The following is a 57,671-nucleotide window of genomic DNA, read 5'->3' as shown; positions in this document are numbered from 1 at the left end:
GCGAGCTTGAAGCTGCAGTGATCGTTGCTCGCCAGCTTGATGCAGCGCGTGGCCTCAAGTCTGCCGCCGTTTAATCAGGGAGCCGTATGTTAAAACTAAAATATCCCGTACCCCGCATTACCACAGCGATTTCCCGGCATGCTGCGCGCACGCTGTTTACTCTGATGCCGCAGGGTGAACCTGAAATCCTGGTGAGCGACCTGACATTACTGGACAGGCTATGCGATGAGATTCGTACGCGCGTTAATCCACCCGTGCAGATCACCAGCCATCCGCAGCGCGTTGGCAGTCATTCATGCCTTGCGCTGCACTTCAAAGGCAAGCTGTGCAGCTCGATTGACCTGCTGATTACAGTGAATAGTCATCTGAGTTGGCCAACGGAAGATGACTATCATCATCCGCGCTGGTACATGACCGTGGTGGATGCAGCGGACCTGCTTTACCTGGAACTTTATCTGGCGCACAAACTTGCAGCTAAGCACACAAAATGACGCACAAATCAGACCTCACTTAATTGTGTACTGGTCCTGAAATTAGCATAGTGTGCCCGTCTCCAGTCCAAAGGTTACATCTTTCCCAAGGTAAGTTGTTCTGCACCCCTTTGGGCTGGGGATTTATTTAATTCCGCAATCCAGCACAGAGTTGTTTACTGTGTTGCTCAGTTTTCCAGCGCAACGTAATGGCTTCACTCACTTTGTGGAGTAAGTCTGATGAGAGCGCTGCTTCCGCTTGTACTGATGCTTTCGGCATCGCCTACCTTTGCTGCGATTACCGTTTTTACCACTGCGAATCATCCTGCCATCAATGCGGATGCCAATACTCGCGTTGTTTTTCTCGATGCACCAGACAGGCAACAGAATGCGATGTTTGGCCAATTCAGCAGTGATCCTGCTCGCGCGGCTCAGGAGGCGAAAAGCGGCCTACAGCAAATGAATGTCAAGCAACAGCATCAGATAGTTGAAGCCTGGCGAGGCGTAATCGCTGCATGGAAGCTGGGCATCGAGAAATATCCCGCCGTGGTGTTTGATGACGTTGATGTGGTGTATGGCACCACTGATGTTGAACTTGCCAGCAACATTCGCACGCAAGGTGGCCATCAATGACGCGCGCGAAACTGGCTGGCGCTGCGTTGCTTTTTTCTGCAATGCAGCCAGCAACTGAAGCGGCGATCACCAGCGCCCAGATTATCGCGAGTGCGGTTTCTCCTTCATGCATCAGTTGGCGCGTCAGTGGGATTTGCTACTGGCTGTTCTGCACACCGTTTGGCTGCAAGGTGCGCACTTCAGTGAAAGTGACGCACTTCATACCTGAAGCCGTAGTGTCGGCCTATGCCCAACGGGGCGCGAATCCTTGGAGAGAAATGGCGTTCGTCAGCCAGACGGCTGGCGGGCTGGAAAATGGCATGTACGGCGTGCCAGCCGGTGGCGGCAATGAGGAGCTAAAAGCACCGGGTAAACGCAAAACCAATCTGCACTTCAAATATGCCGATGCGATTGGCCATCCAGCGACTTCGCTGATTGGCGGCAGCATATCGGGCTATTCCTGCAAAAGCGCCGCAACACCGTTGAACCCTTATTTCCTCAGCACGCTCGATACGCTGGCCTGGCGCAGCGGCATACCGGAATCGCTTTACCCGGAAGCACTGGTGCCAGGTATGCGTGAGATCGGCAGCCAGGCAACGGCCAATATGTGGAGCAACGTTTATCCGCGATCGGGCTTCGTCACGCAGACCGATGACGACAAAGCGGCGGCAGTAGTGGCGCAACGTGTGGCCGACATCATCACCCGCACTGGCCAGCCGCACGTTTATCAAACCCTCAAAGGCAATCCTTCCCCTGGATACTGGCCGCCAGGTCCGGTTGAAGAAAATACCGGATTCAAAAACCACAAATGGCAGCGGCTATCGCCGCAACTCAGCGAAACCTGCGCCGTGTTCCCGGATGGCAATTTCACGCCAGCCGTTGATGGTAATGAAGCCTTCGCACTCTGGCAGCCATACAGCTGCTGTCAGCGACGCGGCCAGACCTTCCTCTACAGCACCGACTTTGGAGGTGAATCATGATCCCTCGTTTTTTATCCGCCGCGTCTGCATTGTTGATTGCTATCAGCGCACAGGCGTTTGATGTTTCACTGCCGCAGGTGCAGGACAGCAGCATGGGTTACGGCAAAAGCGCCAGCGGCGCAGTGTCCGACAAGCTGTTTTATACCCTTGGTGGTGGTTCGGTGATTTCACAGCCCGCCACGCGCAGCAGCATGCAGAAGCTGGGACTGGACGTTGGCTGGAGCTCGGATCTGCAATGTGGCAACTTCGATCTGAAAACTACCGTGGGCAACCAGCTCAACGGTATGACCAACGGCTTCAAAAATCTGATGGGTGATGTGGTTCAGGGCGCAACCGGCGCGGTGGCTAGCTTGCCCGCGATGGTGATCCAACGCGCCAATCCTGGCCTGTATGAAATGCTGACCAATGGCGTGCTGCAGGCAAATGTGGCCTTCGACAAGGCGCAGCTTAACTGCCAGAACATGGCCAAACGCATGGTGGATTTCTCGGACTCTAGCAAATGGACGCAGCAAGCCGCGATGGATGAGTACAAGAAGCTGGTGAACAGCGGCGACGCAGACGCGATACGCGTAAACGATGCCGGTGAAAAAGTTACTGGCGAGTCAGGCAGCAATTGGGTGGGTGGCGAAAAACGTGGCGGTCGTGGTCAGCGCGCGATTCGCCCGACTCATGACCTGTCTGCCGCTGGCTACAACATGATGAATAATCTGCCGGTCAACAGCACCGGCAGCGTCAGCGGTGACAGCTGCACGGGTGGTAGCTGCGGTAAGTTCTCCAGCTCAGAAGAAGCCGCAGCAGCGGTGGTTAAAGTGCTCGGCGATCGCTCGATTCGCACCTGTAAAGATGCCTCGCAATGTACCGATGGCGATATCGATCAGCAACCTGGCGCCAGCGTGGCTGGAACCGGATTTTCACCGATGCTGGAAGAAGCCACGCGCATCAACGGTGAGCAACTGGTGAAGCTGGTTAATGGCGCGGAGAAACCTAACGCCGAGAATCTGGCGAAACTGCGCACCGGCAGCCTGGCGATCACCAGCGGCGTGATCAAAGCGCTGCAGCGTGACCCGGACAATGCGGCGCTGGTTGGCCGCCTGGCGGGTGAACTGGCGATGGCTGACACGGTTGAAACCGCGCTGCTGATGCGTCGCATGATTGTGACCGGCCAGTCGGAACCAAATGCCGCAGCCATGCCTGAAGCGCTACAGGAAGGCGATCGTCGCGTCGAATCGCTCGATCGGGAAATCAATGCGCTCAAGAATGAGATGGAACTGAAGCGCGAACTGGCGCGTAACTCCGTGCTGACCATCATCGACCGCGAGAACAATCGCGCCACAACGAACCCGCAGCGCCAGTCGCATGAGAACACCGATTCGCGCTTCAATCAGCTTTCCGCACCATCCGGGGAGGAGTGAGATGCGTAAATTTTTGAAGGTTTTCGCATGGCTGTTAACGCTCACCGCAATAGTCTGCATCGCTCTGGCTTTGTTCTGGTCTGCCAGTAAATCACCTGAAGCACTAACGCATCTCATGCAATGGTTTGATAAAACCTGGTTAGCATGGCTGATATGGCGGCTGGTGATTTATGCAGTGACCGCTTACTTCGCTTATCAATGCTGGCAATTGAAGAAATCAGATCCCACTTGGCGTCGCATGATTCTTCGCATATGCAGCATTGGCACGCTCTATATCGTCGTTATGGAATGGGCGCTGTACTCCACAACAGGAGGCCACTGATGAGCACGAACAGCTATCTGGAGTTCTTTCTTACCCTGCTGGGTTGGATCATCAATAACGGCATCTGGGGTCTTCTGATATCCACTGGCCTGTTTGCCGTGCCGCTGATATTCAAAGTGGTTGGGATCTGGCTCAAGGTGCGCGAGGAAGGTGATGACGAGGGCAACAAAGGTAAGCTGTCACTGCCACGCATCGAGAACGCGCTCTATAGCGCGTTTTTCGTCATGCTGGTTTGCTGCCTGCCAATCATTAATGTCAGCCTCGACAGCATTCAATACGATGAATCCCGCTCCAAGAGCTGCGGCACCTGGACGCCAAAAGCGCCGGATGAAAGCGGGTATTCAACGATCATTAGCAGCATGGATGGGCAAACGGCTGCAGCGCCAATTTGGTGGGTGCTTATGCACAAACTATCCAAAGGCATAACTCAGGCAGCTGTGGCCACAATTCCCTGCCGCCCGGATTTGCGTCAACTGCGCTTTGAAGTGCAGCACACTCGCATCAGCAATCCGGCGCTCGCCGCCGAGCTACAGGATTTCACCAACGATTGTTACGCGCTGGCGCTCTACCTCTGGAAGCAGCAGGATCAGGGGCAAACCAAAGAAGAAGATGCACTACGCGATGTTGAATGGCTGGGCAGCAACACATTTTTGAACGGCAGCGGTTATTACGACCAGCTGCAATCCAAGACGCCACGCGCATCATTCCCGTGGAACGAAAGCCGCGACAGCGGCAGACCGGACACCGGTCGCGGCGGTTATCCAACCTGCCGCGAATGGTGGTCCAGCGCCGATACCGGGCTTGAGGCGCGAGTGGTCGATCAGGCTTCAACCGGTATGTGGCTGCGCATGTCCGCCGCATTGAAAATGATGGGCAAGGACAACGCCGAATATAAAGAGAGCATTGTTCGCCGCCTGGTCAGCCCCGAAAGTTTGACTGTTTCGCAGAATGGCCACACCTATGCCGGTTATGGCGGCAATGCCGATTTCACACTGGATAACTCCGCCAGCCGAATTGGCGGTATTGCGGGAATGTCATTAGGTAGTCTGGCGGCGTTTCCAGCATTTGATGCGATGCGCCAGGCATTACCGATGGTGCAGGCATTATTGCTAATGGCGATATACGTGATGCTGCCATTGATATTGGCGTTTGGGAGTTATGAGTTCAAAACCGTTATTACTGTCAGCTTTGTGGTGTTTGCGCTTAATTTCCTGACGTTCTGGTGGGAACTGGCGCGCTGGCTCGACAGTTGGTTAATGGAAGCGCTTTATAGTTCTGATACGCATAGTCGCTGGAATGCGGCTGGATTCCAGAATAGTTCTGACGATTTGATTATGAACTTTGTTATGGGCGCGATGTTTATTTTCTTACCCATGCTGTGGGTGACTGCGTTTTCATGGGCTGGAATTAGAGTTGGCGGTTTGGCCGATGCAATGAGTTCAGGTGTGAAATCAACTCAGTCTGCTGCTGGAAAAGTCGGAGAAAAAATCGGTGGTAGAATAGGATGAAATGAAAGGCGCAACGGATGCGCCGAATTAACCCTTGGATAAATTAAAGCGACAAACGCAACGAAATAATTAACTCTGCATTAATAGGTTAATCTCAATCATCATCTCTCACGCCACCTGAATAATATCCATATCCTTCTGGCCCATCACGATAACCATCCCCTCGTGACTCATCGTCATCTTCAAAAACGGTGCTATTGTGATCCGCAACATGGCTTTCGGTATTACCATAAATTAAAGAACCGAGAACAATTGTAGCGACAATAAATATAATCCCTGAAAGATAGTAAAAAAGGAAAAGTGCAACCGCCAAGATTATACAAGCGAGGAGAGCTTTACTGCTTGTCGAAGCAGGGATTTTATTCTTAATCGTTTTAAGTTTACCTCTGAAATGCCAATTTTGATTGCGCACTATTGCCTCAATTCCAGAATGTATATCCTAAAGTCTAATCCCAATACCTGATGATGCAACCTATATCGCCTGTTGACCGTCAAATGCAATGTTGCTAGTTTGGGCCTGTTGCCATAGTTGTTTACGCAACCAACAAAGCCCTCATGACCTGAAAGGGGCACCTTAGCGGCGGTCATCAGCGAAAGTTTCAGCAGCCTGTGAGAAACGCCATTTGGCGGCTGCATCCGGGATAACCGGCAAAGCTACTCAACCTTTGCAAGTAGCGGGCAAAAGCAACGCCCAAGGTTTCCACCACTTCACTACGGTTCAATCAACTTCATCTCATCGATACCAGCTACTGCGCACGGCCAGTTTGCGTGACCGTTTCCGCCATTTGGAACATTTGGCGACGAACGGACCTCGCACATACAGGCAGAAGCTGCGCGCGTCACTTGCGTTGGCGCGCAGCAACAACCAAGTGACGCGCGTAGCGCGTATACGTCAACACCACGTAATACGGCCTTCTGCGACGACGCTTACCGTCTGACCAACACGTAGTCCGTTATTACAACCATCAACTAACCCAACATTCCATAAACGTTGGCAACTTATCTGAGGAGGAAATCAACGCGATATCAAGGCGACGTCAGCGAACCTGACGGACGGAGGCGTCCTGAGAAATCAGGAACCGGCATTAGCCGCGATCAGCTCTGAGAGCTGTGGGGACCTCGCAACAACTCAACATTTCGCCGCCCCGATGCACAGATATCCGCTGAGACGCAGGAAGCGCAACCTGAAACCGTGCCGTCGGGGTAGAGATGTTTTTTGGAGGATGTATGTCGCGAGGAAACAAGCAGTTCAGCAAACAGCTGGTGACTTTGGCCAGACAATCTGGCGGCAGTTTCAAAACCGTTGCCGATCGTTCGCGTATAGCCGCACGGCTGGCTGAGCAGATGCTGAAACTCAACATCCAGATCAGGGACGTGAACCATATTAAGACGCATCACATCGAGAATTATGTCAGCAGCCGGCTGGCAGATAATATTTCAAAACGCACGCTGCAAAACGAGATGGCGGCGCTGCGCGCGATCTTGGCCACTGCAGGCAGGACAAAACTGGCTGATCCCAAGCATGAGAAATTGAGTAACGATGCACTCAACCTGTCTGGTGCCAGTCGAGCCGGATCAAAGACGGCGATTACGGACGAACGCTTTCACGAGGCGCTCGCCCTTGCACGAAATAAAGACGAAGGCGTTGCGTTGGCGATGGAGATTGCGCGTTATCTCGGATTGAGAACTGAGGAAGCGGTGCAGTCGGCAAAATCACTTAAGACGTGGCAGCAAGCGCTAGCGCGTGGGGATGAACGGTTGCGCGTAGTGTTCGGTACCAAAGGTGGCAGGCCGAGAGATACAACGGTCGTTAGGCGTGAAGAACTGGTGCGAAGCTTGAACGCAGCGGTGGCTTACTCGTCAGAACATGGCGGCAAGTTGGTTGATAAAGCTGGGCTGAGAAGTGCGATCGATCGTTACCGAAATGTGGCTAAGTATGCAGGGCTTTCAGGGAAAGAAGCACCGCATAGCTTGAGATATGCATATTCGCGAGAGGCTACAGAGTGGCATATGAAAAATGGCCTCAGCAGGAAAGAAGCTGAGGCGATGGTTTCAATGGATTTGGGGCATGGAGATATGAGGGGGGCATATATTTCTAAAATTTATAATATATGACGTTTAAAAAAATGTCCTCGAAAACCAATTCCTTTTGTATCGAGAACTGATTTCTGATTCTAAAATGGCATTGTACTTGTTTGAAAGGGTTAAATAGCTTTGATTTTTTTCCTTTTCGAGAGTCGCTATGAATGAGAAGAATTCAATTAACGGCTGAACTTTTGATGTAATCAACTCATCTGTATACTTATCATTTTCATTATTTCTCTTATCACCCGCATCGCCAGCTATGAAGTATGAATTAATCACCTGGATTAAATTAATATCCTTTATAGACTCATTTAATTTTCTTTTTGCTTCAAATCCTTTTGTATCAATTCCTTCCAAAATGATTTTTCTATCGTCATCAATGCCTTTGAATTTCTCCAGGGTTCCTGTTACAAGCGCCACATTTATATAGGTTTGACGTAGTTCATCACGACATTTCGATAATGAATTCCTATGTTCATCAGCATTGCCAGAGAAATCCTCTGCATTTTTCAAAAGACCCACCAAATATTCTTTATACTCATCTGTTAATCTAGGTGACTGGCCCTTCAGCATTAACTTATACTGATTCATCATCACCACATAGTTACCTGCCATTGAGTTGTAATCTTTAGCTAGAGAATCTCCAATCTCAATACATTCTCTTTGTTTACCAACCAAGGGAGAATAGTAATCCTTCATGATATCGCCACGAAAGTTTAATTCATTTTTGTATGACTCAAGCATCATCCCAAAAATAAGCGTACCTAAGCACAAAGGAATGATTGTCGTTAGGAGTGTTTTCCAAATGGAATCGTTAATAGATGTGCTCATTGCTGTCCCAATTTATATTAAAAAAACTCACAATCCTTGAATAACTATTAATTGTATACCAAAATGTCCCTATACTCTGAAGCTTCACGGACCTGAAAGAAGCGCCAACTGGCGGTCCCTATACCCGTACACCTTTAGAGCGGGTGCCATCTTAGATGGTCAAGGTTCTCTCATCACCTCGCCTTACGGCACGCATTACCCACCCTAACGGGGATTTATTCCCGTTAGCGGATAAATCCCCTTTGTCACATCTGGAGGATTTACCTATGGGCTACTGCCATTGCTTCACCCAACTGAAATCAGTTCCTGACGATCAGTGGTTACTGTTCACCGTACAGCTATCAAACGTGTTTTTGATAATACAAAACCGGCATGTTCCCGGCTATAAGCAACCGTTGGTGCTTTGCACAAGCGATGGACGTTATCCACTTCTGCAGCCCGCTGATCTGATAGTACAAAGCGGTATTCGACAACCCGCTATCTCTTTTAACGGCGAAGAGAAGGAAGATCTTGAGTATGAAAGTTTCTACCTTGGCCAACATTCGTCCGGCAGTGAATTCTGTAAGACATCGTTCAACTGGTCTCCAGACCGGCCCTATGACTTCATGGTGAAAGCCACGCTACTACTGGCACATCGATTCTGCATCGGCTGCTATGACATCTCATCGGATGGCACGCTTGCAGAATGGCTTGATGTCCAGGAGTGGCTAACGAAGCACTTAGGTGGCCAATGGCCAATACCTGAAGCAATCCTGAACAACCCCGAGTAATCACCCTCAATTTCAACCTGCCCAGTGGCGTATCACTTCGCCATTATGGGAAGGGATACGCCACGTAAGGAGTATCCCATGCCGACCAAACGCAAATCCCGTAAGTCACAAACCAATCAAATTGATCTCTACCAACAAGTCACCGACAAAATCATCGCGTCGATCGAGCGAGGAGTTTTACCCTGGCGTAAACCGTGGCGAGACAGCAAGCGATCCGCTGGATCACCGATACCATCCAATGCATCGACCGGTAGGCACTACAACGGCGTCAACATAATGCTGTTGTGGCTGTCAGCTGAGGAGCAAGGGTTTAATTCCAATCGCTGGCTGACGTGGAAGCAGGCACAAGCTGCCGGTGGCAACGTTCGTAAAGGCGAGAAAGCGACTATGGCGGTGTTCTTTAAACCTTTTGAAGTTGAATCCACCGATAAATCTGGCCAACCGCGCATTGATGCTCAAGGTGAAACGTTGATGGAGCAACGCATCATGCTGCGCAGCATAATGCTGTTCAATACTGAGCAATGCGATGAGCTACCGGAGAGATTCAGCAGCGCTCCAACTGAAATTCTGGATGAAGAATCCGAGGATTCGGTGAGCGTGCCAATCTTCAATGACATTGTGACTGTTGCAGGTGAATCTGGCGTTCGCGTCTCATATTCCGAGCAGAACCGGGCCTATTACCATTCACTGAAGGATCAAATCGTCCTGCCGCTACGTAAGCAGTTTTTTACCGCAGCAGACTTTTACTCAACCTTGCTGCACGAACTGGTGCATGCAACCGGCCATCACAACCGACTTGATCGGGAAGGCATAACATCGACATCGCGCAAATTTGGCGATCCGGTTTATGCGTTTGAGGAGCTGATTGCTGAGCTGGGAAGCGCATTCCTGTGTGCTCACTTAGGTGTGTACGGTGAAGTGCAGCACGACAGCTATATCGATCACTGGCTGAAGATACTGAAGTCAGACAAAAAGGCGTTGTTCCGCGCAAGCCGCATGGCACGCGAAGCATCTGAATACCTTTTGAAGCCGCTTAATGAAGAGGTTGAAGAAGACGCCGCCTGAAACCAAAACCATCTCCTCGGAGATGGTTTCTTTTTAGCGGGCAATTTAATCGCATTTTCCAAAAATGATTTTAGGCTGTGATTAATTGCCGCCTGGAACGATAGTGCCCCCGATCCGGAGGTGAATCATGTTCCCAAAATTACAATACAAATTAAGACGCAGCACTATTCAGCCTTCATTACTGACTAAACGCGAAGGCTACTTCACACCGCAAAATTACCCAACGCTGCTAGGCACGCCAGTGCGGCAGATGCAGGTAAAGAAAATCTGGCAGAGCTCTTTGCTATCCCGCTCTCTCTTCGACTCCTTTTGCCTGGAGCCGCTGCAGGAGCTGGCTGAACGCTTCCAAAATCTGCCCACGGGACGTTTACCGGAATGGCGTAATAGCGGCGGTTTACTTGACCTAACGCTTCAAAATATCGTGGTAATGATGCAACTGGCTAAAGGCATGATTCTGCCAGCCAACGCGCTGCCAGAGGACCAATCTGCACAGAGCAGCCACTGGAATTGCCTGGTGTTTTGGCTAGCGCTTTATTGGTATGTCCCGGAATTGTTGAACATTGAGGGCGAACTGGATGATGGCCAAAGCTGGAATCCGCTATCAATTGCGCCGCAACAACCGTTTCGCTTCCAGCTGAATCACGTTGATCATGGTTTAGACGCTGCGGGAGTAACACGTCTCGCATTTGCTGTTGCCATGCTGCCTAAAGAAGCGATCCGTTGGCTAGAATCTCAGCCCGCTGCGAGAAATTGCTTTTATTTAGAGTTAGCTGGATTCGAATCGCCGGAAAAACAGATCCACGATTTAATTAACAGAGTTTCAGATCGGCTCAGCCGCAAGCCATCAAATTTAGCGGAAAATACTCACGTCGATGATGAGGAATTACATCTTCGTGCGGTGGACGTTAAAACGCACAATAACGCGCCACGATCCGAGCTCGATGATGTTTACGAACAATACTTTAATCAAGGTAATGTGACGTCACAGGCTGGAGCCAGTTTTGATCTGGAGGAACAATTTAAGATACGTCACCGGGAATGGAGTATTGGTTCTGATTTAGATGAAAATCAAACCCAAAAAATAGGAATAAATTCAGACGGCGATCACCAAGTGATTGATTTCATGACCTACGGATCTTCCGAAAGTGATCAAATAAACGTCAGAAATACTTATCAACCGCCAAAACCTGATCAAGAATCGGCCCCTGTAGCACCTGAGACAAGCTCACAAATTTCTAAGAAACAGATCGGCGAGGCCTTTTGGTACTGGCTGAGTGAGGGTCTCGAAAATGGAACGATAGCATGCAATGAAGCAGATTCACGCGTGCAACTGGTCGCAGGTTTTGTTTTCTTGCTGGTACCGGGAATTTTTTATCGTTATCTGAAGCATACCGGTCAGTCTGCAGACGAACGTGAAAACGTTCAGGCAGGGTTTGAAAGACTCAACCGACATCGGCGTAACAACGGCAAGCGGTTTACGTTTGCCACTCTCTACAACAGTGCCGACCGTAACGGCCCTTATAAACGTGTGAAAGGCTATCTGGTCAAATCCACAGTGCTGTTTCAGGCCAATCATGTGCCTGATGATAGCCAGTTTTTAGTGGTTCCCTGACGCTTTTCAGGAAGGTGTAAGGAGGAGAGTTGCTGCCTTGGGAGCAGCGGTTATTTTGCTGATTAAAGGAAATGTTATGAGTCAGGTAAGCGATACTAGCTGGGAATTTTTGCTCGACGAATACTTCTTTGTGAAAGTGCTTCGCCCGGATACGGAATGGAGCTATCGCAAAGTCGTTAATGTTTTCCGTAAATATTACGGTGAGGAAAAGAAGCCAGGCGACATCAGTCGCCGCGACGTTCAACAATGGCGTCGTCATGTGATTAATGTAGAAAAGTCATCGGCCAACACCTGGAATAACAAAGTAGCCCATATGCGCGCGCTGCTTAATTTTGCCATTAAAGCCGACCTCGTGAATCAGGTTGAAAACCCTTTCAACGACGTTTCAATGCGCGCCGATAACAAGCGAAAAAAGACGTTATCTCGCCAGCAATTAACCCGCGTTTATTTATTAATGCAGCAGTACGCTGACATGGACCAGAAGATTACGACCATCGAAATGAAGCGTTGTGCTTTGTATCCGGCATGGTACTGGATAACGGTGCTAGATACGCTTCGCTATACCGGTATGCGGGTGAATCAGTTAATGCATTTACGGCTTAAGGACGTCAATCTGGAGGAGAACTGGATCGAACTGCGCCTCGATGGCAGTAAAACTCACAGAGAGTGGCGAGTACCCATTGTTGGGCCATTAAAAGTACAGTTAGAAGCGTTGTTATCTAAAGCTATCGAAAATGATTCGAATTCGAGTGATGCACTTTTTGATGTTAATCGCTATGTCTGCAGCGCGGAAGACCGTCAAAAATTATCTGAGATTCCGCCAATACAACCTATAAAATCTTTCTTTAGGCGATTATCAAAAGAATGCGGTTTTGCAGTGTCGCCACACCGCTTCAGGCATACCCTCGCATCTGAATTAATGAAGTCACCAGATAGAAATTTACAGATGGTAAGAGGATTATTGGGGCATCGAAGCTTAACGACAACGATGGAATATATCGATATCAATCTGGATATAACCGGAAGAACGTTGGAAAAAGAGCTGGGTTTACATACTGACCAAAAGAACATCAGGGATTATGTTTCTACATAGATAGGTTATTGTGCATAGTCCGCCTGGGTATTTGTTCCCGGCGGACTATATTTCTGATTAATTAGTCAGAGATTGCCTGGCAGCTAAATTATCACGTTCTTTTTTAGCTGACGCTGATTTCAACTTGATGTATTTAATTGATATCACGACTACTGTCGTCAGTAGTGCTCCACAACCCATTGCCAGGAAGGCCAATACTGGTTTGTTCATCGCTCCCAGTAAAGCCACAACCGGGCCACCATGCGCAACCTGGTTGGTGATGCCAAACAGGAAAGCCATCACCGCAGCCAGCATGCTTCCCACGATATTTGCCGGAATCACGCTAAGTGGATCACGTGCTGCAAACGGTATAGCGCCTTCTGAAATGCCCATCAATCCCATTGCCAGTGACGCTTTGCCCGCTTCGGTTTCTTCTGGCGTAAAGATGCCAAGCTTACGTGCAATGAATGTAGCCAATCCCATGCCAAGCGGAGCCACTGGAATCGCGCAAGCAATTGCACCCATATATTCGCTATGGCCAGAACCCAACATCCCAAGGCAAAACAGGAATGCCACTTTATTAAATGGCCCACCCATATCAAATCCGGCCATGCCGCCAATCACGATACCCAGCAATACCAGGCTTCCGCCACTCAAAGAGACGAGCATGTTATTCATACTGTGCATCATGCCGGAAATTGGGGCTCCGATGACAAAGATGAACAGTGCCGAAATGAACAGAGTACCCAACAATGGAGCAATCAAAATTGGAACCAGAGGTTGCAATATCTTGTGCCAGTTGCGGGTTGCCAGCCATTTAACAACGTATCCAACCAATAGACCGGCGATGATAGCGCCGATAAAACCCGTACCGGCAGCGGCGCCATAAAAACTTCCGGTGTTTGCTATCCATCCACCAATGAATCCCGGAGCAAGTGCCGGACGTTCACCAATTGCAAAGGCTATGTATGCAGCCAGTACTGGAATCATCAACTGGAACGCGACCGAACCGACGCTAAGCACCGACTGCCATATGCTGCCATCCGGTATTTTCATGCCTTCTGGCGTTGGCACGCCGCCAATCGTCAGTGACAGCGCGATCATCAATCCACCCGTAACCACGAATGGAATCATATGAGATACGCCGTTCATGAGGTAGCGATACAGGTTTTTACCGGCGCTTTCAGAGTGGGTTGAGGCGGACTGCGATTTTTGCTGATCGCTGCTTTTTGCCAGCAATGGTGCCGAAAGCCCATTTGTAATGACATCACGACCTGATTTAATCGGCGCTTTGACGTTCGTGATATAGGTGCGCTTACCGGCAAATCTTTCCAGCTCAACCTGCTTATCGCTGCAAACTAAAATAGCGTCAGCATCCTGAATTTCCTGTGCGGTCGGGCTGTTTTTCACGCCGATTGAGCCATTGGTCTCAACTTTGATGCGATAGCCCATCTCTCTGGCGGCTTTTTCTAATGACTCCGCAGCAAGGTAAGTATGTGCAATACCAGCCGGACAACCCGTAACACCGATCAGAAAGCCTTTTTGCTCCGTCGCCGACGTTGGTTGTTCTTCGCGCTCTTCTGTCAGCAATTTAATAACTTCATTAGCGTTTGGAGCTTTGAGCAAGCGCTGAGTGAAGCCATCTTCAATAAATCGCGAAGATAGGCTGGCAAGTACTTCAATATGGTGATCGCCGCCAGACGCTGGCGAAGCAATCATGAAAATGAAGCGGCTGAGTTCTCCATCTTCGGAACCGTAATCAATGCCATCACGGCTAATACCGATAGCAAAAGCAGGTTTGATGACCGCCGCGCTTTTTGCATGTGGAATGGCAATGCCATCGTCAAAGCCGGTGTTGCCCTCCGATTCGCGGCTCAAAACGTCCTGGAGGAATTGTTTTTCGTCACTGATTCTTCCCGCACGAAAAAGCAGTTGAGCCATTTCATGGAAAAGGTCGGCTTTATTTTTTGACTGAAGATTCAGGCAGATAACATCTTCAGTGAGTAATGTTTTTATCATTTTGCTGCCTCTGTTTGGCCGTAGGGTACAGATTGAATTAGCGCAGAGAGCGACTCCAGTTAATGGTGTCTTCGTAGCTTTCTGCATTGAATGCCAGGGAACCCATCACAACGGTGTCAGCTCCGCTTTCGCGCAGCATGGGAACGGTATGAGTGCGAATTGCGCCGTCGGCGGCAAGGATGATGCGTTTTTGTGCTGAATAACGATTAATAAGTTGGCGGGCTTCGACCAGGCGCTCGCAGGCTTCTGGTGCCAAATCCTGTCCTTTCACGCCCATACGTGTACCCAGCAATGTGATGATGCTCAGGCGATCAATCCACTGCTCTACTGCAGATACCGGAGTGTACAGCTGGAGCACGACGCCTGCGGCACAGCCGTGAGATTCGATTCGGCTGATAGCGGCATCGACGTTCTTATTCTCTGCATGAATGGAGATCAGGTCGGCACCTGCTTCAGCGAACTGGTCGATTTGCTCATCGAGAATACTGTCGGCCATCATTAGATGGACATGAAGTGGACGTTGGGTTAGTGGGCGTAATTGCGCCACAACATCCGGGAAAAACAGCATATAAGGTGAGAAATGGCCGTCAGCTGTATCGATGTGATAGATGTCAGCCAGTTCATCAACGCGAGCCACTTCAGTGCCCAGATTCATAAGGTCTGCGGACCACAGTGAAAGCTCAGTCAGTAGTCTGTTTGAAGGTAATGTGGCTGGATCAAAACGGCGTACCGGAGAAGTCATGATTATTTTCCTGTTTATATTTGGCAGTAAAAAACAAAATCCTGACATTCATCATGGCGGCCAGAGCGGCAAGTAAAAACCTGGTGAGATCCGTGAAATTAGCTTCCGGTATTACATAAAACGGGAAAGTAACTTGAAAATGATCACGGTTTAGTTACATAACTGCTATTAAAAGCGGCAAATGGAGTGAAAACCGGAAATTATGGCAACACTGGAACAACACTTTCTCAGAATCTATATGCTGTTTGGCGGAAAGCAGGAAACGTCGCTGCAGTTAGAAGAAGTTGCGAAAGCGGTCAACAGTAGCGAGCGCAACGCACGTATTCTCCTCAATAAGATGAGCACCAGTGGCTGGGTAATCTGGGAGCCCGCCAGAGGGAGAGGTAAACGTTCGGTTCTCAAGTTTCTGGTGACACCACAGCAGGTGGAGCAGGACAATTTTGCTGAGATGATCGAACATAATCATTTCGTCAAAAGTGGCAAAAAAGCCGCTGGCCAGCAGCAGAAAATCAGAGATTTGGTACGGGAGAATTTTGGTACGTTCATTACTAACGATGGCGTGAATATCAAAATTCCGTATTACCGTCCTGTTGATGAGCTCAAACCGGTTGTTCCCCAGAGACGAACTGAGCGCCACCTGATTCGCCAGTGCTTCAGTGGGTTGACTCGCTTCGATCCCTTCCAGAAACAGGCTGTGCCAGATCTTGCCCACTACTGGCTGAATAATGAAATTAAGGACGAGTGGCAGTTCTTTCTGAGAAAAGGGCTTCATTTTTCAGATGGCAGTTTACTTACTGCCGAGCACATTCGTCGCTGTATTGATAATGCGCGTCAGTCACCGGCCTTTCGCGATCTCTTCCGCGATATCGAGCAAATCACTGTGCAGGGCGAGCTAAGAATTACGTTTACGCTTATCCGCCCGGATCGCCATTTTGCTGAGTTGATGTCCACCATACCGGCAAAAATATTCCGCACACATGAAGGCAAAATTTTGTGTTCAGGACCGTTCTATATCGCCGAGCACACCTCTTCACTGCTGTGTATGCGTAAGAATCGGTACTTCCACTACGCATCACCCATGATCGATGAAGTCAATATCTATCCCTTTGATACGCAAGATATGAACATGGGTTTCATATCGCTATTGCGAACATATCAGTCCGAAGCGATCAACAAGCCGCGCGAGCGTAAGTTAGACCAGGGTGCCAGCTATCTTCTGGTTGATCGCGCAGGTCACTGTGCTGATTTTCACTGGCGTAGCTTTCTCAATGATGTGCTGCAGAGCGTTGAAATCCTCAGACTCAGTGAGCTGAAAAGGGATTACGCTTCGTCTCTGTCTTTCTCGGCAGGAATGCTGCCGGACTGGAACCATCGAACGATTGACTATGGCGTTTCCAATCCGGCATTTGGTAATAATCAGCCATTGACGCTGGCAACGTTCAGCCAGCCTGAGCTGGTTCATCTTGCTAAGGGCATTAGCCGTCTTTTACAGTCGCATGGCATCAGCTGCGAGATTCAGGAAGTCTCTTTTCTGGAATTTATGTCGGGTAAACTGAGCGGAATTGATATCTGGCTGACTAATTTCATGGTCGATTTTGAAGATGTTGCATCATTCAAAAACTGGCTGACAGGCGATAACTGTCTCAGACGTTTACCAAAGGAACAAATCGAAATGCTGACCGCCATATTGAACAATGCTGGCGGCCAGGATTACACAACCTTCCGTGAAGTGGTCGCCAAACACTTCATGCATCTGACGCGTGAACGCTGGTTACTACCTCTATTCCATCACTGGCTGGATTATGAATCCGATTCAGCGTTTACGTGGCGGGATTTGAACACTATCGGATGGCCCGACTTCAGCCAGGTCTGGATTGAATAGCGTGAATCGTCGATGAATCAGGTGAATGTCATACCACAATAACATTCACCTGGTTTCTCAGCTTATCAAGCGTGTGAGCATCGACGTCACCATCGGTGATCAGATGATCAATCATGCTCCAGTCGCAGAACTTAAACAGGCTGGTAATCGACATCTTGGAGCTGTCGCTAACTACGACTCGGGTACGAGCAGCACGGATCATGGCCGTTTTTACTTCTGCTTCATCGTACGACGCCGTGCATGGACCTGATGAACCGGCAAAGCCATCGGTTCCAAGGAACACGATGTCTGCGTTGATGCTGCTCAGAATGTCCATCCCCCACATACCCACCGACGCCATACTGGTAGATCGGAATTTCCCACCAATTAGGTAGATCTCATTATCGCTTCCCGCAACCGCCTGCACGTTCGTGACGGCATTGGTAAAAATATGCAATCCCTTCTTCAGATAGAGCAGTCGGGCCAGACTGTAAACCGTACTCCCGGTATCCAGTAAAACCATACCGCGTTCTGGAATTAACTCGGCTGCAGCCTGGGCGATGCGATTCTTGATTTCAGTATTTTCGTGGCTTTTACGTTCCATAGAACGTTCGATTTCAAGAAAGGTACTAGCCGGTACTGCGCTACCGTGACTTTTACGCACGATGCCTTTTTCTTCCAGCGAGAGCAGATCCTTGCGAATGGTTTCGGTTGATACGCCGAGCCTTTCGGAGAGAACGCCAACACGCAAACTCCCTTCTGATATCAGCATCTCCGCCAATTTGTGACGGCGTTTCTCGGTTGCATTTCCACTCATGGCGCGACGGGCCTCCTTTCAAAATATTGGGACACACTAGCTGAGGCTTTGCGATTTTTCAATTTTTCCCAAATTTCGCAATTTTTTCAATTTCACTTACCGCTCCCAAAGAACCGCTGAATCTCTGGGTATATGGCCGATAAATTAGATTTTGTGATCCAGGTCGTATAACCATCACTTTGGATTGACAGCCTCAATCGCAAGTAATAGCTTGCGTATCAGTTGCGATATAGGTTCAAGATATGCGGTTTTAGTTGCCAAGTGGCTTCAAATCGCAAACAACCCAAGGAATCCAAATGAAACTTCAATTGGCTTTAGATGACATCACCCTCGACGATGCCCTGACTTTGCTGGAGAAAGTTCACAGCTATGTGGACATCGTGGAAATCGGTACGCCTTTCATCATTCAGGATGGAATGGTGCCAGTACGCGAAATTAAAAAGCGCTGGCCACATTTGCAGGTACTTGCTGACACCAAAATCATGGACGCAGGTGAATACGAAGCACGCCTGGCATTTGATGCCGGTGCCGATGCCATCACGGTATTAGGTGTGACCGATATTCTTACCGTGAAAGGTTGCCTCGAAGCCGCTGCTCCTTATGACGGCATGGTGGTTATCGACATGATCTGTGTCCCAGACCTAGAAGAGAAAGTTCGCCAGTTGGAAGACGCAGGCGTCACCGCACTGGCAGTGCATACCGGCGTAGACCAACAGGCTGCCGGACGTACGCCGCTGGATGATCTTATAGCGATGCGTAACTGCAGCAAACAGTCAGTGATTTTCGTTGCTGGCGGTATCACGCTCTCAACTCTCGATGTGTACCAGGAAAACGGTGCTGATGTTGCCATTATCGGCAGCGGCATTTCTCGCGCCGCGGATCCGGTTAATGAAGCCCGCCTTATCTCTGAAAAACTCCGTTCAGCACGTTAATCAAAAGAGAATATCGACATGAAAAGCAGTGAATACAGCGTTCAAGTAATTGAAGAACTCAGCAAAACACTGGGCCAGATTGACGATCAGAGCGCTGAAGCCCTGACGGAAAAGCTGTTAGGCGCTGGAAAGATTTTAGTTGCAGGTGCGGGTCGTTCTGGTTTTGCAGCCAAAGCTTTTGCCATGCGTCTGATGCACATGGGCTTTGATGCCTACGTCGTGGGTGAAACCGTGACGCCAAACCTTGAGCCGGGCGATGTGCTATTGATTGGCTCAGGCTCTGGTGAAACCGGCAGCCTGGTTTCCATGGCAACTAAAGCTAAAGCACTCGGCGGCACCCTTGCGCTGGTTACTATTTTCCCAGAATCCACCATTGGCAAGCTGGCTGATATCAGTGTGCGTATTCCGGCTCCAACACCTAAAGCCGCCAGCGACAATGGACTGACTTCAATTCAGCCAATGGGATCGCTGTTTGAACAGAGTCTGTTCCTGTTCCTGGACGTGGTGATCCTCAAGCTGATGGAAGTAAAAAGCAAAGATTCCGGCACTATGTTCAAACGTCACGCCAACCTTGAATAAGCGAAAACCTGTCTAAACAGGTTGCTTTAAACCTGCAGCGCCCCTTTATGGGGCGTATGCCCTACACAACGTTACTGCCTCGAGAACCCAACTATGAATACAACAGGGAAAAGAGAACGGATTCAGGCCATGGGCGGATTTTTATCCGGCATGGTGTTACCCAACATCGGCGCGTTTATCGCGTGGGGATTAATCACCGCACTGTTTATACCAACTGGCTGGATTCCAAATGCCCAACTGGCAGAGCTGGTTGGCCCAATGATCCGCTTCCTGCTTCCCCTGCTGATTGGATATACCGGCGGTAAAGCGGTAGGTGGCGAGCGCGGAGGCGTGATTGGTGCGATCGCCACCATGGGCGTTATCGTCGGTGCCGATATTCCTATGTTCCTCGGCGCGATGGTGATGGGCCCGCTATCTGGCTACATCATTAAGCGATTCGACCGTTTCGTCGATGGCCGTATTCCATCCGGCTTCGAAATGCTGGTTAATAACTTCTCTATCGGCATTATTGGCATGTTGCTGGCGCTGATCTCTTACAAAGGCGTTGGCCCGGTAGTCTATGAAGTAAACCATCTGTTGATGTCCGGCATTCAGTACATGGTTAAAGCTGGTTATTTACCGCTGCTGTCGATTGTTAACGAACCGGCGAAAGTGTTGTTCCTTAATAATGCCATTGAACAAGGGATCTATGCACCGCTCGGCCTGCAGGATTCACTTGCCAATGGTGGAAAATCGATCTTCTTCATGCTGGAAACCAGTCCGGGGCCGGGATTGGGGCTGCTGCTCGCATTCTGGTTATTTGGTAAAGGTGCCAGTAAGCAGTCAGCGCCAACCGCTGTGATTATTCACTTCCTCGGTGGTATTCACGAAATTTACTTCCCGTATGTGCTGATGAAACCACTCATGATCATCCCAATGATCCTGGGCGGCATGGCCGGTGTAGTGACCTTTATGTTCTTCAACGCCGGACTGGTCGCATTCCCGTCACCGGGTAGCATCTTCTCTTATCTGGCGATGACTCCGCGCGGTGGTTTTACTGCCACCATTGCTGGGGTTGTATCTGGTACGGTCGTGTCATTTGTGATTAGCGCTTTCATCCTGAAACTGAGTCGCAATGAGAGCCAGGATTTCGAAGAATCACAAAAACGTACCCAGGATATGAAGAAGAAGGGTAAAGGCCAGCTACCTCAAGCTGCATCAGCAGCCTATACCGCACCTAGTGATATTCCAGCCGAACGTCTCAAAGCTGTAACCCGAATTGTCGTCGCCTGTGATGCGGGGATGGGTTCAAGCGCAATGGGCGCTGGCATGCTGCGCAAAAAGGTCAAAGAAGCCGGTTTGACCCATATTTCGGTGACCAATAGTGCAGTAAATAACCTGACTGGAAATGAAGATCTGGTGATTACTCACCGGGATCTGACGCACAACGCGCTGAACCGCTCGCCGTCAGCGCTGCATATATCGCTGACCAATTTCTTAAACGGCGAACTGTATCAGGCGCTGACCGCTCGACTGTCAGGCAACTCGGAGAAACCCTCTGTTGCCGCCCCAGCCCAAGCTGATGTGGTCAATGAAGGGGAAATTTTCCGACTGACTGAGAGCAATGTCTATTTAGGTCTGAAGGCCGACAACAAAGAACAGGCCATTCGTTTTGCCGGATCAATGTTGGTATCGAACGGCTTCGTTACGGCGGAATACGTGGATGCGATGATCGAACGTGAAGCGCTCTCATCAACCTACTTGGGTGAATCGATTGCGGTGCCTCATGGCACGATTGCCGCCAAAGATCGTGTGCTAAAGACCGGCGTAGTTTTCTGCCAGTTCCCGGATGGTGTGCAATTCGGCGAGGAAGAGGATGACCGAGCGCGGCTGGTCATTGGTATCGCGGCTCGTAATGACGAACACCTGTTTGTCATCAGCAGCCTGACCAATGCGCTCGACGATGAAAAGCTGATCGAAAAGCTGGCCACTACTCGCAACGTTAATGATGTCCTGGATATTTTATCGGGCGACAAGGCCGCCTGACAGTTAATTAGGGCGCAGCAATGCGCCCTCTCACGGAGTCAAAATATGAAAGCGCTACATTTTGGTGCCGGTAACATTGGCAGGGGATTTATCGGGCTTAATTTGGCCAAATCAGGCTACGCAGTTACGTTTGTCGATGTAAGTCAGGTGCTGATTGATGAGTTGAACGCCCGCAATGGCTATCTGGTCGATTTTGTAGGCGCAACCCCGTTTTCAGAAGTTGTTAACGGCGTCAGTGCGTTGAATATTAATGATGTTGCCAGTGTGACGCAGGCTTTCTGTGACGCGGATATTGTCACTACGGCGATAGGCCCGCATATTCTTCCGCACATTGCGCCAGTGATCGCCACAGGGCTGCAAGCACGTCTTGAACAATCTGGCTCGCCCGTCAACATCATCGCTTGTGAAAATATGACCGGCGGAAGCAGCGCGCTGAAAACATACGTTTTCAGCCACATTCCAGAATCGCAGCACGACAAAATTAATAGCATCGCCGGATTTCCTGATGCCGCTGTTGACCGCATTGTTCCTATTCAGAAAAACGAAGATATCCTGACGGTGAAGACTGAAATTTATCAGGAATGGGACATTGATCTTCGTGGCTGCATTGGTGAGCCGCCAGAGCTCGACGGTGCTCATTGGGTAGAGGATTTAACGCCATACATTGAGCGTAAACTCTACACCATCAATACCAGCCACACCGCTATTGCATGGCTGGGTGCGTATTACGGCTTCCGTACTATCGGTGAATCACTGGCCAATGAACGTGTGCGCCTGACTATCAATGCCGTGCTGGATGAATCCGCCGCATTCCTGTTGGACCGCCATGATTTCAGTGAAAGCGCGCATCGAGATTACATTCACACCACTCTGGAACGCTTCAAAAACCCTGAGATTGTTGATGGTGTGCGTCGTGTTGGCCGTTCGCCAGGACGAAAATTAAGAGCAGATGAGCGCATCATTTACCCTGCGTCGCAAGCGATGAAACTAGGTGTTGTGCCGCACGGCTTGGCAACCGCTGCCGCTGCTGCCTTGTTGTATGAGGACATCGATGATGAAGAGTCGATGCAGATCCGCCGCAACATCATTTCTGACGGTGTAGAACAGGTGGTAACGCAGTTAACAGGCCTGCAGGCCGGAGAGCCGCTCTATCAACTGATCCTGCAAAAATACATGCTACTCTCTGGGAAGAACCGTTCGTAACTCCTTACCGACATACAAAAGAGTGAATGTAATGAAAAGAATTGCGATAGATATGGATGAGGTAATTGCTGACTTTAACAGCAAGATGATCCCCAGTTTTAACACCCGATTTAATGCGCAAATCAGCCTTGCCGACCTGGATGGTTTGACTATCCAGCAACTTCGTCCGGATATTAAAGACCAGATCGAAGAGATGATTGGTGAAGTCGATTTCTTTGCCAATCTGGACGTGATGCCAGATAGCCAGCGGGTAATAAAAAAACTGGCCGAAACTCATGAAATATTTATCACTACGGCAGCGATGGAGTTTCCCCGTTCTTTCAATGCAAAATTTGAATGGATGGAGCAGAATTTCCCCTTCATCAGCCCAATGAACATCGTCTTTTGTGGCAATAAAAGCATTCTAAAAGCCGATTACCTTATTGATGACAACGCGCGCCATTTTCAGCATTTTTGTGGTGAAGGCATTTTGTTCTCTGCACCACACAACCGCAATATTACGGGTTATCGCCGGGTTAATAACTGGCTTGAAATTGAAGCGTTGTTTTCAGATTTAACCTGACAAACACACTCTTTTCTTCGATGCGGTGAAATCGGAAATATTCATTAACCGCATCGAAATTTACTCATTGAAATACATCAGATTGACGCCTTCGGGCCCGGTCAGTGGTTGCCTGCGCCTGATGCTCCAAATCTGCAAAATGTATTTCCGGTTTTAGTGCTGATTCAGACGTTATTTTTGTGATGTAAAGCAGTAGCCAACAGTGCATTTAGTTAAAAGCGGAAAAAAATAAACCATTTCGTTTCTGTTTTCCGATTTTTGGGCGGCGAGATAATACGGTCTCCCGCCTGTGATGATGATTTCAAGGTCACCCGCACGAACGCCATCCAGGCTCCGGTCCTACAGCAAATGGTTTAAGGAAATGGAAATGACAACTGATAAAAAAGTCCTTCGCGTTGGTGTTCTAGGTTGTGGCCCTATTTCTCAGGCTGCCCATTTTGAGTCCTGCACCAAAGCGGATAATGCAGAACTTTATGCCATCTGCGACAGCGCAGATGATTTGCGTGACCGTATGGCCGCGATGTGGGCTCCTCGCGTGGCATACGCTGATTATCAACAGATGCTGGATGATGAAAATGTTGATGCAGTGATTATCGCAACGGCAGATGCTTTCCATGTACCTCTTTCTCTCATGGCTCTGCGTGCAGGGAAGCATGTGCTATGTGAAAAGCCATTAGGCATCAGTGTTGAAGAAGCCGAAGAGATTGCTCAGGTTGCACGGTCAAGCGGTCGCGTATTCCAGGTCGCGCACATGAAGCGCTTTGACGGCGGTATCCAGGCAGCCAGAGATTTCATCCAGGGTGAAATGGGCGCACTTGTGGCCTACAAAGGTTGGTATGGCGATAACAGTCACCGCTATACCGTGACCAATGCAGTTCAACCCAAAATCATTGGTAGCGCAGCAAAACGCAAACCCTCGGTTGATCCCAAAGCTGATTTACAGCAGTACTACATGCTGGCTCATGGCAGCCATCTGATTGATACCGCTTCATTCCTCGGTGGTGAAATAACCGACGTAGAAGCACGCTTTATCAAACGGGGTGGCGTGCATTGCTGGTTCATGGATATCGCATTTGCTAACGGCGCGCTGGGCCATCTGGATCTGAGCGTTGGCGTCCGCATGGACTGGCATGAAGGGTTCCAGATTTACGGCGAGAACGGTAGCGTACTGGGCAAGACATACAACCCATGGCTGTTCAAATCCAGTGACGTTGATATTTTCCATGAAGAGAGCGCAACCTGGAGCCGCCCACTGGCTGCCGATGGCCACTTCTATCGCCGTCAGGTTGAGGCATTTGCTGAAACCATCCTCAACAACGGTGTGATCACTGGCACCAGTGTTGATGACGGTCTGTACATCGTTAAAGCGATGGCTGCGGTTCAGGAGTCAGTGCGTACCGGTAAATCAGTGCGCATTGCTGACGCGAAAGGGGCTATCTGATGGATAAGGGTATTTTTTCAAAAACATTCTCGACCGAAAACGTAGACGCTAACTTTGCACTGATTAAGTCTCTTGGTTATCAGGCGACACAATTTAACTTTGCCAGCGCAGGTCTATCTGCGCTGCCGGAAAACGTACCAGACTCCGCCATTCGCGATATCGCCGCTGCGGTTGAAAAACACGGTATTCGTATTGAAGCAATTTCGGCCACTTTCAATATTACACATCCGGACTCTGCAGTAATTGAGCATGGTTTAGTCTGCCTTGATAGCATTTGTGCTGCAGCAGCCAAACTTAACTGCCCGCTCGCAACGCTTTGCACCGGAACGCTTGATGCCGAAGATCAGTGGCGTTTTCATCCAGAAAATAACACGCCAGAAGCCTGGCAGACGCTCACCGAAACGATGACGCGCGCACTGGAAATCGCCGCCAGGCATGACGTCTGCCTGGGTATCGAACCTGAGCTGGCCAACGTTATTAACTCAGCAGAGAAGGCTCGCCGCTTAATTGACCAACTTGGCAATCCGCGCCTGAAGGTCATTTTTGATCCTGCAAACTTATTCGAAGTCGCCACTCTTGATGAGCAACGTCAGATTGTTTCTGATGCGATTAAATTGGTCGGTGCAGATATCGCCATTGCGCACGCCAAGGACCGCAATCAGGACGGGACTTTTGCAACTGCCGGTCGTGGCGTTCTCGATTATGCATGGTACCTGAGCGAGTTGGCTAAAACCGGTTTTGACGGCTGCATCGTCACACACGGACTGGCAGCAGATGAAGCTGAAGCGGTATCGCAGATGCTGGATCAATATCTGGTCCGGGAGGAAGACTGAAATGCTCCACAGTTTTAACCATCAAGGATTAAAGCTGAGCTATTACGACAGCGGTGGTGACGGTCCTGTGCTGATTTTTCAGCACGGGTTGACGGGTGACCATCAACAAACCCGGCAATCTTTTCGGTCGGATGATTACAGGCTAATTACCCTCGAATGTCGTGGCCATGGTCTTTCAGATGTGGGCAACTCAGAGCAGCTTGGCATCATAACTTTTGCCGACGATTTATTGGCATTGCTGGACCACCTAAAGATTGAACGTGCTTTTTTTGCGGGCATTTCAATGGGTGCAGCGGTTACTGCACGCTTTACTGCATTGCACCCGGAGAGAGTGAAATCGTTAACGCTGGTTCGCCCAGCCTGGTCAGATAGCGCAGCCCCGACAAATTTGATGATATTCAGTATCGCGGCAGATTTTCTTGCGCTGTACGGCGATCAGCAAGGCCGAGAGCGGTTTGTAAATTCCGATGCGTTTAAAGCGTTACAGCTTGAATCTGAAGATAACGCGCAGTCGCTGGAAAAACTGTTTGTTCATCCACAACCGCATCTGCCCGCGTTGCTGAGAAACATCGTTACCTGCGATCCTGGATGGTGTGCAGCAGACATCAACAACGCTCACATACGGATTAAGGTGATTGGTACCTCGCTGGATCACATCCATCCACTGTCGATGGCTGGAAAAGTCGCCTCTAGCTTAGGCCTCAAGGGATTTGTCGATATTTTCCCTAAAACTCTCGATAAGGAAAAGCATCTTTCCGAATTGACGAGCGAAATTATCGCCAACGTAAAATAAGTTGAATATAACTGACCAGTAATTGCTATCGATTACTGGTCGCTTTTACTGACTTTAATTCACATGAATAGAGTCGGTGCGTCTCATTACGGGAAAATTAACAATCATGACTGCTTTAACTTCTTTGAAGAAATATACGACGGTAGTAGCGGACAGCGGTGATATAGAGGCTATCAGATCTTTTCTGCCTGAAGATGCCACAACCAACCCGTCACTAATTCTTCAGGCATCTGAACTGGAACAGTATGCCCCGCTAATTCGTGATGCCGTTGCGTATGCACGCAAGCATGAGAATGAATTTGCGGATCAAATCAAAGCAGCCAGCGAAAAATTAACAGTTAATATCGGTTGTGAGATTCTTAAATATATTCCAGGTAGAATCTCTACCGAAGTCGATGCACGTTATTCTTTTAATACGGATGCCTGCATTAAAAGCGCAAAACAGCTCATTGCGCTGTATCAGGAAGCTGGGATAGAAAAATCTCGTGTGCTAATCAAGATTGCGGCAACGTGGGAAGGTATTCGTGCTGCTGAAGCGCTTGAGAAAGAAAGCATTAACTGCAATCTGACACTTATTTTCTCGTTTGCACAGGCCCGCGCCTGTGCCGAAGCTGGTGTATGGCTGATCTCACCATTTGTCGGACGCATCTACGACTGGTATCAAAAGAAATCCCCACAAGACACTTACCACGTATGTGACGACCGTGGCGTCGCATCTGTTCGCCAAATCTATGATTATTATAAGCTTCATGGCTATCAGACTATTGTCATGGGAGCCAGCTTCCGACGCACTGAGCAGATCATTGCGCTTGCTGGATGTGATCGCCTGACAATTGCTCCAAAACTCCTGAAAGCCCTAGAGAGTAGCGGTTCAACCGTCGTTCGCCATCTCTCGCCTCCGTCAAATGTCATAAAAGCGCCCGCAGCTCTGACTGAAGATGCTTTCCGTTGGCTCCATAACGAAGATGCGATGGCAGTGGAAAAACTGGCTGAAGGCATCCGCCTCTTTGCAGCTGACCAGAACAAACTTGAATCAATGCTCTCTCAATTACTGGAAGGGGAATAAGCAATGCAACGTAAAACTCTGGCCAACGCCATTCGCGCGTTAAGTATGGATGCAGTACAGAAAGCCAATTCGGGACATCCGGGTGCCCCAATGGGCATGGCGGACATCGCCGAAGTGCTGTGGCGTGACTTCCTGAACCATAACCCTACTAACCCGCTGTGGGCAGATCGTGACCGCTTCGTGCTGTCGAACGGTCACGGCTCAATGCTGATTTATAGCCTGCTGCACCTCACTGGCTACGACCTGCCGATGAGCGAGCTGCAGAACTTCCGTCAGCTGCACTCTAAAACTCCAGGCCATCCAGAATACGGCTACACCGCAGGCGTCGAAACCACCACCGGCCCGCTGGGTCAGGGCATAGCTAACGCGGTAGGTTTTGCTATTGCTGAACGCACGCTGGCGGCGCAGTTCAACCGCCCAGGCCATGACATCGTAGACCACAACACCTACGTGTTCATGGGCGACGGCTGCATGATGGAAGGCATCTCACACGAAGTCTGCTCCATCGCCGGTACCCTGAAGCTGGGCAAACTGGTTGCTTTCTATGATGACAACGGCATTTCTATCGACGGTCACGTGGATGGCTGGTTCACCGACGACACCGCAAAACGCTTTGAAGCCTACGACTGGCACGTGGTGCGCGGCGTGGACGGTCACGATGCCGACGCGATTAAGAAAGCCGTCGAAGAAGCCAAAGCGGTTTCCGACAAGCCTTCACTGCTGATGTGCAAAACCGTGATTGGTTTCGGTTCACCTAACAAAGCTGGCACGCACGATTCGCACGGCGCACCGCTGGGTGCCGATGAAATCGCCCTGACCCGTAAACAACTGGGCTGGAACCACGGTCCGTTTGAAATCCCGTCTGACATCTATGCGCAGTGGGATGCCAAAGAAGCGGGCCAGGCGAAAGAGTCCGCGTGGGATAAGAAATTCGCTGCCTACGCCGCTGCCCATCCGGAACTGGCAGCTGAGTTCAAGCGTCGCGTCAACAACGAGCTGCCCGCTAACTGGGCAACTGAATCACAGAAATTCATTGAGCAGTTGCAGGCCAATCCGGCGAAAATCGCCAGCCGCAAAGCCTCGCAGAACGCCATCGAAGCCTTCGGTAAAATCCTGCCGGAATATCTGGGCGGCTCCGCTGACCTGGCGCCAAGCAACCTCACCATGTGGTCGGGTTCTAAGCCGATCAACGAAGATGCGGCCGGTAATTACATTCATTACGGCGTGCGCGAATTCGGCATGACCGCGATTGCCAACGGTATTGCGCTGCACGGCGGTTTCCTGCCGTACACCGCCACCTTCCTGATGTTCGTGGAATATGCGCGTAACGCGGCGCGTATGGCTGCGCTGATGAAAATCCGTCAGGTAATGGTTTACACCCACGACTCGATTGGTCTGGGCGAAGATGGTCCGACGCACCAGCCGGTTGAGCAGATGGCCAGCCTGCGCGTGACGCCAAACATGAGCCTGTGGCGTCCGTGCGACCAGGTTGAATCGGCGGTAGCGTGGAAATACGCCATCGAGCGCGTTGATGGCCCATCGGCGCTGATCTTCTCGCGTCAGAACCTGGCGCAGCAGGATCGTACGGCTGAGCAGCTGGCAAACGTGGCGCGCGGCGGTTACGTGCTGAAAGACAGCAACGGCACGCCGGAGTTGATCCTGATCGCCACCGGTTCAGAAGTGGAACTGGCAGTGGGTGCGTACGAGCAGCTGACGGCGGAAGGTCGCAAGGTGCGGGTGGTGTCTATGCCATCGACCGATGCGTTTGATAAGCAGGATGCGGCCTATCGTGAATCCGTGCTGCCGAAAGCCGTTGCTGCGCGCGTGGCGATTGAAGCGGGTATCGCCGATTACTGGTTCAAATACACCGGCCTGAACGGCGCGATCGTCGGCATGACCACATTCGGTGAGTCTGCTCCAGCGGATCAGCTGTTCAAAGAGTTTGGCTTTACGGTTGAGAACGTAGTGAATAAAGCTAAAGAACTTATTAATTAAAACAAGTAATGGATTGAGGCTGCTGTATGGCAGCAGCCTCAACACCTGCAAATATGTTTAGAGTTAACGACTATGAATAATCAAAATGACAAAAACTCATTAAATCATCATAAAGTTGATGATGAGGGGCTGATTGAAAAAGTCCGGATAATTAATCATTTTTATTATTGTATGAATGTTGCTGTCAGAATGAAGAAGTATGCTTCCCCAGGAATGAACGAGTCACAGATAAAATTATTCTACAGGGAATGGTTGAGTCGAGCACAGGAAAAACAGATTTTCGATAAAATTGTGTTGGCAGAAATTACATGGTTAAAATCTGAAGTTAAAAAATACAATGCTAAGGATTTCGAAAGACGGTTATATTTAGTTTACTCTAAGTCAAGGGTAGATAATAGCGCATCTGCCAATGAGTGAGCGTCATTTGAAGGTTAACGGCCAATCGAAAACTAATTTTCGGTATGCACTCAGAAGAAAATATCACTGTAGACAATCATAGTCGTCGGATATAAGAATTTTTTGCATCTCATTTCTTACTTGCCGTAGGCCTTACCGTCATCCACCGCGCCCTGTACCGGACTTGGCCTCTGCTGAGGGCAACCGGAGCAGCACAGCCTTAAGTCTGCAAGCTTCCTGCACCTGCAGTAAAGATTCCAGCGTACTACTCTCATCAGTTCGCTGCGCGTGGCCTTTCAATCATTCTGACTGGCAAGGCAAATCATGAATCTGTCCAATAACACAATTCTTATAACCTGGGCTACCAGTGGCTTTGGTCGCATCCTAGCGGAAGCTCTAAGCGATCGCTGAAATCGTGTGATCATTACAAGTTGACAATTATAACATGCGTTGTAATTATTTACGCCAACGAGAAAAGGGCACCAGCAGCAACTGGTACCCTTTCTTGAAGATTTTTATGTTCAATCTTGGATGGTGCATCTACACATGCAGCCAACGTTGCTTGAACACCACCTTCGTTTAGACACCCGTTAGAGATCTCACTTCTAACCAGTGTGCTTCGATGTATGGTGCCCGGACGCGGAATCGAACCACGGACACGGGGATTTTCAATCCCCTGCTCTACCGACTGAGCTATCCGGGCAACGGGGCGCATTAAACCCTACTCAGGCCGCACCGTCAAACGCTTTTCGGCAAAAATCATCTGACTGATGCCTTTTAAAGCAACCTCCAGACCATCCGGTAAAAAATTGATTCACCTATCGCTGTTATCGGTGAATTTTTAATCGCTTGTGCCGATAACCGTGCTGACAACCCATACCAATAATAAGGTCCGCCATGTTTAGCACAATTACATCGGGAATCCTGTCACGCCTCGCGTGGCAAAAACGCAGCCATAGCATGGCAACGCTCAGTTCGTTGCAGGATGCTATCGCTATGGTCGAATTCACGCCGGAAGGCCACATTCTCACCGCCAATGAACTGTTTCTGGAGCGCATGGGCTACACGCTCAAAGAGATCGTTGGGCAGCATCACAGCATGTTCTGCACCGCCGATTTGATTAACTCTGCGCAGTATCGCGACTTTTGGCGGCGGCTGAATCGCGGTGAAGGTTTCAGCGATAAATTCCTGCGCGTGGCGAAACACAGCCGCCCTATTTGGCTGGAAGCCAATTATGTACCGGTGCAGGATCGCAGCGGTCGCGTGGTGAAAATCGTCAAGCTGGCGAGCGATATCACCGCGCGCATCATGGATGCGCAGGAGCAGCGCGCCATGACCACCGCAATTGAGCGTTCGATGGCGGTGATCGCCTTTAACCTCAAAGGCGAAGTATTGATGACCAACGATAACTTTCTGAAAACCATGGGTTATCGCAGTGATGAAGTGATTGGCGTGCATCACAGTCAATTTTGTCCGCCGGAGCTCGCGCAGAGCGACGAATATCGCCGTTTCTGGCACAAGCTGAATCAGGGCGAATTTATCTCCGGCCAGTTCCAGCGCGTGAATAAACGCGGCCAAACCGTGTGGCTGCGCGCCACCTATAACCCGGTGTTCAACGAAGATGGCGAGCTGTACAAAGTGGTGAAGTTCGCCACCGATGTCACCGCGCAGGTGGAGAAAAACCATCAGGAACGTGAAGCGGCGCAGCAAGCGTATCAAACCGCGCTGCAAACCAGCGAAAGCACCCGTTTGGGTGCGACGGTGATCGAAAACAGCGTGCAAACCATGAATGATTTGGCCGGTGAACTGCACGGTATTTCCGGCGATATCAGTAACCTGAGCGAATCCTCCGATCGCATTGGCGCGATTGTTGAGAGCATTCGCCGCATCGCCGATCAAACCAATTTGCTGGCGCTCAACGCCGCGGTGGAAGCCGCGCGCGCCGGTCAACACGGTCGCAGTTTTGCCGTGGTCGCCAATGAAGTGCGTACCCTGGCGGCGAACATTAACCGCGCCACCACCGAAATTGAGAACATGGTGCAACACAACCATACTTTGGCGGAAAAAGCGTTGAAAGGGATTGCATCTAACCTGAAACGCGCCGATCAGGGCGTGGTATTAGCACAAGAAGCTGGCGGCATGATGGCGGATATTCGCGGCAGTTCCAGCGAAGTGGTTCGCGCGATTGGTCACGTTACTGAAGCATTGAAAGAAGAGTAATTTTTTGCAGGTCACCCTAAATGGCGACCCTACGGAATCACACTGCTGTGACATAAAAATGTCACAGCAGTGCAGTAATCTAAGATAATTCTTAATCAACGCCAGAATTCCCTATGCAACTGCCTGATTTACGCGCAGGCCTTGCCTCGCTATCGAGTCGTTCCCGCGCGCGATCGCTGTGCATTGCGGTGCCTTTTGTCAGTCCAGCCATGGACAACACTGCGGTGATGGCGTTGTTTACTGAACACAAAGATCTGATTGGTTTGCCGGTAGTGGAAAACGGTACGCCGTTCGGCATGATCAACCGCCATATTTTCCTGTCACAGATGTCGCGCCCGTTTTTCCGCGAACTTTACGACCGTAAAAGCTGCATCGCCTTTATGGATAAAGAGCCGCTGGTGATCGAAGCCGAAACTGAGCTCGATCGCGTGGCGCAGCAAGTGGTGGCAAGCGGTGATAAGTCGGTCACCGACGGTTTTATCCTCACCGATCAAGGCCGCTATATCGGCATTGGTTTGGGTATCGACCTGATCCGCACCGTGTCGGATTTGCAGCATCAGCAACATCAACAAATTTTGCAGAGCATTGATTACGCCCGCGTTATTCAGGACGCGATGCTTGATCGATCCACGCAACAGATGGCGCAGCAGCTCACCGATTGGTGTCTGCACTGGCAGCCGCGCGACGGCGTTGGCGGCGACTATTACGCCTTCCATCAGGATGAACACGGCTGGCTGGCATTGATTGCCGACTGCACTGGCCACGGCATTCCCGGCGCGTTTATGACGGTGATCCTGCAATCGGCATTGGAAAATGCCTTGCAGCAAAACCGCCGTGAACCTTCCGATGTGCTGCAATCGCTTAATCGTCATATCAAACAAACGTTGGGGCAATTGAATGCCTCGCAGCAAACCTCGCTGTCGAATGACGGCTGCGATGCCATCGCGCTGCGTCTGGATAGCGAGAATCATCAGCTTTATTGGTCGAGCGCGCGCATGCATGCCTTACTGCATGCGGCTAACGGTGAAGCGGAATCACTGAAAGCCGATCGCGTTGGCGTGGGCTATACCGACACGCCGCATGATTACGTCTGGCCACAGCAGCAACGCACGCTCAATGCAGGCGACATGCTGCTAGTGATGACCGACGGCGTGACCGATCAGCCTGGCGGCGAACGCCAGATTATGTTTGGCAAAAAGCGCATTCAGTCGCTGGTTAATCACTATCAAACTCTGTCGATGCCGGCACTTTCCGCAGCATTTGAGCAGGAATTTCTTCGTTGGCAAGGCAACCAGCCGCGACGCGATGACGTCACCTGGTTTGGCTTCCGTTATTAGAGTGCGTGTTATGAACTCAGGTTCAAGCGTCAGCCGCGTCCCGCCGGAAAGCGTGGCGCTGCATTACACCGGCCTTTTTTCGCCACAGAACATCACCGCGATGGGCGAAGTGATTAAAGTCTTTTTGGAGAACCAGCAGGCGCCAGTTAAAGTGCGCCGCCGCTTGTTCTCCAGCTTTGTTGAAATCGTTCAGAACATTTTGCGCTACTCGCAGGACAGCCGCAGCACCAGCCACGCCGAGCAGGATTTCCGTTTCGGCACTGTGACGCTGCATGTTGAAGGCGATAACTACGTGTTGGAAAGCAGCAATCAGGTGGATGAAGTCGCCTGCGAGCAGTTGCGTTATTGGCTCGATTTGCTGCGCACCATGAGTAATGAAGAGATTAAGCAGGCTTACCGCGTTGGCCTGCGCACCGAGAGCCCCGCCACCAGCAAAGGGGCCAATATTGGATTATTAACGCTGGCGCGTGACGTCAGCGAACCGCTGGAGTATGAACTGCGTCCGTTGGCTGCCAACGGCTACGCCACGTTTTGGCTCAAAGCCACCATTCACCAGGATTGATGTACTTATGCAAAACCTTGTTATTGCTGCCACAGAGAGCACGCCCGACGTTAATTTCGATTTTGAAACCGCACACTTTTCGCTGCGCGGGGAATCCTGGCCGGAAAACGCGGCGGCGTTTTATCGCCCGTTGCTGGATGCATTAGAAAACTGGCAACCGGCGGCCACTGGCCCGATCGCCGTAGATATCGCCCTGCGCTACTTCAACAGCTCCAGCACCAAGATGCTGTTTAGCCTGTTCGATCTGTTTAACCAGCGTGCGCAGCATGGTCATCAAGTTGAACTGAATTGGTTCTTTGATGAAGAAGATGATGTCTCTGAAGAGTTCGGTCAGGAACTGGCGCTGGACTTCACCGATTTGCAGGTGAAGTTGCAGGCGGAAATGGCTTCGTGATGGATCTCAACGAGCTGTTCCGCGAAGAGAGCGACGTACTCAATCGTTCACAGGATGTGGCGGCTCAAACCTCGCTCAGCGCCGAGGATTATCGCGATGCGTTGCTGATGGTCAATCGCCATTATCAGCGCTTGATGCGTGAAACTTACCGCATGATCTCGCGCAGCGACCGCGCCGAGCGGGAACTTAATCGCGTCAACGAGCAGTTGCATCAGTTGGCGCAAGAGTTGGAATACAAAGCCAGTCACGATCCGCTGACGGCGGTATGGAATCGCGGCGCGATTATTCAGCGCATCACGCAAACGCTGAGCAATGGCGCGGCGGCGTTGATCATTCTGGATATCGACCACTTCAAGCGCATCAACGATGAGTTTGGTCATCCGATGGGCGACAAAGTGATTTGTGGCTTGGTGTCGCGTATTCAGGCGCACTGCCCGGAAGATGCCAGCATCGGCAGAATTGGTGGCGAAGAGTTTACCGTGCTGCTGCCGCATTATCGTTTATCGGATGCGGTGATTGTGGCGGGCGCGATTCACGCCTCACTCAATGCTTCACCGCTCGCCGTGCTGCCGGGCCAACTGGTCACCGCCAGCCTCGGCGTTAGCTACGGCAAACCCGGCTCGGATTTCGAAACGCTGTATAACAATGCCGATGTCGCGCTGTATGACGCGAAAAATCACGGCCGCAACCGCGTGTTCTTCCGCTAAACATTATTGCGCCGCGGTCGCCATTGGCGGCTCGGCGGGCGGCGGCACAAAGATGTGGTCGAGGATATTACGCATCAGCGGCGCGGCGGTGACACCTTCATTACCACCGTTCTCCAGAATCAGCGCCACCGCCACTTTCGGATCGTTAAACGGCGCAAATGCGGTGTAGAAGATGTGATCGCGCAGGCGCATTGGCGTCATTTTGGCGTTGTAGATCTGGTTTTGCTTCAGGCTGAACACCTGCGATGTGCCTGATTTCGCCGCAATGCCGTACGGCGCGGTGTGGAAATATTTGTAGCCGGTACCGTTTGGCGCATTCGCCATACCAAACATCGCGTGACGCACCAGCGACCAATACGGTGATTTGGCATCGCCAATCTGCGGTTGCGGTAATTTGGCCTGATACGGCACCACCGTGGTGCCGCGCTGCGATTTCTCCAGCAGATGCGGATTGATCACCCGACCATTGTTAATCAATGCCACCAGCGCTTTCACCATCTGAATCGGCGTTGCCACCCAATAACCTTGTCCAATGCCGACCGAAACCGTATCGCCCTGATACCACACCTTTTTATGCACTTTTTGCTTCCATTCACGGCTTGGCAGTAATCCGGCGTACTCCTCATTCAAATCGATACCGGTGGATTTGCCGTAGCCAAACTGGCTTAGCATGGTGTGAATGCGGTCGATGCCCATCATGAACGCCACCTGATAAAAGAAGCTGTCGGCGGATTCTTCGATAGCTTTGGTGACGTCGAGCATGCCGTGGCCGGTTTTTTTCCAGTCGCGATATTTACGATCGGTGCCCGGCAGCGTCCAGGTCGGCGCGCCGAACAGGGTGAAACTTGGGGTGATCACTTTGGTCAATAGCGCCGACATCGCCATATACGGTTTGACCGTAGACGCAGGCGGATACAAGCCTTGCGTAACGCGGTTGATCAGCGGCAGATCTTTATCCTGCAACAGCGTTTTGTAGGCTTTGTAGCTGATGCCTTTAACGAACGGATTGGGATCGTAGCTGGGTGCGGAAACCATCGCTAGCACGCTGCCATCGTGCGGATCTTCAATCAACGCCGCCGCTCGCTGCCCGGCGAGTTGGCTTTCAACGTATTGCTGTAAATGCAGATCCAGCGTCAGCGTGATGTTTTGTCCGGCGACCGGCGGCACTTCTTTCAGCACGCGCACGATGCGACCGTGGTTATCCACTTCCACTTCCTGGTAGCCGGTTTTGCCGTGCAGCAGCGATTCGTAATAGCCTTCAATGCCCTGCTTACCGATGTTGTGATCGGCGGCGTAGTTCTCGCCGACGCCTTCGGCGTTCAGGCGTTTGAAGTCGTTATCGTTGATTTTCGACACATAACCGAGCACGTGCGCCAGGTCAGCTCCGTACGGATATTCGCGATCCTGATAGGTATCGACGGTGACGCCGGTAAAGCGGAATTGATTGACGGCGAAGCGCGCCACTTCTTCGTCAGTCAGTTCCGCTTTCAGTTCCACTGGCTTATAACGGCTGTTTTGCTTGAGATCGTGCTCGAAGGTATCGATCTCTTCTGGGGTTAAATCGACAATCGGTGTCAGCTCTTTCAGCGTTTCCTGCATGTTGTCGATTTTGTACGGCGTGATGTGGATGTCGTACCAACTGACGTTGCGCACCAGCGGAATACCGTTGCGATCAAAGATCAAGCCACGCGTCGGCGCGATGGGGATCATTTTGATGTCGTTTTCGTTGGATCGCGTTTGGTAATAGCTGTGCTGATCGACCTGCAAGCGATACAGATTGACGCCAAGAATGGTAAAGCAGATGACAACCAGGGCAAAGGCAACAATCGCACGGCGGGCAAACAGCTTTTCTTCTGCTTCGAAATTACGGAAATTCATCAGGTGGGCTTAGTCTCTTTGTTATCACGCTAATGATAAGCAGAGATTGTTTTAGAGCCAGCACGAAGATGCACAAGCTTGGGTAAAAGTGTGTCAGATGTTTACGGGAAGGAATCCAGGTCACCATAAATGGCGACCCTACAGTGGCAAATGTTTGTAGGGTCGCCATTTATGGTGACCTGGGAATTAGGCGGAAATTAATCCCCCAACAGCACCGACTCCAGCGCGATCTTAATCATATCGTTGAAGGTGGTCTGACGCTCAGCGGCGGTGGTTTGCTCGTGAGTACGGATATGATCCGACACGGTGCAGATGGTCAGCGCTTTAGCACCAAACTCTGCCGCCACACCGTAAATACCGGCGGCTTCCATTTCCACGCCCAGGATGCCGTACTTCTCCATCACGTCGAACATCTGCGGATCTGGCGTGTAAAACAGCTCCGCCGAGAACAGGTTACCGACGCGTGCATCGACGCCCAGCGCTTTCGCGGCATCGACGGCATGACGCACCATATCGAAGTCAGCAATCGCGGCGAAATCGTGATCTTTGAAACGCATGCGGTTCACTTTGGAATCGGTACATGCGCCCATGCCGATCACCACGTCACGCAGCTTCACGTCTGGGCGCACCGCGCCGCATGAACCCACGCGGATGATCTTCTTCACGCCGAAATCGGTGATCAGCTCTTTGGTGTAGATCGAGCAAGAAGGAATGCCCATGCCGTGACCCATTACCGAGATCTTGCGGCCTTTATAAGTGCCGGTGTAACCCAACATGCCGCGCACGTTGTTCACTTCCACGGCATTTTCAAGGAAGGTTTCAGCAATGTGCTTAGCGCGCAGCGGATCGCCCGGCATCAATACCACGTCTGCGAAATCACCCATTTCTGCATTAATATGAGGCGTTGCCATGATTATTTTCCTTATAAAATTGGGGGGCGCTGTTTTACAGCATGCTCTGACCGTAGTCCATGCTGGACAGGCCGAAATAGTTGGCGATGGTCTGGCCGATATCAGCGAAAGTATCGCGATAGCCCAGCGATCCCGGCTTCACATTTGGGCCGTAGATCAGAATCGGAATGTGCTCGCGCGTGTGTTCGGTGCCCGGCCAGCTTGGATCGCAGCCGTGATCGGCGGTGAGGATCAGAATATCGCCCTCTTTCACCAACTCCATCAGCTCTGGCAAACGACGATCAAAGAACTCCAATCCGCCCGCATAACCGGCGATATCACGACGATGTCCCCACGTCGAGTCGAAATCAACGAAGTTAGTGAACACAATCGAGTTGTCCGGCGCTTTCTTCATCTGCTCAATTGTGGCGTTGAACAGCGCGTCTAAACCGGTGGCTTTGACCTTCTGCGTGATGCCTTGCTCAGCGTAGATATCAGCGATTTTACCTACCGAAATCACTTCGCCGCCCTTCTCGTCCACCAGTTTTTTCAACATGGTCGGCGCTGGCGGTTCTACGGCCAGATCGTGGCGGTTGCCGGTACGCTCGAAGTGACCGGGTTTGTCGCCAACAAACGGACGCGCAATCACACGGCCAATGTTGTAGCCGCCATTGGTCAGCTCTTCGCGGGCGATTTCACACAGTGCATATAAGCGATCAAGGCCAAAGGTCTCTTCGTGGCAGGCAATCTGGAACACGGAATCCGCCGAAGTGTAGAAAATCGGCTTGCCGGATTTCATATGCTCTTCACCCAGCTCATCAAGAATCACGGTACCGGATGAGTGGCAGTTACCGAGATAGCCCGGCAGATCGGCACGTTTCACCAGAATATCCAGCAGTTCCTGCGGGAAGCTGTTTTGCTTGTCGCTGAAGTAGCCCCAATCAAACAGCACTGGCACGCCAGCGATTTCCCAGTGACCTGACGGCGTATCTTTGCCCGACGACATTTCGCTGGCATAGGCATACGCGCCGATGATTTCCGCGTTGGCGTCGAGGCCTTTTGGGAAACGTCCGGTCGAGAGTTCAGCCGCTTTGCCGAGTCCCAATTTGGTCAGATTAGGTAAGTGCAGCGGGCCTTCACGACCTTCATTGGCGCGGCCTTCGAAGCACGCTTCGGCGATATGCCCGAGCGTGTCCGATCCTTCATCACCGAATTTATCGGCGTCTTTGCTGGAACCGATCCCGAAGGAGTCGAGAACCATAATAAAAGCACGTTTCATGCAAGTCTCCTGCGCAATGCGCGATGACAAGTCAAAAAAAAGCGATCAGATCAGTATACCCGAATGGCCGCTGCCTGGCACCAACAAGCGCTGTTATTCCGTCACACGGCGATAAACCACTGGCGTAATCTCCGACGCTTTATCACTTAAGGTGATGGCGGATTTCACTGCCGCCGCCGCTTGCTGCCACTGTTTTTCGGTGGCAGCGTGGATCACTGCCAGCGGACGCTGCGCATCAACGGGCGTGCCGAGCGTGATCATGTCGCTCAAACCCACGCTGTAATCGATGCTGTCGCTGGCACGCTGGCGGCCACCGCCAAGCGATACCACCGCCATGCCCAGCGCACGGGTATCCATCGCGCTGACGATACCTGCGCGATCGGCGTACACCGCTTTGCTCAACATCGGCGCCGGCAAATAGCTGTCCATGCGCTCAATGAAATCCACCGGGCCATTTTGCGCCGCCACCATGCGGGCAAACACTTCTGCCGCTTTACCGTTATCCAATACTTGCTGCAATTTCTGCCGCGCGTCGGCGTCGTTCGCGGCCAGTTTGCCAGAGATCAGCATTTCCGAGCACAGCGCCATCGTCACTTCCAGCAGACGTGGATTACGCGCTTCGCCGGTGAGGAATTGTACCGCCTCGCGCACTTCCAGCGCATTACCGGCAGTCGATGCCAGCACCTGGTTCATGTCGGTGAGCAGCGCGGTAGTTTTGCAACCCGCGCCGTTGGCAACGCCGACAATTGCCTGCGCCAGATTTTCTGAAGCCTCGAAGGTTGGCATGAAAGCGCCAGAACCGACTTTGACGTCCATCACTAAAGCATCCAATCCTTCCGCCAGTTTCTTGGCGAGGATCGACGCAGTGATCAACGGAATAGAATCGACGGTGGCGGTGATATCGCGCGTGGCGTAGAAACGCTTGTCAGCCGGTGCCAGCGAGTTGGTTTGCCCAATAATCGCGATGCCAACGTCTTTAATGATTTGGCGGAAGCGATCGTCGCTTGGAAAGATGTCGAAGCCCGGAATCGCTTCGAGTTTATCCAGCGTGCCGCCAGTATGACCCAAGCCGCGACCGGAGATCATCGGCACATAGCCACCGCACGCCGCCACCATTGGGCCGAGCATCAGCGAGGTGACATCGCCCACGCCGCCGGTCGAATGTTTATCAACAATTGGGCCGTTGAGGTTGAGGGATTTCCAGTTCAGCACCGTGCCGGAATCGCGCATTGCCATGGTCAACGCCACGCGCTCTTCAAGCGACATGTCGTGAAAGTAGATGGTCATCGCCAGTGCGGCAATTTGCCCTTCTGAAACGCTGTTGTCGCGCACACCGTTGATGAAGAAACGGATTTCCGCTTCGCTCAGTGCGTGGCCGTCGCGTTTTTTACGAATAATTTCTTGTGGCAGGAACACAATGGCCTCCCCGGAATAAAAAGAGGTCACCATAAATGGCGACCCGACGAAGAATGGAGTGAACTTAGTAACCGGCTTTGCTGGTCGCAGTTGCGTGGCCCAGCGTATTCAGCAGGCTTGCCAGCAGGCTCGATGCGCCGAAACGGAAGTGGCGCGCATCTGCCCAGCCTTGGCCGAGAATATCGTCAGCCAGTTGCAGATACAGCGCCGCGTCTTCTGCGGTGCGCACGCCGCCCGCCGGTTTGAAACCAACTTGCTGCTGCACGCCTTTGTCACGAATCACTTGCATCATGATCGCCGCCACTTCTGGCGTGGCGTTGACCGGCACTTTACCGGTTGAGGTTTTGATGAAATCAGCACCGGCATCGATGGCGATTTCAGAAGCGGCGCGAATCAGCGCTTCGTCTTTCAGCTCACCGCTTTCGATAATCACTTTCAGCAACACGTTAGACTCAGCGCAGGCTTGTTTACAGGCTTTCACCAGCTCAAAACCAATTTCACGATTACCTGCAATCAGCGCACGATACGGGAACACCACATCCACTTCATCGGCACCGTAAGCAATGGCGGCGCGTGTTTCCGCCAGCGCGATTTCAACATCATCGTTGCCGTGCGGGAAGTTGGTGACGGTAGCAATTTGAATTTCTGGCGTGCCTTGTTCGCGCAGCGCTTTACGTGCCGCAGGAATGAAGCGTGGATAGATGCAGATCGCCGCCGTGTTGCCTGCCGGGGATTTTGCCTGACGGCATAGCGCAATCACCTTCTCGTCGGTGTCGTCTTCGTTGAGGGTGGTCAAATCCATCAGTTGCAATGCGCGCTGTGCTGCTGCTTTAAGGTCGGTCATGATGCTCTCCAAAAGTCAGACCGGCAGGCACAACCCGCCGGAGAATGTGATAATTCTAACAATTACCGTGGCGATGATTTGCGTTTCATGTCACACAGAAAAAGAAAACCTGTCATATACATACAATTATTTAGTGATTTATCTCACAAATAACCGCAAGTAGCGCCTAAGCATCGCCGCTCAGTCGTTGTTATTATTATCACAAAAAAGGCTGCAAAAGTGTACTGGAAGCTCGATAAGCATAGTCAATCAGCTTCAGCGTGGCGCTAAATCCAGAATCTGTCGGGATAAGGTTTAGGATGGCAAAGCAAAAAGACGTTGGCTGTTGTGCCACAGCGCAGCGGCAATCTCTGCGGGCGCTTCGCTGCGTAGCTGGCACAACACCTCAAAGGTGTTGCGAGCACGTTCGGGGCGATTCGGTTGGCCCTGAAAACCTTGCAGCGGCATATCCGGCGCGTCGGTTTCCAGTAACAACGATGAGAGCGGCAACTGGGCAATGGTATTGCGGGTTTTACTGGCGCGTTCATAGGTGATGGTGCCGCCGACGCCAATCGCATAGCCAAGCTGGATAAAACGCTCCGCTTGCTGCTGGCTGCCCGCAAAACCGTGTACCACGCCACGGCGCGGTAAATCGTGACGACGTAAATGCAGCGCGAGTTGATCGTGCGTACGCCGCGAGTGCAGGATCACCGGCAGATCGTAGCGCTTCGCCAGCTTGAGTTGCGCATCCAGCAGGCGCGTTTGCTTATCAAACTGCGCATCGTCCATATACAGATCGAGACCGATCTCACCGATCGCCACACGTTTGCGATCCGGCGTTCTTAACCAGTCTTCGAGTTCATCAAGGTGCGCATCCTGATGCTGCGCGATGTTGATCGGATGCAAACCTAACGCGGCGTATAACGCATCATGTTGCTGCGCCAACTGACTAACCAAAGCAAAACGGCTGGCATCAACGCTTGGCACAATGATTCGCTCCACACCCGCCTGCGCCGCACGCGCGATGCTGGCGGCTGCGTCATCGATAAACGGCGGGAAATCAAAGTGACAATGCGTGTCGATGAATCTCATGCCAGCGAGCCTTTATCGTAATCGGCATCGTTTTCCGCCAGCGACGGCGTAATCAGCGCGCGATTATCCGGCGCATTCGCCACCGCAGCGGGCGGCGTAACCGTGGTATGGCGCAGCAGCGGTTCAGCATCGCTCAACCATTGGCCGAGCGTGGCAAGGAAATAGCGCCCGCTGCGGCGGCCTAAATGGTAATCCTGATTCAGCGACGACAACCGGCTGCCGAGCGCCATGCTCGCCAGCGGTTTGGGCGGATAGATTTCGATGATGCGCAGATTATCCGGCGGCTGCTCAATGAACTGCTGAATCTCACGATAGCTCTCTTCGTGCTGATGCAGGATGTTGATCATCGGCTGCAAGGCGCTGTCGCCCAACCAACGTTCCATGCGCTTGAACCACTTCGGCGTATATGACATCTGCGACGGCACGGTGCGAATCACCACAATGGTGTCTGCGCCACGCCGTGCTGCTTCGCGCACCGGAATCGCATCGCTGATGCCGCCATCCTGATAACTCACGCCATCAATCTCCACGCCGCTGCGATAGAAGCCGGGAATCGCGCTCGAGGCTTTAATGATGTCATGCCAGGTGGTGCTGGAGGGATTGAAATACTCGGCGCGGTAATCGTCGCTGCGGCAGGCGCACATATAAAACTCGCTGCCTTTGGCGAACAGCCCTTCCGCGCTGGTGAGCGCCAGCGGAAACTCTTGTTTGGTGACATCAATCAGCCAATCGAGGTCGATAAGATGGCCGCCACGCACGAAGCGCAACGGGTCGAAAAACAGTTTGCTGGTGGTGTAACGCGAAATCACCCGTCGTGCGTAGCCCGGTTGGCCACAGACAAAGGCAGAAAGATTTTGGGCACCAGCAGAAGTGCCGAGCAGCAATTGAAAGGGATTGAATCCAGCGCGTTGAAACTCATCGAGCACGCCTGCGGTGAAGATGCCGCGTTGACCGCCGCCTTCGCATACCAGGGCGATTTTTTTCGATTTGAACGGGGTTAATGCCAGCGGTTCGATCGAACCTAACGTCAATGGAATGCGTGTTCCCAATGGATGTCCCTCAGTGTTTGCTGCTCTGAGGGAGCCGATAAAGGCGGCATCCCGGAGAACCAGTCATTGTCATTCCCTGACCCATTGCATCTGCAATCGGCGCGGCATCGTAGTATGCCGCAAATGACTGGCCTCCGCTTTAGGTGACTCGCGGGTTAGCGTCGAATACGCAAGGCGTCAGAGTTTTTTGCGCCCGGTAAACAGGCTCACTAGGAACAGAATAATACCGACAATGAACACAAGTTTAGCTGCCCATGCTGCCGTACCCGCCAGACCGCCGAAACCTAATGCTGCAGCAATCAGAGCGATGACCAGAAAAATAATACCCCAACGAAACATAAGCCTCTCCTTTACCAGTGTGAAAATCGAACTGCTTATTTACACCTTTGTTTTTATTCCGAAATGGCACCGTAATAGTGCCATTACTCTCGCGTTAAGATTTCACCTTCAGGTCATTCTTCACGCTTTTTACGCCTTCAATGGCTTTGGCGATTTTCTCAGCACGATCAGACTGTGCCTGGTTCGCCACTTCTCCCGATAACTGCACCACGCCGTCGGTGGTTTCCACCTTCACGTTACGTGACGGCACAATGTCATCTGCTAAAAGCTTAGCTTTAATTTCGCTGGTGGTGGCAGTATCACCGGCATAACCCTTCAGCGAACTGGTTTTGCTGTCTTTAACGTGCAGTTTGTCACTAACGGATTTCACGCCTTCGACTTTCTGCACCAGCGCCACGGCTTTTTCCGCCTGATCCTGCGAGGCCACAAAACCGCTCAGCGTCACCACGCCTTGATGCGTTTTGACCGAGATATCGGTACTTTTAATGGCTTCATCATCGACCAATGCCGCTTTGGCTTTGGCGGTGATGCCGCTGTCATCCATAAAACCATCGACTTTTTTCATTGAGCTATCGATTTTCGCACCCGCGCTGTCGCTGGTTTGCTGTGCTTTCTGCGACATGGATTCATCTGCCATTGCGGCTCCGCTCAACAGTGCGGTACCCGCCAGGGCAGCGATCAGGGTTTTGGCAATCTTAGTCTTATTCATCGATATCATCCTTCTATCCGTTAACTCATCCGCAGCTGCGGATGCCAGTAACAAACGGCGTTACTGAATCTATGGACGTAATGAAACCTGAAAGGTCTCTTTTCTCGTCCGACAGGATAATAGTAGTAGGTATTACAGCTTTTGCTGGCTCTTGTGGTTGATATCTCGCCAAAAAGCGATAAACGCAGCGCAATTAGGAGGAGTCTGTAACGGGGAAAAACAGGGCCAACGATAACCATTGGCCCGATTGAAAGCGCGAAATTAGTGCTCGCGCGTCTTGCGGAATGTCACGTCAGGATAGCGTTCCTGCGTGATATTGAGGTTAACCATGGTTGGGGCGATGTAGGTGAGATTGTCACCGCCATCGAGCGCCAGGTTAACTTCGTTTTTACGCTGGAAGTCGTCGAATTTTTTCGCGTCTTTGCACTCAACCCAACGTGCGGTTGAGACGTTGATGGCTTCATAAATCGCTTCAACGTTGTATTCGCTTTTCAGACGCGCCACCACCACTTCGAACTGCAACACACCGACTGCGCCCACGATTAGATCGTTGTTGTGCACCGGACGGAACACCTGCACCGCGCCCTCTTCCGACAGCTGAACCAGCCCTTTCAGCAGCTGTTTCTGCTTGAGCGGATCGCGCAGACGGATGCGACGGAACAGTTCTGGTGCGAAGTTCGGAATACCGGTGAACTTCATGTTTTCACCTTGGGTAAAGGTGTCGCCAATCTGGATGGTGCCGTGGTTATGCAGGCCGATGATGTCGCCCGGATAGGCTTCTTCAACGTGCGAACGGTCGCCGGCCATAAAGGTCAGCGCATCGGAAATCACCACGTCTTTGCCGGTACGAACCTGGCGCAGTTTCATGCCTTTTTCGTACTTGCCGGATACCACGCGCATAAAGGCAACGCGGTCGCGGTGTTTCGGGTCCATGTTGGCCTGAATCTTAAACACGAAGCCGCTGAATTTCTCTTCTTTGGCTTCCACCAGACGCGTGTCGGTGTTGCGCGGCATTGGCGTCGGCGCCCAGGCAACCAGGCCATCGAGCATATGATCCACGCCAAAGTTACCCAATGCAGTACCGAAGAATACCGGCGTGATTTCGCCGCTCAGGAACAGTTCATGGTCGAATTCGTGGGATGCACCTTGCACCAATTCCAGCTCATCACGCAGCTGTTTTGCCAGGTCTTCGCCAACGGCGGCATCCAACTCTGGATTCGCCAGGCCTTTAACGATGCGCACTTCCTGAATGGTATGACCTTTACCGGTTTGATACAGGTAAGTTTCGTCGTTATAGAGGTGATAAACCCCTTTGAAATACTTGCCGCAGCCAATCGGCCAGGTGATTGGCGCACAGGCGATCTTCAGCTCGCTTTCCACTTCATCCAGCAATTCCATCGGATCGCGGATGTCACGGTCAAGTTTGTTCATGAAGGTGATGATCGGCGTATCACGCAGACGGGTAACTTCCATCAATTTACGTGTGCGATCTTCAACACCTTTGGCGGCGTCGATCACCATCAAGCAGCAGTCCACCGCCGTCAGCGTACGGTAGGTATCTTCGGAGAAGTCTTCGTGTCCCGGCGTATCCAGCAGGTTCACCAGGCTGTCGCGATACGGGAACTGCATCACCGAAGTGGTAATGGAGATACCACGTTGTTTCTCCATCTCCATCCAGTCGGATTTGGCGTGCTGGTTGGAGCCGCGGCCTTTGACGGTACCGGCGGTTTGAATCGCCTGTCCGAACAGCAGCACTTTTTCGGTAATTGTGGTTTTACCGGCGTCCGGGTGCGAGATAATCGCAAAGGTACGGCGGCGCGCCACTTCTTCTAAAAAGGGAGCATTAGACATTGAGTGAATTCTTCTTCAAGGGCAACACGCGGGCGGCGCGCTGCGAATATATCGTTGCGCAAGATTGAGGCGGCATAGCATACAATAATTCGCGAACCGGGGGAATCCGCGCGCATCCCCGCAAACGTCTGTCCCTCATCCCAAAACTTTTACCGCCGCCGCTTTAAAGATCTTCACACCAATCTCCAGCGAACTCAGCTCAAAGCGCATCTCGGGATGATGCAAACCCGGCACCAGATTGGTGCCCAAACCCCAGAAACCGGCCTTCACCTGCGGGCGTTTGACCGGGTAATAGAAGAAGTCTTCGCTGCCTGGCGTGGTTTTGGTATCCAGCAAACCGTCCGCGCCCAGCACCTCAACAATCGCCGCACGAATCACTTCCGTCGCTTCATCGTGAATCTCCGCCGCGGGCATCTCTTTCAGCACCACCACTTCCGCTGTAGCACCCAGCGCCGCCACGCTGTGCTGAATCGCCAACGTAACCTTCTCTTTCAGCACATCCATCGGCGCGTTTTCCTGCGAGCGCAAATCCCATACCACGCGCGCCTCATCCGGCACCGAGTTGGTGACGCCGGCATCGCACAGGAAACGCGTGGCTTTGACGCTCCACGTTAATCCAGGCGGCAGGTGGATGGCGTTAACTGCCTGCACCGCTTGCACCGCGGCATCCAGCGCGTTAACACCCAAATGCGGACGTGCGGCGTGCGCCGGAGCACCTTTAATGGTGGCTTCCAGCGTGCTACAGGCGGAATAAATCACCGCTGGCGTGGCTTGCCCGACATGGCACTCTTCCAGCGGACGCACATGGAAGCCGAGAATCATCTCGACATCATCCAGCGCACCGCCTTCGATCATCGCCAACGCGCCGGCACCGAGCTCTTCCGCTGGCTGGAACAGCAACTTCAGCCGACCTTTTTTGATCGCACCCTCTTTCAGCAGCTCTTGCGCGGCGGTGAGCACCACCGACGAATGCCCATCGTGGCCGCAGGTATGACGCGCGCATGCCACGCCGTCGATAATGTGCCCCAGCGCATCCATATCCGCTCGCAATGCCAGCACCGGGCCTGGCACGCCGCTATCAATCTCCGCCACAATGCCGGTGGTGTTATTGATGTTGCGCGTCACCTTGAGACCGGCTTGTTCCAGCTGATCGGCAATATAAGCAGAGGTTTTGAATTCCTGAAAACCCAGCTCCGGGATTTCATGCAGAAAATGGTAATGCTCTAAGACGTTCGACACCGCTAAGCTCCTGGAAAGTAAAGGCAAGCCTCAGCATCGCCCGATGTGAAGCTATAATCAATCCAGCGTGAATGAAAATTAGTCAACAGTGAGAACTCTTCGCATTCAACTTGTGAAATAATTCCATTTACAATCAATAAGATAAATTCAACTTTTTTACGGAAACTCCTTCACAAAAAAGTATAGATTGATGCATAATTCGCCGTACTTCACCTGATAAATTAAAAAGGACTCAGCCATGTTAACTGCTGAAATGACCTCTCGTTTGAACGACCAACTGAACCTCGAATTCTTCTCCGCCAACCTATATTTGCAGATGAGCGCATGGTGCAGCGATAAAGGCTACGAAGGTGCCGCTTCCTTCCTGAAAATGCACTCACGCGAAGAGATGCAGCACATGCAAAAGCTGTTCGATTACGTCAGCGATGCTGGTGCCTTGCCAGTGCTGGGCAGCATTGCAGCGCCGGCGATTAGCTGGAATTCACTGAATGACGTGCTGGAAGAAGCGCTGAAGCATGAGCAGCTGATCACTAAGAAAATCAACGAGCTGGTGCACACCGCGCTGACCACGCAGGATTACTCAACCTTCAACTTCCTGCAATGGTACGTGGCAGAGCAGCATGAAGAAGAGAAGCTGTTCAAAACCGTGCTGGATAAACTGGCAATGGTCGGCAGCAAAGGCGAAGGTCTGTTCCTGGTGGATAAAGATCTCGGCCACATGTCGGTTGACGGCCACGGCGCATAAGCAACTGCCCGTCACCGCAAAATAAAAAAACGCCCGACATGTCGGGCGTTTTTTGTTTGGGTGGTCACCATAAATGGCGACCTTACAACGGTAATCTCAATCCAACTCTTTCAAACGCAATTCCGACGGCTGCGGACGGCCAAAGTAGTAGCCCTGGAACAGCGTACAACCCTCTTCACGCAGCTTGGTAAACTGCTCGTTGCTCTCCACACCTTCGGCGGTGATCTGGATATCCAGGCTGCGGCTCATGCCGGTAATTGCGCGGATAATTGCCAGCGCCTCGCGGCTGTCGCCCATGTCATTGATAAACGACTTGTCGATTTTGATCTTGTCGAACGGGAAGGAGCGCAGATAACTCAGCGATGAATAGCCGGTGCCGAAATCATCCAGCGCGATCTGCACGCCGAGCGTTTTCAGGCTTTGCAGCGTGCGGATGTTGCCCAGCGTATCGTCCAGCAGCACCGATTCAGTGATCTCCACTTCCAGCCGATGCGGCGCCAATCCCGATTCACGCAGCGCACCTTCCACCACCGACACCAGCGAGCTGTTTTTGAATTGCAGCGGCGACAAGTTCACCGACACCGATTGTTCCGTGCCCCAACTTTGTGCTTCGCGGCAAGCTTCATACAGCGCATACGCGCCGAGCATGTGAATCAAGCCGGTCTCTTCGGCAATTGGGATGAAATCATTCGGCATGATCAGCCCTTTGATCGGGTGATGCCAACGCATTAGCGCTTCATAACCGATGATGCCTTTCTCATCGGTGATCGGCTGGTAATAAAGGCGCAGCTGACGTCCGGTGATCGCATCACGCAGATCGTTCTCGATCACGCGGCGGCTACGCGCCAGATCGTCCATCTCCAGCGTGAAGTGTTCGTAGCGATTGCGGCCATTGCGTTTGGCTTCGTACAGCGCCATATCGGCGCAGCGCAGCATATGTTCCGGCGTGTTGGTGGCTTGCGACGTCAGCGCGATGCCGACGCTCAACCCCACCGACAGATTATGCCCTTCGACATTAATCGGCGGGCGGATCGCTTCGATCAAGCGTTGCGCCACCACTGCCGCTTCATCAGCGGTGCGAATATTCGGCAACACAATGGCAAATTCATCGCCGCCAATACGCGCCAGCGTATCGGGATCGCGCAGCGCACTGCGCAGGCGTTTTGCCACCACGCGCAGCAGGTCGTCACCAATCTGGTGGCCCAGCGCATCGTTCACGTTCTTGAAGTTATCGAGATCGAGGCACAAGGTGGCGCTGATTTGGTTGTGTTGATTATCCACACGCAGCGCTTCGCTCAGTTTCTGGCGGAACAGCACGCGGTTCGGCAAGCTGGTGAGGTTATCGTGGTGTGCCATATGGCGAATGCGCGCATCGGCTTCACGCTGATCGGTAACATCTTCGACAATCAGCATCACGTAATTCTGACGCATATCTTTGCCGCTGATAGTGGTGGCGCGGGTATGCAGAATGCGCTCGCCGGACGCCGTCAATAGCAGTTGTTCGCGCGAGTGAATACCTTCACTGCGCAGCGCGATATCCGCCAGGCTGTTGAAGTAATCTGCTTGTTCCGCCGTCATGCATTCGTACGGACGTTTATGCATGATCAACGCTTTGCTGATGCCAAACAGCTGCTCGGCTTTGTCATTGACCATCAAAATTTCGCGGCTGATCGCGTCTTCGACAATCACGCACGATGGAATGTTGCTGATGATGGTGTCGAGGAAGCCCGACAACTCAGACATCTTGGCACTTTGCGCCTGCGCCAAATCCCGTGCGCGCAGCAGTTGTTGCTCGTTCTCACGCCGTTCGGTGACATCACGGGTGATCTTGGCAAAACCGAGCATGCGGCCATCTTCGTCGTGGATCGCGTCAATCACCACATGCGCCCAAAACGCTGAGCCGTCTTTGCGATAGCGCCAGCCTTCATCTTCGAAACGACCGGTTTTCAGCGCGATGCCGAGGTTGGATTCCGGCGTGCGAGCGTTACGCTCAGCCGAGCCATAAAACACCGAAAAGTGCTGACCGACGATTTCTTCCGAAAGGTAACCTTTGGCGCGCTGCGCACCGGCATTCCAGTTCACTACGCGGCCCTGCAAATCCAGCATATAGATGGCGTAATCGGTGACGCCTTCCACTAACAAGCGGAAGGTTTTTTCGTGTTCACGCTGTCTGCGCAGTGCTTCGCGCTGCTCGGTGCAATCGCGGGTGATTTTGGCGTAGCCAATCAACTTGCCTGAATCATCACGAATCGCATCAATGATCACATGCGCCCAAAACGCGCTGCCATCTTTGCGATAACGGTAGCCTTCGTCCTCGAAACGACCGGTTTTGAAAGCGGTGCTGAGGTTCTTTTCCGGGATATGATCTTTACGATCTTGCGCGCTGTAGAAGCGCGAGAAGTGCTGTCCCACGATCTCTTCGGCGACGTAGCCTTTCGCGCGCTGTGCGCCTACGTTCCAATTTTCGACTTTGCCGTCCAAATCCAGCATGTAAATAGCGTAATCACTGACACCTTCCACCAACATTCGAAATCGCTGCTCCTGCTCACGCTGCTTGCGTTGTAACTCTTGTTGTTCGGTGCAGTCGCGGGTCACTTTGGCAAAACCCACCAGCTCGCCGAAGTCATCACGAATCGCATCGATCACCACATGCGCCCAAAAAGCGCTGCCATCTTTGCGATAGCGCCAACCTTCGGTTTCAAAGCGACCCACCGTGGCCGCCACCGAAAGCCCACGCTGCGGCGCACCGTTTTTGCGGTCGTCTTCGCTATAAAACAAGGCAAAATTTTTGCCGACAATTTCATCCGGCGTGTAGCCTTTGGCGCGCTGCGCGCCGGCATTCCAATTCGCTACGGTGCCGTCGGGTTTGAGCATGTAAATGGCATAGTCCACCACGCTCTGAACCAATAATCGGTACATGACGTCAGAGTTATTATTCATTGTTATTCGCCTATTGCTGCCTGGTATCGCCTGGACTTTCTAAGAAAATTCTTAATTAGTATGCAGACTTAAGCGCAAATACGTAGCGCTGACAAGCGCTATTCGTCTACAGACAAATGTTGGTAGTTAGATTATCGGCAGTGGCGAGAAAATGTTCAGCGGGATACCGCGAGATTAATCATGCGTTGACGCTAGGCTTGCCATGGCAGCACGCCTTGCGGCAGACGTCGCGCGAGTCGCGTTGCCAGCCCCATCAGCACGCACACCACCACAATCATCAGGCATCCCACCGCTGCGGCAAGCGAGGCGGAACCGCCTTCATCAAGGAATACGATGGTTGGACCGATAGTTTGCGTTTGCGAAGTGACCAGCAGCACCGACACCTGGATTTCATTCAGCGCAGTGAGGAACACCAGCACGCTGCCAGCCAGCGCGGAAGGCGCGGCCAGCGGCAGCAAGATATCGCGCATACGGCGCATAAAACCGGCACCGCACAGGCGCGCGGCTTCATCCAGTGCCGGTTCCAGCTGCGCGAAGCCCGCCAGCGTGGGACGCAGCACCAGCGCGAGGAAGTTAGCCAAATAAGCGGCGAGAATGATCCACACCGTGCCATACAGCGACACGTTAACCATCGGCAGCGGACGCAGGAAAAACAGCATCGCCGCCACGCCGGTGACAATACCCGGCAACGCATAAGTCAGTTCGCTCGCCAGCCACAATCCGCGCACCAGCTTGGTTCGCCGCCAGCTGAGGAAGTAAGCGAGGAACAACGCGCACAGCGTGAGGATTACCGCTGTTAAGCTGGTTAATCCCAAACTGGTGAGAAACGCATGGCGCACCGCTGGATAGCCCCACAATGCCGCGCGGAAGTTTTCCAGCGTCAGCGTTTGCCAGCTCAGCGCCTGACCAAATCCGCTGGTCAACGCGGTGATCAGCAGCGCGCTGAGCGGTAGCAGCAACGTCAGCGCCATCCATAGCCAGGCCACGCCTTCAATCGCCATGCGACCACGTCCTAAAGATTGCTGCCACACGCGCGGCGCGCCGTTGACGCGCACATCGTGCCGACCACCCAACCACGCGCTGGCCGTCATGCCCGCCAGCGTAATAAAGGCGATCAATAAGGCATACACCGCAGTGTTAGGCAGCGCGCTGGGGCCGATGCCGTTAAATTGTTGATACACCAGCGTGATCAGCGTTGGCACGCGCGCCGGAATGCCCAACATCGCCTGAATACCAAAGTTACCGGCGGCGGCGACAAACGTCAGCGCGGCACCCGCAAAGATTGCCGGACGCGCCAGCGGCAAAATGATGGTGAACAGCACGCGCGTGCGCGATGCGCCGCTGATCTGCGCAGCTTCGACCAAATCAGCCGGTAAACGCCGTAATCCGGCGCGCACCGTGAGAAATACCAACGGCGCATTGTGCGTGCCGAGCAGCAATACAATGCCCGTCAAGGAATAGAGCGGCTGTTCGCCGGGCACAAACCACGGCAAACCGAGGCTGGCAAACAACAGCGCCAAAGGACTCGATGGCGCTAGCGCCTGTAACCACGCCAGCGCCGTGACCTGCGGCGGAATCATCAGCGGCAGGATAAAGGCAAACACCCACGCGGTTTTGGCACGCAGATCGCTGAGCGCCACCAGCCACGCCGCGGCGGTGCCGAGCAGCAGCGAAATCAAGGTCGAACTGAGCGCGATGAGCAAGGTATTACCGCTGGCAATCAACACGCGATCGCTGGCCAGCAGTCGCAACAAGCGCGGCATATCCGGCACGCCGGTTGGCGCGATGGCGGTCCACACCAGCCGCATTAATGGCGCAACGGAAAGCAGGCCAATCATCAGCACCATCAGCAGCAGAACCAGTCGCTCGCTGTTAAATCGCCGCCGCTTGCCGCCCGCATTACGCCATTCGTTGCTCAACACGCTCATGCTACTTAACCGCCGAACAGCGCAGTGAACTGATCGCGCACGGCGGCATCTTCTTTAATCGCTTTGGCGACATCTGGCGACAGCAGTTTGATTTTGTTGATCGGCGTGAAACCTTCTGGCGCAGCCACACGATCGTCAACCGGACGGTTGCCCTGCTCGACCACCAGTTTCTGGCCCTGCTCAGACAGCATGAAGTTCACGAAGGCTTTGGCCGCTAGCAAGTTGTGCACCGATTTCATGATGGCAACCGGTTCGGTCACATAGGAAACGCCCTCTTTCGGATACACCAGATCAACCGGCGATCCTTTTTTCTTCGCCAGAATCACATCGGCGTCGGTGATGATGCCGTATTTATCCAGACCGCTCGCCACCGCTTTCAGCGCTGGGCCATTGCCGCCTTGCGGCGCGACGCCAATTGCCGCCAGCTTTTTGTAGAAGCCCCAACCAATTGATGGCGTGTTGATGTCGGTATGCAGTTTGTACAGCGCCGCGCCAGAATAGAGCGGACTTGGCACGGCGATCTGCCCTTTGTTGGCTTCTACCGCCAACGCATTCCAGCTATCAATCGGCTGCGCATGTTGGGTGTTATAAGCAATCACCGTGGCGATGATTTTGGTGCCAAAGAAGGTTTTATCTTTGTCGTAGAATGACGGATTGATGTGGCTCAGCGGCGCATCGCTGTATTGATACAGATGGTTTTCATTCTTCAGCGCGCCAAGGTTGATGGCGTCGGCAATCAGCAGCACATCCGGCTTGGCTTCGCCGCTCATCATTTCGGTGCGCAGCACGTTCATTAATTGCGTGGTGCCGTTACGCGTCCACTCCACCTGCACATTCGGGTAGGCGGCTTTAAACGCATCCATGGTTTGCTGGGCAATTTCCGGTGCCTGCGAGGTGTAAACCACTAATTTGCCTGATGGTGCGTCTTCGGCATGACTCACGGCAGAAAGCAGCAAGCCACTGGCTAACATCACAACGTTAAACGACTTACGCATAGCAATTCCCTGAATTAATGAGTGAAAAGGTTAAGAAGGAAGAATCCAACCGTCGCGCACCGCCACACCGATGGTGGCGTCGCTGACGGGTAAAGGTTGATCGGCCAACTGCAGCGTGATGCTGCACTCCGGCGCATCCAGCGGCACCACATTGATTTGGTGATGGCCGCCGCGATAAATCACCCGCTGCACGCGCGCGGCAAACTGCGGTTCGCCCGGCGCAGCTAAACGGAAATCCACCGCGTGAAAACTGGCTTGCCCGTGCGGCTGCGGACCTTGTTCTGGCGCGCAGCGCAGTGGCACGCGTAAACCGCAAAGCGTGGCATAAGCGCGCCCATCGCCAAGCGGTTCGATATCGCTAATTGGCAGCACTTTGCCGTCGTCAATAAAGCGCGCCACCATGGCGTTGGCCGGTTCACGCCACAACGTTTGCGGCGTAGCGAACTGCATCACGCGCCCGGCATCCATCACCACAATGCGGTCGGCCAACGCCATCGCTTCATGTTGATCGTGGGTGATGTAGAGCAAGGTGGCGTGGCTGTGATGATGGAAGCGGCGGAACTCCTCTTCCATGGTGGCACGCAGATGAACATCAAGATTGGCGAGCGGCTCATCAAGCAGCACCAGCGTGGGTTGGGCGACTAAACAGCGCGCCAGTGCCACACGTTGCCGTTGGCCGCCAGAGAGATCGGCAGGACGGCGGCTGGCGAAATTCTCCAATCCCACCAGTTCCAGCGCCTGTTGCGTACGACGTTCGCGCTCGCTGCGCGCCACGCCGCTGACTTTCAGGCTGTAAGAAACGTTTTCGGCGACCGTCATGTGCGGCCACAGCGCGTAGCTTTGGAACACCACGCCAAGCTGACGATCTTCCGGCGGCAGATGCACGCCAGGTGCGGCAAAACAGCGCTCGCCAACGTGGATCTCACCGGCATCGGCGGTTTCAAAACCGGCCAGCAAGCGCAATAAGGTGGTTTTGCCGCAGCCCGATGGGCCTAATACGGCGATGAATTCGCCCTGCGCGATATGCAGGGAGATGTCGTGCAAAACCGGCTGCGCGGCAAAGGATTTGCGCAGCCCGCGAAGTGTGATCGATGCCATGTTTCTGGCCTTTGTCTGACAGTCCGGCTAAGACCCTACGACACTGTGATGACGATTCCATGACATTGGATGAAGGCGGCATGAAGCCGAGGTGTTTTACGCTGGCACTGAGGAGGTTCCGCCCGCTATGCAGAGGATTGGCTCTGAGAAGGTTCCGCCCGCTAAACATTGGGCAGTTTCAGAATGTTAGATGCAGGCGTACGGGCAAAGGGCCAAATGGCGTGGCCCTTTGCAATCCGCGCCTTGCGCCGTCCTCGCTGTTCCCTCGCTCATCATTCCGGCCTGACGGACCGCGCGGATTCGCCATCCATGGCTCATGCCGCGCTTTCGCCGACATCGTGTCGGCTCATCCTGGCCGTCACTCTTCACTCGGCGCTGCGAATGGCGCCCGCGAACCTCGCCTGTGAGAATATTTTTCTAATTAAAAACAGCGTGGTCTGGAGAGGCTTTGTCTGGAGAAGGATTTCGTAGGGTGCGCATTTTTGCGCACCTGGTCACCATGAATGGCGACCCTACAAGCCACTGTGAGTTTCGTAGGGTCGCCATTTATGGTGACCAAAGGCTCAAGCGAAGGTGTGTTTATGAAACGCAGATTGTTGCAGCGTGGGTGTGGAGCGACATCCCATCCCGCTGAACGAAAGAGTGATGCCAGGGCAAGCCGCAGGGATGCGGCGGGAGGTGGCACTGAGCAGGAGCGAATCGCCGCCGGTCCGTCAGGCAGCGCGAATGAGAGAAGGCACCGCGTAGCGGCGGGATGGGCTGGCGCAAGGCGCGGGAGTGCAGAGGGGCGCGCCATCGCCCCTCTGCTTGGTCGCCGCACGGCAGCACTGAAACTGCCTAATCTATGGCGAACGAAAGCCTCACTAAAGTCACTCAGCGCTGACGGTTGCAGCCGGTTGCAAATGCATGCCGATATAGCGCTCATAACGCGCCGGTTTCACCCGCGTGAGATCCACCAGCACCAAACCATCGATGCAGTTATTGAAATCAGGATCGCTACCGAAATCGATAAACTGCACGCCGCCCGGTTCGCACACTTCGGAATACTGTTTGTAAAGCGTAGGAATCGCGGTGCCGAGGTTCGCCAGCAAGTGTTTCAGGCGACGCAGATCTTCGGTGTAGTTATCGCCGGTGAACTGCGCCAGCACTTCCGGTAACGAAGCGGGATACGGGCGGCGCGAGGTCGCCAGCGGCAATTCGGTGGGGAAGTACATGCGGTAGAACGCCACCAGCAAGTCGCGTGCTGCCAACGGCATGCCGCCAGAAATCGACACCGGGCCAAACAGATAGCGCGTTTCCGGGTATTTAGCGATGTACGCACCAATTCCCATCCACAGGTAATCCAGGCCGCGTTTGCCCCAATAGGCCGGCTGAATGAAGCTGCGTCCCAATTCCAAACCTTGATTGATGATGGGCAACATGCGCTCGTCGTAGTGGAACAAGCTGTCACTGTAAATGCCTTCTAATCCGCGACGCTCCAGTTGTTCCGCGCCAGGAATAAATCGGTAAGCGCCAACGATTTCCAGCTCATCGTCATCCCACAAAATCAGGTGATAGTAATCGTCATCGTATTTGTCGAGATCGCGACGGCGACCGCTGCCCTCGCCCACCGCGCGGAACGCCACTTCACGCAAACGTCCCAACTCACGCAGCAGCGGCACCCAACTGGCGCCGTTACGCCGCCACAGATAGATCTGCTTGCCATCCGGCAGCGTGCCGAGGCGTTCGCTTTCCATCAGCGCTTTCTTCAGCTCCGCACGATCTTCCGGGCGTGCAATCGCCGCTTCGGTCTGGAACAAGCCACGGCGTCCCTGACCAATGCGATAAAGATGTTTACGCAACCGCTTCGCCAGCTCTTTGCCCGGCGTGTGACCATCATGCCAATTGGCAAACGGGATCTGCTCGCCGATATGCAGTTTGATGCGCGATCCGCGCTGGCGGAACATCTCACGTACCAGCATCAACAGCGCCAGCGGCGAGGCGATTTTCGCGGCGGCATAGAACGCCAGACTGTTACGACCGGCCACATGCACCGGCACGATGGGCGCGCGCGCACGGGCGGCGAGGCGCAGGAAACTGTGATGCCAATGGCGATCGCGTACGCCACGGCTGGAAAGGCGCGACACTTCGCCCGCCGGGAAGATGATCAGCACACCTTGATTGTCGAGATGCTGCTG

50 protein-coding genes and 1 tRNA gene (2 of these 51 only partly in view) are annotated in these 57,671 nt (G+C 52.4%); 29 read left to right on the top strand and 22 right to left on the bottom strand.

Translation table 11 applies throughout. The annotated features are described in order from the left end of the window. The 6 genes from ACPUC7_RS05920 to ACPUC7_RS05895 form a co-directional block, all read left to right on the top strand. Window positions 1-74, top strand: the end of a protein-coding gene (locus ACPUC7_RS05920; protein ID WP_494922124.1) for a conjugative transfer ATPase. It extends 2,731 nt beyond the left edge of the window; the window shows 74 of its 2,805 coding nt (coding positions 2,732-2,805); the start codon falls outside the window, past its left edge; its stop codon occupies window positions 72-74. 12 nt (window positions 75-86) lie between these two features. Next, window positions 87-491, top strand: a complete 405-nt coding sequence (locus ACPUC7_RS05915; RefSeq protein ID WP_494922123.1) for a hypothetical protein — start codon at window positions 87-89, stop codon at window positions 489-491. Between the two features lie 219 nt (window positions 492-710). Continuing rightward, window positions 711-1,103, top strand: a complete 393-nt coding sequence (locus tag ACPUC7_RS05910) for a TIGR03757 family integrating conjugative element protein (protein WP_494922122.1) — start codon at window positions 711-713, stop codon at window positions 1,101-1,103. Then, entirely contained in the window at window positions 1,100-2,062 is a 963-nt protein-coding gene (locus tag ACPUC7_RS05905; RefSeq protein ID WP_494922121.1) for a TIGR03756 family integrating conjugative element protein, read from the top strand. The genes ACPUC7_RS05910 and ACPUC7_RS05905 overlap by 4 nt, the downstream gene beginning before the upstream one ends. Next, window positions 2,059-3,474, top strand: a complete 1,416-nt coding sequence (locus ACPUC7_RS05900) for an integrating conjugative element protein (RefSeq protein ID WP_494922120.1) — start codon at window positions 2,059-2,061, stop codon at window positions 3,472-3,474. The genes ACPUC7_RS05905 and ACPUC7_RS05900 overlap by 4 nt, the downstream gene beginning before the upstream one ends. 321 nt (window positions 3,475-3,795) lie before the next feature. After that, on the top strand, window positions 3,796-5,304 hold the full coding sequence (locus ACPUC7_RS05895) for a conjugal transfer protein TraG N-terminal domain-containing protein (RefSeq protein ID WP_494922382.1): 1,509 nt from the start codon (window positions 3,796-3,798) through the stop codon (window positions 5,302-5,304). 94 nt (window positions 5,305-5,398) lie between these two features. On the opposite strand, the gene ACPUC7_RS05890 is transcribed toward ACPUC7_RS05895, so the two are convergent. Further along, complete coding sequence (locus ACPUC7_RS05890) at window positions 5,399-5,716, bottom strand: hypothetical protein (protein ID WP_494922119.1); 318 nt, start codon at window positions 5,714-5,716, stop codon at window positions 5,399-5,401. Window positions 5,717-6,531: 815 nt separating this feature from the next. Between ACPUC7_RS05890 and ACPUC7_RS05885 the strand changes: the two genes are divergently transcribed. After that, the gene (locus ACPUC7_RS05885) at window positions 6,532-7,419 is read left to right on the top strand and encodes an integrase domain-containing protein (protein WP_494922118.1); all 888 of its coding nucleotides are present in this window, start codon (window positions 6,532-6,534) and stop codon (window positions 7,417-7,419) included. Between the two features lie 3 nt (window positions 7,420-7,422). Here the strand turns inward: ACPUC7_RS05885 and ACPUC7_RS05880 are convergent, their stop codons facing one another. Further along, window positions 7,423-8,220 (bottom strand): hypothetical protein, encoded by a 798-nt coding sequence (locus tag ACPUC7_RS05880; RefSeq protein ID WP_494922117.1) that lies wholly within the window; start codon window positions 8,218-8,220, stop codon window positions 7,423-7,425. A gap of 155 nt (window positions 8,221-8,375) precedes the next feature. On the opposite strand from ACPUC7_RS05880, the gene ACPUC7_RS05875 reads away from it, so the two are divergent. The 4 genes from ACPUC7_RS05875 (at window position 8,376) to ACPUC7_RS05860 (ending at window position 12,760) form a co-directional block, all read left to right on the top strand. Beyond that, on the top strand, window positions 8,376-8,990 hold the full coding sequence (locus ACPUC7_RS05875; protein WP_494922116.1) for a hypothetical protein: 615 nt from the start codon (window positions 8,376-8,378) through the stop codon (window positions 8,988-8,990). Between the two features lie 78 nt (window positions 8,991-9,068). Continuing rightward, complete coding sequence (locus ACPUC7_RS05870) at window positions 9,069-10,055, top strand: ArdC family protein (protein ID WP_494922115.1); 987 nt, start codon at window positions 9,069-9,071, stop codon at window positions 10,053-10,055. Window positions 10,056-10,182: 127 nt separating this feature from the next. Next, window positions 10,183-11,667, top strand: a complete 1,485-nt coding sequence (locus ACPUC7_RS05865; protein ID WP_494922114.1) for a conjugal transfer nickase/helicase domain-containing protein — start codon at window positions 10,183-10,185, stop codon at window positions 11,665-11,667. Between the two features lie 76 nt (window positions 11,668-11,743). Further along, window positions 11,744-12,760, top strand: a complete 1,017-nt coding sequence (locus ACPUC7_RS05860) for a tyrosine-type recombinase/integrase (protein WP_494922113.1) — start codon at window positions 11,744-11,746, stop codon at window positions 12,758-12,760. 57 nt (window positions 12,761-12,817) lie between these two features. Here the strand turns inward: ACPUC7_RS05860 and ACPUC7_RS05855 are convergent, their stop codons facing one another. Continuing rightward, entirely contained in the window at window positions 12,818-14,758 is a 1,941-nt protein-coding gene (locus tag ACPUC7_RS05855; protein WP_494922112.1) for a PTS fructose transporter subunit IIABC, read from the bottom strand. A 37-nt stretch (window positions 14,759-14,795) separates the two neighbouring features. Continuing rightward, on the bottom strand, window positions 14,796-15,500 hold the full coding sequence (locus ACPUC7_RS05850; protein ID WP_494922111.1) for a ribulose-phosphate 3-epimerase: 705 nt from the start codon (window positions 15,498-15,500) through the stop codon (window positions 14,796-14,798). A 202-nt stretch (window positions 15,501-15,702) separates the two neighbouring features. Between ACPUC7_RS05850 and ACPUC7_RS05845 the strand changes: the two genes are divergently transcribed. Next, on the top strand, window positions 15,703-17,382 hold the full coding sequence (locus ACPUC7_RS05845) for an SgrR family transcriptional regulator (protein ID WP_494922110.1): 1,680 nt from the start codon (window positions 15,703-15,705) through the stop codon (window positions 17,380-17,382). Between the two features lie 28 nt (window positions 17,383-17,410). Here the strand turns inward: ACPUC7_RS05845 and ACPUC7_RS05840 are convergent, their stop codons facing one another. After that, entirely contained in the window at window positions 17,411-18,178 is a 768-nt protein-coding gene (locus ACPUC7_RS05840; RefSeq protein WP_494922109.1) for a DeoR/GlpR family DNA-binding transcription regulator, read from the bottom strand. 296 nt (window positions 18,179-18,474) lie between these two features. Between ACPUC7_RS05840 and hxlA the strand changes: the two genes are divergently transcribed. The 11 genes from hxlA (at window position 18,475) to ACPUC7_RS05785 (ending at window position 30,024) form a co-directional block, all read left to right on the top strand. Then, on the top strand, window positions 18,475-19,110 hold the full coding sequence (hxlA, locus tag ACPUC7_RS05835) for a 3-hexulose-6-phosphate synthase (protein ID WP_494922108.1): 636 nt from the start codon (window positions 18,475-18,477) through the stop codon (window positions 19,108-19,110). 18 nt (window positions 19,111-19,128) lie between these two features. Then, window positions 19,129-19,689, top strand: coding sequence for a 6-phospho-3-hexuloisomerase (hxlB, locus tag ACPUC7_RS05830; RefSeq protein WP_494922107.1), 561 nt, complete (start codon window positions 19,129-19,131; stop codon window positions 19,687-19,689). Between the two features lie 93 nt (window positions 19,690-19,782). Next, window positions 19,783-21,714 (top strand): PTS mannitol transporter subunit IICBA, encoded by a 1,932-nt coding sequence (locus ACPUC7_RS05825; protein ID WP_494922106.1) that lies wholly within the window; start codon window positions 19,783-19,785, stop codon window positions 21,712-21,714. A gap of 45 nt (window positions 21,715-21,759) precedes the next feature. Continuing rightward, window positions 21,760-22,917 carry a mannitol-1-phosphate 5-dehydrogenase gene (locus ACPUC7_RS05820; protein ID WP_494922105.1) on the top strand — a complete coding sequence of 386 codons (1,158 nt, stop codon included), beginning with the start codon at window positions 21,760-21,762 and terminating at the stop codon, window positions 22,915-22,917. Window positions 22,918-22,948: 31 nt separating this feature from the next. Continuing rightward, a complete protein-coding gene (locus ACPUC7_RS05815) occupies window positions 22,949-23,479 on the top strand; it encodes a 5' nucleotidase, NT5C type (RefSeq protein ID WP_494922104.1) in 531 nt (176 codons plus the stop codon). 367 nt (window positions 23,480-23,846) lie between these two features. Beyond that, a complete protein-coding gene (locus ACPUC7_RS05810) occupies window positions 23,847-24,920 on the top strand; it encodes a Gfo/Idh/MocA family protein (RefSeq protein ID WP_494922103.1) in 1,074 nt (357 codons plus the stop codon). After that, window positions 24,920-25,753: a sugar phosphate isomerase/epimerase family protein gene (locus ACPUC7_RS05805; RefSeq protein WP_494922102.1), complete on the top strand. Its 834-nt coding sequence runs from the start codon at window positions 24,920-24,922 to the stop codon at window positions 25,751-25,753. The genes ACPUC7_RS05810 and ACPUC7_RS05805 overlap by 1 nt, the downstream gene beginning before the upstream one ends. A 1-nt stretch (window position 25,754) precedes the next feature. Continuing rightward, complete coding sequence (locus ACPUC7_RS05800; protein ID WP_494922101.1) at window positions 25,755-26,546, top strand: alpha/beta fold hydrolase; 792 nt, start codon at window positions 25,755-25,757, stop codon at window positions 26,544-26,546. Between the two features lie 106 nt (window positions 26,547-26,652). Next, a complete protein-coding gene (gene tal / locus ACPUC7_RS05795; protein WP_494922100.1) occupies window positions 26,653-27,612 on the top strand; it encodes a transaldolase in 960 nt (319 codons plus the stop codon). 3 nt (window positions 27,613-27,615) lie between these two features. Further along, entirely contained in the window at window positions 27,616-29,607 is a 1,992-nt protein-coding gene (tkt, locus tag ACPUC7_RS05790; RefSeq protein WP_494922099.1) for a transketolase, read from the top strand. Between the two features lie 72 nt (window positions 29,608-29,679). Beyond that, complete coding sequence (locus ACPUC7_RS05785; RefSeq protein ID WP_494922098.1) at window positions 29,680-30,024, top strand: hypothetical protein; 345 nt, start codon at window positions 29,680-29,682, stop codon at window positions 30,022-30,024. Window positions 30,025-30,630: 606 nt separating this feature from the next. On the opposite strand, the gene ACPUC7_RS05780 is transcribed toward ACPUC7_RS05785, so the two are convergent. Beyond that, window positions 30,631-30,706: transfer RNA gene (locus ACPUC7_RS05780), tRNA-Phe, on the bottom strand. Window positions 30,707-30,900: 194 nt separating this feature from the next. On the opposite strand from ACPUC7_RS05780, the gene ACPUC7_RS05775 reads away from it, so the two are divergent. From ACPUC7_RS05775 to ACPUC7_RS05755, 5 genes are all read left to right on the top strand, one after another. Continuing rightward, window positions 30,901-32,223: a methyl-accepting chemotaxis protein gene (locus ACPUC7_RS05775; RefSeq protein ID WP_494922097.1), complete on the top strand. Its 1,323-nt coding sequence runs from the start codon at window positions 30,901-30,903 to the stop codon at window positions 32,221-32,223. A 113-nt stretch (window positions 32,224-32,336) separates the two neighbouring features. Next, the gene (locus ACPUC7_RS05770; RefSeq protein WP_494922096.1) at window positions 32,337-33,560 is read left to right on the top strand and encodes a SpoIIE family protein phosphatase; all 1,224 of its coding nucleotides are present in this window, start codon (window positions 32,337-32,339) and stop codon (window positions 33,558-33,560) included. 10 nt (window positions 33,561-33,570) lie between these two features. Next, window positions 33,571-34,122, top strand: a complete 552-nt coding sequence (locus tag ACPUC7_RS05765) for a SiaB family protein kinase (protein ID WP_343550825.1) — start codon at window positions 33,571-33,573, stop codon at window positions 34,120-34,122. A 7-nt stretch (window positions 34,123-34,129) separates the two neighbouring features. Then, window positions 34,130-34,516, top strand: coding sequence for a DUF1987 domain-containing protein (locus ACPUC7_RS05760; RefSeq protein WP_343550824.1), 387 nt, complete (start codon window positions 34,130-34,132; stop codon window positions 34,514-34,516). Then, a complete protein-coding gene (locus tag ACPUC7_RS05755) occupies window positions 34,516-35,223 on the top strand; it encodes a GGDEF domain-containing protein (RefSeq protein WP_494922381.1) in 708 nt (235 codons plus the stop codon). Before ACPUC7_RS05760 ends, ACPUC7_RS05755 begins: the two co-directional genes overlap by 1 nt. A gap of 3 nt (window positions 35,224-35,226) precedes the next feature. On the opposite strand, the gene mrdA is transcribed toward ACPUC7_RS05755, so the two are convergent. The 11 genes from mrdA to ACPUC7_RS05700 all read right to left on the bottom strand — a co-directional run bounded on the left by mrdA (window position 35,227) and on the right by ACPUC7_RS05700 (window position 47,788). After that, window positions 35,227-37,101, bottom strand: coding sequence for a penicillin-binding protein 2 (mrdA, locus tag ACPUC7_RS05750; RefSeq protein ID WP_494922095.1), 1,875 nt, complete (start codon window positions 37,099-37,101; stop codon window positions 35,227-35,229). A gap of 197 nt (window positions 37,102-37,298) precedes the next feature. Then, complete coding sequence (gene deoD / locus ACPUC7_RS05745; protein ID WP_343550822.1) at window positions 37,299-38,012, bottom strand: purine-nucleoside phosphorylase; 714 nt, start codon at window positions 38,010-38,012, stop codon at window positions 37,299-37,301. A 34-nt stretch (window positions 38,013-38,046) separates the two neighbouring features. Further along, entirely contained in the window at window positions 38,047-39,270 is a 1,224-nt protein-coding gene (gene deoB, locus ACPUC7_RS05740) for a phosphopentomutase (protein WP_494922094.1), read from the bottom strand. A 93-nt stretch (window positions 39,271-39,363) separates the two neighbouring features. After that, a complete protein-coding gene (gene deoA / locus ACPUC7_RS05735) occupies window positions 39,364-40,686 on the bottom strand; it encodes a thymidine phosphorylase (protein WP_494922093.1) in 1,323 nt (440 codons plus the stop codon). Between the two features lie 64 nt (window positions 40,687-40,750). Next, complete coding sequence (deoC, locus tag ACPUC7_RS05730) at window positions 40,751-41,530, bottom strand: deoxyribose-phosphate aldolase (protein ID WP_494922092.1); 780 nt, start codon at window positions 41,528-41,530, stop codon at window positions 40,751-40,753. Between the two features lie 294 nt (window positions 41,531-41,824). Then, entirely contained in the window at window positions 41,825-42,601 is a 777-nt protein-coding gene (locus ACPUC7_RS05725) for a TatD family hydrolase (protein ID WP_494922091.1), read from the bottom strand. Further along, window positions 42,598-43,650: a patatin-like phospholipase family protein gene (locus tag ACPUC7_RS05720; RefSeq protein ID WP_494922090.1), complete on the bottom strand. Its 1,053-nt coding sequence runs from the start codon at window positions 43,648-43,650 to the stop codon at window positions 42,598-42,600. The genes ACPUC7_RS05725 and ACPUC7_RS05720 overlap by 4 nt, the downstream gene beginning before the upstream one ends. 177 nt (window positions 43,651-43,827) lie before the next feature. Further along, window positions 43,828-43,989 carry a DUF1328 domain-containing protein gene (locus ACPUC7_RS05715; RefSeq protein ID WP_343550816.1) on the bottom strand — a complete coding sequence of 54 codons (162 nt, stop codon included), beginning with the start codon at window positions 43,987-43,989 and terminating at the stop codon, window positions 43,828-43,830. A 94-nt stretch (window positions 43,990-44,083) separates the two neighbouring features. Next, entirely contained in the window at window positions 44,084-44,698 is a 615-nt protein-coding gene (gene osmY / locus ACPUC7_RS05710; RefSeq protein ID WP_343550815.1) for a molecular chaperone OsmY, read from the bottom strand. A gap of 261 nt (window positions 44,699-44,959) precedes the next feature. Then, entirely contained in the window at window positions 44,960-46,549 is a 1,590-nt protein-coding gene (prfC, locus tag ACPUC7_RS05705; RefSeq protein ID WP_494922089.1) for a peptide chain release factor 3, read from the bottom strand. 135 nt (window positions 46,550-46,684) lie between these two features. Further along, on the bottom strand, window positions 46,685-47,788 hold the full coding sequence (locus ACPUC7_RS05700) for a M20 peptidase aminoacylase family protein (protein WP_494922088.1): 1,104 nt from the start codon (window positions 47,786-47,788) through the stop codon (window positions 46,685-46,687). 238 nt (window positions 47,789-48,026) lie between these two features. Between ACPUC7_RS05700 and ftnA the strand changes: the two genes are divergently transcribed. Beyond that, a complete protein-coding gene (gene ftnA, locus ACPUC7_RS05695; protein WP_494922087.1) occupies window positions 48,027-48,533 on the top strand; it encodes a non-heme ferritin in 507 nt (168 codons plus the stop codon). A 96-nt stretch (window positions 48,534-48,629) separates the two neighbouring features. On the opposite strand, the gene ACPUC7_RS05690 is transcribed toward ftnA, so the two are convergent. The 5 genes from ACPUC7_RS05690 to olsF form a co-directional block, all read right to left on the bottom strand. Continuing rightward, complete coding sequence (locus tag ACPUC7_RS05690) at window positions 48,630-51,473, bottom strand: EAL domain-containing protein (RefSeq protein ID WP_494922086.1); 2,844 nt, start codon at window positions 51,471-51,473, stop codon at window positions 48,630-48,632. A 191-nt stretch (window positions 51,474-51,664) separates the two neighbouring features. Further along, complete coding sequence (locus ACPUC7_RS05685; protein ID WP_494922085.1) at window positions 51,665-53,401, bottom strand: ABC transporter permease; 1,737 nt, start codon at window positions 53,399-53,401, stop codon at window positions 51,665-51,667. A 5-nt stretch (window positions 53,402-53,406) separates the two neighbouring features. Then, entirely contained in the window at window positions 53,407-54,372 is a 966-nt protein-coding gene (locus ACPUC7_RS05680) for an ABC transporter substrate-binding protein (protein ID WP_494922380.1), read from the bottom strand. Window positions 54,373-54,426: 54 nt separating this feature from the next. Then, window positions 54,427-55,494, bottom strand: coding sequence for an ABC transporter ATP-binding protein (locus tag ACPUC7_RS05675; RefSeq protein WP_494922084.1), 1,068 nt, complete (start codon window positions 55,492-55,494; stop codon window positions 54,427-54,429). A gap of 869 nt (window positions 55,495-56,363) precedes the next feature. Further along, window positions 56,364-57,671: the 3' portion of a bifunctional ornithine lipid synthase OlsF gene (olsF, locus tag ACPUC7_RS05670; protein WP_494922379.1), read on the bottom strand. It continues 420 nt past the right edge of the window; the window shows 1,308 of its 1,728 coding nt (coding positions 421-1,728); the start codon falls outside the window, past its right edge; its stop codon occupies window positions 56,364-56,366.

The organism is Pantoea sp. CFCC18179, from assembly GCF_059412405.1.
The sequence above is the reverse complement of the archived record's forward strand: the minus strand, read 5'-3'. Positions and strand labels throughout refer to the sequence as shown.

Bases quoted from the DNA above. Each gene is read 5' to 3' on its own strand.
- ACPUC7_RS05915 (WP_494922123.1), top strand. From the start codon at position 87: ATGTTAAAACTAAAATATCCCGTACCCCGCATTACCACAGCGATTTCC.
- ACPUC7_RS05910 (WP_494922122.1), top strand. From the start codon at position 711: ATGAGAGCGCTGCTTCCGCTTGTACTGATGCTTTCGGCATCGCCTACC.
- ACPUC7_RS05905 (WP_494922121.1), top strand. From the start codon at position 1,100: ATGACGCGCGCGAAACTGGCTGGCGCTGCGTTGCTTTTTTCTGCAATG.
- ACPUC7_RS05900 (WP_494922120.1), top strand. From the start codon at position 2,059: ATGATCCCTCGTTTTTTATCCGCCGCGTCTGCATTGTTGATTGCTATC.
- ACPUC7_RS05895 (WP_494922382.1), top strand. From the start codon at position 3,796: ATGAGCACGAACAGCTATCTGGAGTTCTTTCTTACCCTGCTGGGTTGG.
- ACPUC7_RS05885 (WP_494922118.1), top strand. From the start codon at position 6,532: ATGTCGCGAGGAAACAAGCAGTTCAGCAAACAGCTGGTGACTTTGGCC.
- ACPUC7_RS05880 (WP_494922117.1), bottom strand. From the start codon at position 8,220: ATGAGCACATCTATTAACGATTCCATTTGGAAAACACTCCTAACGACA.
- ACPUC7_RS05875 (WP_494922116.1), top strand. From the start codon at position 8,376: ATGGTCAAGGTTCTCTCATCACCTCGCCTTACGGCACGCATTACCCAC.
- ACPUC7_RS05870 (WP_494922115.1), top strand. From the start codon at position 9,069: ATGCCGACCAAACGCAAATCCCGTAAGTCACAAACCAATCAAATTGAT.
- ACPUC7_RS05865 (WP_494922114.1), top strand. From the start codon at position 10,183: ATGTTCCCAAAATTACAATACAAATTAAGACGCAGCACTATTCAGCCT.
- ACPUC7_RS05860 (WP_494922113.1), top strand. From the start codon at position 11,744: ATGAGTCAGGTAAGCGATACTAGCTGGGAATTTTTGCTCGACGAATAC.
- ACPUC7_RS05855 (WP_494922112.1), bottom strand. From the start codon at position 14,758: ATGATAAAAACATTACTCACTGAAGATGTTATCTGCCTGAATCTTCAG.
- ACPUC7_RS05850 (WP_494922111.1), bottom strand. From the start codon at position 15,500: ATGACTTCTCCGGTACGCCGTTTTGATCCAGCCACATTACCTTCAAAC.
- ACPUC7_RS05845 (WP_494922110.1), top strand. From the start codon at position 15,703: ATGGCAACACTGGAACAACACTTTCTCAGAATCTATATGCTGTTTGGC.
- ACPUC7_RS05840 (WP_494922109.1), bottom strand. From the start codon at position 18,178: ATGAGTGGAAATGCAACCGAGAAACGCCGTCACAAATTGGCGGAGATG.
- hxlA (WP_494922108.1), top strand. From the start codon at position 18,475: ATGAAACTTCAATTGGCTTTAGATGACATCACCCTCGACGATGCCCTG.
- hxlB (WP_494922107.1), top strand. From the start codon at position 19,129: ATGAAAAGCAGTGAATACAGCGTTCAAGTAATTGAAGAACTCAGCAAA.
- ACPUC7_RS05825 (WP_494922106.1), top strand. From the start codon at position 19,783: ATGAATACAACAGGGAAAAGAGAACGGATTCAGGCCATGGGCGGATTT.
- ACPUC7_RS05820 (WP_494922105.1), top strand. From the start codon at position 21,760: ATGAAAGCGCTACATTTTGGTGCCGGTAACATTGGCAGGGGATTTATC.
- ACPUC7_RS05815 (WP_494922104.1), top strand. From the start codon at position 22,949: ATGAAAAGAATTGCGATAGATATGGATGAGGTAATTGCTGACTTTAAC.
- ACPUC7_RS05810 (WP_494922103.1), top strand. From the start codon at position 23,847: ATGACAACTGATAAAAAAGTCCTTCGCGTTGGTGTTCTAGGTTGTGGC.
- ACPUC7_RS05805 (WP_494922102.1), top strand. From the start codon at position 24,920: ATGGATAAGGGTATTTTTTCAAAAACATTCTCGACCGAAAACGTAGAC.
- ACPUC7_RS05800 (WP_494922101.1), top strand. From the start codon at position 25,755: ATGCTCCACAGTTTTAACCATCAAGGATTAAAGCTGAGCTATTACGAC.
- tal (WP_494922100.1), top strand. From the start codon at position 26,653: ATGACTGCTTTAACTTCTTTGAAGAAATATACGACGGTAGTAGCGGAC.
- tkt (WP_494922099.1), top strand. From the start codon at position 27,616: ATGCAACGTAAAACTCTGGCCAACGCCATTCGCGCGTTAAGTATGGAT.
- ACPUC7_RS05785 (WP_494922098.1), top strand. From the start codon at position 29,680: ATGAATAATCAAAATGACAAAAACTCATTAAATCATCATAAAGTTGAT.
- ACPUC7_RS05775 (WP_494922097.1), top strand. From the start codon at position 30,901: ATGTTTAGCACAATTACATCGGGAATCCTGTCACGCCTCGCGTGGCAA.
- ACPUC7_RS05770 (WP_494922096.1), top strand. From the start codon at position 32,337: ATGCAACTGCCTGATTTACGCGCAGGCCTTGCCTCGCTATCGAGTCGT.
- ACPUC7_RS05765 (WP_343550825.1), top strand. From the start codon at position 33,571: ATGAACTCAGGTTCAAGCGTCAGCCGCGTCCCGCCGGAAAGCGTGGCG.
- ACPUC7_RS05760 (WP_343550824.1), top strand. From the start codon at position 34,130: ATGCAAAACCTTGTTATTGCTGCCACAGAGAGCACGCCCGACGTTAAT.
- ACPUC7_RS05755 (WP_494922381.1), top strand. From the start codon at position 34,516: ATGGATCTCAACGAGCTGTTCCGCGAAGAGAGCGACGTACTCAATCGT.
- mrdA (WP_494922095.1), bottom strand. From the start codon at position 37,101: ATGAATTTCCGTAATTTCGAAGCAGAAGAAAAGCTGTTTGCCCGCCGT.
- deoD (WP_343550822.1), bottom strand. From the start codon at position 38,012: ATGGCAACGCCTCATATTAATGCAGAAATGGGTGATTTCGCAGACGTG.
- deoB (WP_494922094.1), bottom strand. From the start codon at position 39,270: ATGAAACGTGCTTTTATTATGGTTCTCGACTCCTTCGGGATCGGTTCC.
- deoC (WP_494922092.1), bottom strand. From the start codon at position 41,530: ATGACCGACCTTAAAGCAGCAGCACAGCGCGCATTGCAACTGATGGAT.
- ACPUC7_RS05725 (WP_494922091.1), bottom strand. From the start codon at position 42,601: ATGAGATTCATCGACACGCATTGTCACTTTGATTTCCCGCCGTTTATC.
- ACPUC7_RS05715 (WP_343550816.1), bottom strand. From the start codon at position 43,989: ATGTTTCGTTGGGGTATTATTTTTCTGGTCATCGCTCTGATTGCTGCA.
- osmY (WP_343550815.1), bottom strand. From the start codon at position 44,698: ATGAATAAGACTAAGATTGCCAAAACCCTGATCGCTGCCCTGGCGGGT.
- prfC (WP_494922089.1), bottom strand. From the start codon at position 46,549: ATGTCTAATGCTCCCTTTTTAGAAGAAGTGGCGCGCCGCCGTACCTTT.
- ftnA (WP_494922087.1), top strand. From the start codon at position 48,027: ATGTTAACTGCTGAAATGACCTCTCGTTTGAACGACCAACTGAACCTC.
- ACPUC7_RS05690 (WP_494922086.1), bottom strand. From the start codon at position 51,473: ATGAATAATAACTCTGACGTCATGTACCGATTATTGGTTCAGAGCGTG.
- ACPUC7_RS05685 (WP_494922085.1), bottom strand. From the start codon at position 53,401: ATGAGCGTGTTGAGCAACGAATGGCGTAATGCGGGCGGCAAGCGGCGG.
- ACPUC7_RS05680 (WP_494922380.1), bottom strand. From the start codon at position 54,372: ATGTTAGCCAGTGGCTTGCTGCTTTCTGCCGTGAGTCATGCCGAAGAC.
- ACPUC7_RS05675 (WP_494922084.1), bottom strand. From the start codon at position 55,494: ATGGCATCGATCACACTTCGCGGGCTGCGCAAATCCTTTGCCGCGCAG.